44 protein-coding genes and 1 pseudogene (1 of these 45 running past the window's edge) are annotated in these 57,671 nt (G+C 73.8%); 20 read left to right on the forward strand and 25 right to left on the reverse strand.

Annotation, left to right across the window (positions count from 1 at the left end):
* Positions 1-45 precede the first annotated feature (45 nt).
* Genes ACTWP5_RS07400 through ACTWP5_RS07410 form a run of 3 tightly spaced genes read right to left on the reverse strand, consistent with a single transcriptional unit; the run spans position 46 to position 2,689 of the window.
* Positions 46-1,233, reverse strand: a complete 1,188-nt coding sequence (locus tag ACTWP5_RS07400) for a glycosyltransferase family 4 protein (RefSeq protein WP_443219958.1) — start codon at positions 1,231-1,233, stop codon at positions 46-48.
* Between the two features lie 14 nt (positions 1,234-1,247).
* Positions 1,248-1,742: a hypothetical protein gene (locus ACTWP5_RS07405; RefSeq protein WP_443219959.1), complete on the reverse strand. Its 495-nt coding sequence runs from the start codon at positions 1,740-1,742 to the stop codon at positions 1,248-1,250.
* Positions 1,742-2,689 (reverse strand): sulfotransferase family protein, encoded by a 948-nt coding sequence (locus ACTWP5_RS07410; RefSeq protein ID WP_443219960.1) that lies wholly within the window; start codon positions 2,687-2,689, stop codon positions 1,742-1,744. The genes ACTWP5_RS07405 and ACTWP5_RS07410 overlap by 1 nt, the downstream gene beginning before the upstream one ends.
* Before the next feature lie 255 nt (positions 2,690-2,944).
* On the opposite strand from ACTWP5_RS07410, the gene ACTWP5_RS07415 reads away from it, so the two are divergent.
* Positions 2,945-3,898, forward strand: a complete 954-nt coding sequence (locus tag ACTWP5_RS07415; protein WP_443219961.1) for a sulfotransferase family protein — start codon at positions 2,945-2,947, stop codon at positions 3,896-3,898.
* 239 nt (positions 3,899-4,137) lie between these two features.
* Here ACTWP5_RS07415 and ACTWP5_RS07420 read toward each other — a convergent pair.
* The 6 genes and pseudogenes from ACTWP5_RS07420 to ACTWP5_RS07445 form a co-directional block, all read right to left on the reverse strand.
* Positions 4,138-4,908, reverse strand: a pseudogene (locus ACTWP5_RS07420) (sporulation protein); the annotation flags it as partial.
* Positions 4,909-5,139: 231 nt separating this feature from the next.
* Entirely contained in the window at positions 5,140-7,233 is a 2,094-nt protein-coding gene (locus ACTWP5_RS07425; RefSeq protein ID WP_443219962.1) for a dipeptide ABC transporter ATP-binding protein, read from the reverse strand.
* On the reverse strand, positions 7,230-8,156 hold the full coding sequence (locus ACTWP5_RS07430; protein ID WP_443219963.1) for an ABC transporter permease: 927 nt from the start codon (positions 8,154-8,156) through the stop codon (positions 7,230-7,232). The genes ACTWP5_RS07425 and ACTWP5_RS07430 overlap by 4 nt, the downstream gene beginning before the upstream one ends.
* Positions 8,157-8,206: 50 nt before the next feature.
* Positions 8,207-9,151, reverse strand: coding sequence for an ABC transporter permease (locus tag ACTWP5_RS07435; protein ID WP_443219964.1), 945 nt, complete (start codon positions 9,149-9,151; stop codon positions 8,207-8,209).
* A 15-nt stretch (positions 9,152-9,166) separates the two neighbouring features.
* Positions 9,167-10,765 carry an ABC transporter substrate-binding protein gene (locus ACTWP5_RS07440; RefSeq protein WP_443219965.1) on the reverse strand — a complete coding sequence of 533 codons (1,599 nt, stop codon included), beginning with the start codon at positions 10,763-10,765 and terminating at the stop codon, positions 9,167-9,169.
* Positions 10,766-10,868: 103 nt separating this feature from the next.
* A complete protein-coding gene (locus ACTWP5_RS07445) occupies positions 10,869-11,882 on the reverse strand; it encodes a LacI family DNA-binding transcriptional regulator (RefSeq protein ID WP_443220204.1) in 1,014 nt (337 codons plus the stop codon).
* Positions 11,883-12,114: 232 nt separating this feature from the next.
* Between ACTWP5_RS07445 and ACTWP5_RS07450 the strand changes: the two genes are divergently transcribed.
* From ACTWP5_RS07450 to ACTWP5_RS07475, 6 genes are all read left to right on the forward strand, one after another.
* A complete protein-coding gene (locus ACTWP5_RS07450) occupies positions 12,115-13,044 on the forward strand; it encodes a carbohydrate ABC transporter permease (protein WP_443219966.1) in 930 nt (309 codons plus the stop codon).
* A gap of 4 nt (positions 13,045-13,048) precedes the next feature.
* Positions 13,049-14,005, forward strand: coding sequence for a carbohydrate ABC transporter permease (locus ACTWP5_RS07455; RefSeq protein ID WP_443219967.1), 957 nt, complete (start codon positions 13,049-13,051; stop codon positions 14,003-14,005).
* 94 nt (positions 14,006-14,099) lie between these two features.
* On the forward strand, positions 14,100-15,437 hold the full coding sequence (locus tag ACTWP5_RS07460) for an ABC transporter substrate-binding protein (protein ID WP_443219968.1): 1,338 nt from the start codon (positions 14,100-14,102) through the stop codon (positions 15,435-15,437).
* A 180-nt stretch (positions 15,438-15,617) separates the two neighbouring features.
* The gene (locus ACTWP5_RS07465; RefSeq protein WP_443219969.1) at positions 15,618-16,868 is read left to right on the forward strand and encodes a DUF4032 domain-containing protein; all 1,251 of its coding nucleotides are present in this window, start codon (positions 15,618-15,620) and stop codon (positions 16,866-16,868) included.
* Between the two features lie 89 nt (positions 16,869-16,957).
* Complete coding sequence (locus ACTWP5_RS07470; protein ID WP_443219970.1) at positions 16,958-18,043, forward strand: ATP-binding cassette domain-containing protein; 1,086 nt, start codon at positions 16,958-16,960, stop codon at positions 18,041-18,043.
* On the forward strand, positions 18,040-18,849 hold the full coding sequence (locus ACTWP5_RS07475) for an ABC transporter permease (RefSeq protein ID WP_443219971.1): 810 nt from the start codon (positions 18,040-18,042) through the stop codon (positions 18,847-18,849). The genes ACTWP5_RS07470 and ACTWP5_RS07475 overlap by 4 nt, the downstream gene beginning before the upstream one ends.
* A 52-nt stretch (positions 18,850-18,901) precedes the next feature.
* Here ACTWP5_RS07475 and ACTWP5_RS07480 read toward each other — a convergent pair whose 3' ends face one another.
* The 3 genes from ACTWP5_RS07480 to thpR form a co-directional block, all read right to left on the reverse strand.
* Complete coding sequence (locus tag ACTWP5_RS07480) at positions 18,902-19,891, reverse strand: aldo/keto reductase (RefSeq protein ID WP_443220205.1); 990 nt, start codon at positions 19,889-19,891, stop codon at positions 18,902-18,904.
* Positions 19,892-19,927: 36 nt separating this feature from the next.
* Positions 19,928-22,795 (reverse strand): SpoIIE family protein phosphatase, encoded by a 2,868-nt coding sequence (locus tag ACTWP5_RS07485; protein WP_443219972.1) that lies wholly within the window; start codon positions 22,793-22,795, stop codon positions 19,928-19,930.
* A 200-nt stretch (positions 22,796-22,995) separates the two neighbouring features.
* Entirely contained in the window at positions 22,996-23,583 is a 588-nt protein-coding gene (gene thpR / locus ACTWP5_RS07490) for an RNA 2',3'-cyclic phosphodiesterase (protein WP_443219973.1), read from the reverse strand.
* 91 nt (positions 23,584-23,674) lie between these two features.
* Between thpR and ACTWP5_RS07495 the strand changes: the two genes are divergently transcribed.
* The 7 genes from ACTWP5_RS07495 (at position 23,675) to ACTWP5_RS07525 (ending at position 34,692) form a co-directional block, all read left to right on the forward strand.
* A complete protein-coding gene (locus ACTWP5_RS07495; RefSeq protein ID WP_443219974.1) occupies positions 23,675-24,133 on the forward strand; it encodes an archease in 459 nt (152 codons plus the stop codon).
* A 41-nt stretch (positions 24,134-24,174) separates the two neighbouring features.
* Positions 24,175-25,719 (forward strand): RtcB family protein, encoded by a 1,545-nt coding sequence (locus ACTWP5_RS07500; RefSeq protein WP_443219975.1) that lies wholly within the window; start codon positions 24,175-24,177, stop codon positions 25,717-25,719.
* Positions 25,720-25,762: 43 nt separating this feature from the next.
* Positions 25,763-28,750 (forward strand): AfsR/SARP family transcriptional regulator, encoded by a 2,988-nt coding sequence (locus ACTWP5_RS07505; protein ID WP_443219976.1) that lies wholly within the window; start codon positions 25,763-25,765, stop codon positions 28,748-28,750.
* A gap of 191 nt (positions 28,751-28,941) precedes the next feature.
* Entirely contained in the window at positions 28,942-31,419 is a 2,478-nt protein-coding gene (locus ACTWP5_RS07510) for a SpoIIE family protein phosphatase (RefSeq protein ID WP_443219977.1), read from the forward strand.
* A gap of 70 nt (positions 31,420-31,489) precedes the next feature.
* On the forward strand, positions 31,490-32,638 hold the full coding sequence (locus ACTWP5_RS07515) for a sugar ABC transporter substrate-binding protein (RefSeq protein ID WP_443219978.1): 1,149 nt from the start codon (positions 31,490-31,492) through the stop codon (positions 32,636-32,638).
* 36 nt (positions 32,639-32,674) lie between these two features.
* Positions 32,675-33,451 carry an ATP-binding cassette domain-containing protein gene (locus ACTWP5_RS07520; RefSeq protein WP_443219979.1) on the forward strand — a complete coding sequence of 259 codons (777 nt, stop codon included), beginning with the start codon at positions 32,675-32,677 and terminating at the stop codon, positions 33,449-33,451.
* On the forward strand, positions 33,448-34,692 hold the full coding sequence (locus ACTWP5_RS07525) for a sugar ABC transporter permease (protein ID WP_443219980.1): 1,245 nt from the start codon (positions 33,448-33,450) through the stop codon (positions 34,690-34,692). The genes ACTWP5_RS07520 and ACTWP5_RS07525 overlap by 4 nt, the downstream gene beginning before the upstream one ends.
* A gap of 80 nt (positions 34,693-34,772) precedes the next feature.
* Here ACTWP5_RS07525 and ACTWP5_RS07530 read toward each other — a convergent pair whose 3' ends face one another.
* Both ACTWP5_RS07530 and ACTWP5_RS07535 read right to left on the reverse strand, forming a co-directional pair.
* Positions 34,773-35,453, reverse strand: coding sequence for a DUF4360 domain-containing protein (locus ACTWP5_RS07530; RefSeq protein ID WP_443219981.1), 681 nt, complete (start codon positions 35,451-35,453; stop codon positions 34,773-34,775).
* Positions 35,454-35,776: 323 nt separating this feature from the next.
* On the reverse strand, positions 35,777-36,433 hold the full coding sequence (locus ACTWP5_RS07535; RefSeq protein WP_443219982.1) for a DUF4360 domain-containing protein: 657 nt from the start codon (positions 36,431-36,433) through the stop codon (positions 35,777-35,779).
* Positions 36,434-37,309: 876 nt separating this feature from the next.
* Here ACTWP5_RS07535 and ACTWP5_RS07540 point away from each other — a divergent pair.
* Complete coding sequence (locus tag ACTWP5_RS07540; protein WP_443220206.1) at positions 37,310-38,464, forward strand: alpha-hydroxy acid oxidase; 1,155 nt, start codon at positions 37,310-37,312, stop codon at positions 38,462-38,464.
* 81 nt (positions 38,465-38,545) lie between these two features.
* On the opposite strand, the gene ACTWP5_RS07545 is transcribed toward ACTWP5_RS07540, so the two are convergent.
* Positions 38,546-39,073 (reverse strand): hypothetical protein, encoded by a 528-nt coding sequence (locus tag ACTWP5_RS07545; protein WP_443219983.1) that lies wholly within the window; start codon positions 39,071-39,073, stop codon positions 38,546-38,548.
* 182 nt (positions 39,074-39,255) lie between these two features.
* Positions 39,256-40,074, reverse strand: coding sequence for an LppU/SCO3897 family protein (locus ACTWP5_RS07550; protein WP_443219984.1), 819 nt, complete (start codon positions 40,072-40,074; stop codon positions 39,256-39,258).
* A 339-nt stretch (positions 40,075-40,413) separates the two neighbouring features.
* Between ACTWP5_RS07550 and ACTWP5_RS07555 the strand changes: the two genes are divergently transcribed.
* Together ACTWP5_RS07555 and ACTWP5_RS07560 are read left to right on the forward strand one after the other, a co-directional pair.
* The gene (locus ACTWP5_RS07555) at positions 40,414-40,989 is read left to right on the forward strand and encodes a TerD family protein (RefSeq protein ID WP_443219985.1); all 576 of its coding nucleotides are present in this window, start codon (positions 40,414-40,416) and stop codon (positions 40,987-40,989) included.
* 169 nt (positions 40,990-41,158) lie between these two features.
* A complete protein-coding gene (locus ACTWP5_RS07560; RefSeq protein WP_443219986.1) occupies positions 41,159-41,656 on the forward strand; it encodes a peptidylprolyl isomerase in 498 nt (165 codons plus the stop codon).
* A gap of 123 nt (positions 41,657-41,779) precedes the next feature.
* Here ACTWP5_RS07560 and ACTWP5_RS07565 read toward each other — a convergent pair whose 3' ends face one another.
* Positions 41,780-44,011 (reverse strand): NADP-dependent isocitrate dehydrogenase, encoded by a 2,232-nt coding sequence (locus ACTWP5_RS07565; RefSeq protein ID WP_443219987.1) that lies wholly within the window; start codon positions 44,009-44,011, stop codon positions 41,780-41,782.
* A gap of 130 nt (positions 44,012-44,141) precedes the next feature.
* Complete coding sequence (locus ACTWP5_RS07570; protein ID WP_443219988.1) at positions 44,142-45,077, reverse strand: AraC family transcriptional regulator; 936 nt, start codon at positions 45,075-45,077, stop codon at positions 44,142-44,144.
* 137 nt (positions 45,078-45,214) lie between these two features.
* Between ACTWP5_RS07570 and ACTWP5_RS07575 the strand changes: the two genes are divergently transcribed.
* Positions 45,215-46,165, forward strand: coding sequence for an NAD-dependent epimerase/dehydratase family protein (locus ACTWP5_RS07575; RefSeq protein WP_443219989.1), 951 nt, complete (start codon positions 45,215-45,217; stop codon positions 46,163-46,165).
* Positions 46,166-46,204: 39 nt separating this feature from the next.
* Here ACTWP5_RS07575 and ACTWP5_RS07580 read toward each other — a convergent pair whose 3' ends face one another.
* The 5 genes from ACTWP5_RS07580 to ACTWP5_RS07600 all read right to left on the reverse strand — a co-directional run bounded on the left by ACTWP5_RS07580 (position 46,205) and on the right by ACTWP5_RS07600 (position 53,315).
* Positions 46,205-47,092: an SAM-dependent methyltransferase gene (locus ACTWP5_RS07580; RefSeq protein WP_443219990.1), complete on the reverse strand. Its 888-nt coding sequence runs from the start codon at positions 47,090-47,092 to the stop codon at positions 46,205-46,207.
* 274 nt (positions 47,093-47,366) lie between these two features.
* Positions 47,367-49,976, reverse strand: coding sequence for a polysaccharide lyase family 8 super-sandwich domain-containing protein (locus ACTWP5_RS07585; protein WP_443219991.1), 2,610 nt, complete (start codon positions 49,974-49,976; stop codon positions 47,367-47,369).
* 185 nt (positions 49,977-50,161) lie between these two features.
* On the reverse strand, positions 50,162-51,403 hold the full coding sequence (locus tag ACTWP5_RS07590) for an ATP-grasp domain-containing protein (RefSeq protein ID WP_443219992.1): 1,242 nt from the start codon (positions 51,401-51,403) through the stop codon (positions 50,162-50,164).
* On the reverse strand, positions 51,400-52,524 hold the full coding sequence (locus tag ACTWP5_RS07595) for a pyridoxal-phosphate dependent enzyme (protein ID WP_443219993.1): 1,125 nt from the start codon (positions 52,522-52,524) through the stop codon (positions 51,400-51,402). Before ACTWP5_RS07595 ends, ACTWP5_RS07590 begins: the two co-directional genes overlap by 4 nt.
* A 50-nt stretch (positions 52,525-52,574) precedes the next feature.
* Positions 52,575-53,315 carry a class I SAM-dependent methyltransferase gene (locus ACTWP5_RS07600; protein ID WP_443219994.1) on the reverse strand — a complete coding sequence of 247 codons (741 nt, stop codon included), beginning with the start codon at positions 53,313-53,315 and terminating at the stop codon, positions 52,575-52,577.
* Between the two features lie 468 nt (positions 53,316-53,783).
* Here ACTWP5_RS07600 and ACTWP5_RS07605 point away from each other — a divergent pair, with 468 nt between their 5' ends.
* Positions 53,784-54,896, forward strand: a complete 1,113-nt coding sequence (locus ACTWP5_RS07605) for a ferric reductase-like transmembrane domain-containing protein (RefSeq protein WP_443219995.1) — start codon at positions 53,784-53,786, stop codon at positions 54,894-54,896.
* 158 nt (positions 54,897-55,054) lie between these two features.
* Here ACTWP5_RS07605 and ACTWP5_RS07610 read toward each other — a convergent pair whose 3' ends face one another.
* Together ACTWP5_RS07610 and ACTWP5_RS07615 are read right to left on the reverse strand one after the other, a co-directional pair.
* Entirely contained in the window at positions 55,055-56,329 is a 1,275-nt protein-coding gene (locus ACTWP5_RS07610; protein ID WP_443219996.1) for a sensor histidine kinase, read from the reverse strand.
* Positions 56,311-56,982, reverse strand: coding sequence for a response regulator transcription factor (locus tag ACTWP5_RS07615; protein ID WP_443219997.1), 672 nt, complete (start codon positions 56,980-56,982; stop codon positions 56,311-56,313). The genes ACTWP5_RS07610 and ACTWP5_RS07615 overlap by 19 nt, the downstream gene beginning before the upstream one ends.
* 130 nt (positions 56,983-57,112) lie before the next feature.
* On the opposite strand from ACTWP5_RS07615, the gene ACTWP5_RS07620 reads away from it, so the two are divergent.
* Positions 57,113-57,671, forward strand: partial view of a serine hydrolase domain-containing protein gene (locus tag ACTWP5_RS07620; RefSeq protein ID WP_443219998.1) — the beginning only. Its footprint extends 641 nt past the window's final position; 559 of the gene's 1,200 nt are visible here — the first part of the coding sequence; the start codon lies at positions 57,113-57,115; its stop codon lies off the right edge, out of view.

Consider the following 57,671-nt stretch of genomic DNA (forward strand, 5'->3'; position numbering starts at 1 on the left):
CCCCCCCCCCCCCCCCCCCCCCCAGGGCCCAGGCGCGTCGGGCCCCTAGCGGCGGCCCTTCTCCGCCAGCAGCTCCTCGAACAGCTCGGTCCACTGGGCGTGGATCGCCTCGGGCGAGTAGTTCTGCACCGTCATCAGGGCGGCGTCGCCCATCTCGGCCCGCAGCCCCTCGTCCGCCATCAGCTTGGACATGGCGCGCGCCAGGCCGTCCACGTCCTCCGCCGGCACCAGCAGGCCCTCCTTGCCGTCCGTGAGGACGTCCGACGGGCCGGTCGGGCAGTCGAAGCTCACCACCGGCAGGGCGTGCGACATCGCCTCCAGCATCACCATGGGCAGCCCCTCGAAGCGGGAGCTGAGCACGTACATCGACCCCTTGGCGAGCTCGTCGTCCAGCTGGTCGGTCATCCCCATCAGGAAGATGTGGTTGTACATGTGGTGCTTCTCGATCAGCCCGCGCAGCTGGGCGCGCCGCTCACCGCTGCCGAAGATCCGCAGCTGCCAGTCGGGGTGGTCCTCCACCGCCTGGGCCCAGGCGGGGATCAGCATGTCGAACCCCTTCTGCCCGCGGAAGCGGCCGGCCGCGATCGCGATCTTGCTGGAGCAGGTCGACGGCTTCTGCTTCAGCGAGTGCACCGCGTTCGGCACCCGGACCACGCGCGAGCCGGGAGCGGAACGCTCGTACTCCTCGCGGTCGCGGTTGGTGAGCACGGCCACCACGTCACACCGCGGGTACAGGCGGGCGATCTCCGCCCGTACGTCCTTGCGGTGGGTGGGCAGGTTCATGTGCTCCTGCGCGACCCGCACGACGCCCGCGGTGGCGAAGAGCGCGGCCAGGAAGTTCAGCGCGGGCCGGGTGGTGACGAGGATGCCGTCCTTCAGGCCCTCCAGGTACTCGATGCAGGCGAGCTCTATGCGGCGGTCGAAGTTGCTGTGACCGAACTCGCCCTCGGGGATGTGATGCGGCGGCTGACCCGACAGCTCGGCCGAGCGCCGCGCCCTGCGCCGGGCGATCGGGCCCCGCGGGATGGCCGGCGGACGGCCGTCGCGCTGGTCGGTGAGCGCCCACACCTTCACCCGCCTGTCGTAGGGGAAGCGCGGCTCGTCGACGCGACGCAGCACGCTCACCACCTCGACGTCGTGCCCGGCCGCCGCCATCGAGCTGGCCTGGGTGAAGACGGTGCGGATGGTGCCACCCGTACCGTAGGCGTGCATGATCATGTAGCGGATCTTCATCGGTCCGTCTCGTCTCAGGACTCGTCCGGCAGGCACTCGACCGACAACCTGTCGTGCACCGTGTAGTAGGGCTTCACCAGGGCCTTTCCCGTGGGGGCGGCGGCGGACTGCGCCGGGAAGACCATGATCTTCTTCTTGCCCTTGATGTCGTCGAGCAGCTTCGCAAGGCGCAGCCGCTCACCCTCGCCGTCCCCGGGGGCGTCGCTCCCCGCGTCCCGGGTGAGGTAGAGGTCCCACTGGGCGGGGAGGGGCACCCCGTCGGCGAGGAGGTCGGTCACGGGGAGGGAGACGTCGAAGCGGTCACCGCTCTCGCCGTCCAGCGGCGCCGGATACCGCAGCGCGTGCTCCTCCTGCCCCTCCTCGTCCCGGGCCTCCGAGTCCCCTCGCGGCACGAGCAGCAAACGCCACGCGTCGGCCCGCGCGGCCGACGTGCGGACGCCGTGGAGGCGCCCGACGAACCGCAGGCGGCCGTCGCGCGGCCAGATCTGGGCGATCTCGGCGTGGGCCATCAGGAGCTCCGCCCCTCCGTCGCCGGCTCGTGGGTGTACCCCCAGGCCGCGCAGATCGGGCGCAGCACCTCGGGGATCTCGTCGGGGGAGGAGGGCAGCTCGCGGCCCGGCTGGATGGTGCCGCTGCGGATCTTGTCCTTCCAGTCCCCGAGGCCCTTCTTCATGTCGCCCGTGCCGCCGCTGTTGCGGGTGCCGTACTCCAGCATCTCGGACTCGAACTCGATGTCGAGGAAGGAGCAGATGTCCTTCAGCGTGGCGGCGGGGTCGTCCGTCAGGTCCTCGTACCGGACGACGTGGCCCGGCAGGCCCTTGCGGGCCCGCTCGGCGGCGTTCATGTACCGCAGGGCGTCGAGCGCGGCCTCCTCGCTGTCGCGCCGCTTGGGGTCGGCCTCGTGCCACGAGCGGGCGATCGAGACGGGGTGGCGCTGGAGGAAGACGAACCGGGCGTCCGGCCAGCAGGCGGCCAGCCGCTTGTAGACGAAGGCGTTGCTCGGTGTCTTCTCCACGATGATCGGCTTGCCGGACTTCACCAGCTCGCGGTGGAGGAGGCGGTCCCAGAGCATGTGCTCCAGCTCGCCGCGGTCGAGGTCGAGGGCGGCCATGGACCGCTCCGACAGGGAGGTGGAACAGCGCACCTCCAGCCTGCGGAAGTGCAGCTCGTGCGGGGCGTGCAGCTGCGAGTGGGCGTTGAGCAGCATGCGCAGCAGCGTCGACCCGGAGCGGACCGGGGCGATGATGAAGACCGGCCGTCGCAGCAGCCGGTCCAGCTCGGGGTTGGCGGGCTCGCGGTACTCGACCGCCTGAGCCTTGGGGGGCTTGGGCTTGGGGGCGCTCTTGGCCTGGGAGGCTGACGCGGCGCGTGAGGCGGTCCCCACGGCGCGGGACCGTCGCACCTCGAATCCTGTCGTGGAGGCGAGCGCGGAGTTGATTCGTTGAAGGAGGGTCATGGCGTACGAGGCTAAACACCATCCGGGAGAAGAACAACGGAGGTCGATTCAGGGCCGTTCATACACCAGAAATACACGGTTCGGCCACTGAGTGACGCTACCCAGCGTAGCCCCGACCGCGGGGCCGGGGCCGCCATCACCACCCGTCCGGCCGCATCGGGATCCTCCCCGGCCCTATCCGTTCACACCCCGGTGTTCCGACCGCGGAACCCGTTCGGTGGCGCGCATCCTCCGAGCCCTTGCTAGCCTCACGCCATGCAGTGGAAGCGCAAAGTCAGTTCCGTACGCGACCGGGCCATCGGCCCACGCGCCGATCGTGCGCAGGACGGCATCGGCCCCGGGCAGCAGTCTGCGGCCGCTTCCTCCTCCCCGAACGCCCCCAAGCGGAACAAGCCCAAGGACGTCAGCCCGCCCCCCGCGCAGGTCGCGGCCTCCGCCCGGCCACCGGCCGACCCGGAGCACGACCGGCTGCTGCGGGCTCCCGTCATCGTTCTCTCCCCACCCCGCTCCGGTTCCACCCTGCTGCGCGTGGTGCTCAACAGCCACCCCGAGCTGCACGCCCCGCACGAGACCCACGTCCGCCGTCTGGCCGTGAAGCTCACCACGCCGCCGGTGGCCCACTCCATGGAGGGATTCGGCCACAACCTGGCCGACATCGAGCACATGCTGTGGGACCGCATGCTCCACCGCGAGCTCGTGCGCAGCGGCAAGAAGACCGTCGTCGAGAAGACCCCGAGCAACGTCTTCGTCTGGCAGCGCCTGGCCACCTGCTGGCCCGACGCGCGGTTCATCTTCCTGATGCGCCACCCGATGTCGATCGCGACCTCCTGGCACGAGGGCGACCCCGCCAAGCGGCCCATGGCGAAGGCGGTGCCGCACACCCTGAAGTACATGGTGGCCCCGGAGGAGGCGCGGGCCGGCCTGCCGGGCCTGACCCTGCGCTACGAGGAGCTGACCAGCGACCCCGAGACGCAGACCCGCCGCATCTGCGAGTTCCTGGGGCTCGAGTGGGAGCCCGGGATGGTCACCTACGGCAAGAAGGACCACGGGCCGTACGTGAAGGGCATCGGGGACTGGAAGGAGAAGATCAAGACCGGCACGATCCAGCAGGGCCGCCCCCTGCCGAAGCCGGAGGAGATCGCCGAGGAGCTGCGGGAGATGTGCCGCGTCTGGGGGTACCTGCCCGCCGACGCGCCGGCCCACAGCTGACGCGCCCACGCCCGGTGGCCGGCGCGCGCCCCCCGGCGCGCGGCCGGCCACAGCCGTCCTCGGGCCCGGTCACCCCGGGCCCGTCCGGTACGTGGCCGTCCGTCGGGGCCGGCCGGCGGGGCGGGAGGCCCGTCGAGGGCCCTCCCGCCCGTGCCGACGGGGCGAGGCTCCGCCTCCGTGCCCCAGACCCCGGGTCCCGGAGGGAGACACCGCGGGGTCGGGCGGGGCGGCGCGGCCTAGCGGCGGCCGACGAGCCGCTGCACCCAGGAGCCGACCACGGCGTTCCAGTCCTGGTTCGCGGCGTCCTGGTGGCTGACGCTGAAGCGGGTGAGCGCGTCCCCGCCGCCCGAGAACAGGCCGCCGCGCTTGTCGGCCTCCAGGATCACCTCGAGGCCGCCCGCGGAGGCGAGGAAGGTGACCTCCAGCTGGTTCAGGCTGTGCGCGAACTGCGGCGCGGGCGCGAGCTCGATCTCCTGGTAGAACGGCAGGGTCTGGCCGGTGCCGCGGATGTGGCCCCGCTCCAGGTCCGCCGAGCGGAAGCCGAAGCCGAGCTGCCCGAGGGCCTCCAGCACCGCCTCCTGCGCCGGCAGCGGGCGGACGGTCAGCGGGTCCATGTCGCCCTTGTCCACCGCGCCGGCCACGGCGAGCTCGGTCCGCACACCCAGCGGTATGCCGAGCGGCTGCCCGTACACCTCGGTGATCGGGGTCTCCCAGGGCACGGGCATGCTGAACGGCAGGCTGTACTCCTGCTCCTTCGGCAGCCGGAACGGGCCACTGACCGCCTGGCGGTGGAAGGCCATGGTGGTGTCGAACTCGACGTCCTCGCCCTCCACCTCCACCCGCGCCACGAGGTCGAGCGTGACGTGCTCGATGTCCACGTCCATCGTGCCGCCGCGCATCATGACCCGGCCGCTCAGGTTGGAGCCGGGCACCACGGGGCCGCCCTCCAGAACCGTGTCAACGGACGGACCGCCCACCCCGAGTGCTCCGAGCAGCTTCTTGAACACCATCTCGGCGCTCTCCTTCGCGTCGTCTTTCCTGCTGTCGTGGCCAGCGACGCGTCCCAACCGCCGCCCCCCTGGCCCTGCCGCCTGCCAACCTACCGCCCCCGCCCGCCGGCCCGACCGACCGGACCACCCCAGGAACCACGGCGGAACCACGGCGGGACGACGGCGGAAACCACGGCCGGGCCCCGCCGCGGCGCGACCCTCCAGGGCGCGGGCGCGGCGGGGTGAAGCGGGTCAGGTGGCGGGCTCGTCGGCCAGCAGCTCCTCCGCGAAGTGGCAGGCCGCGTGGCGACCCGGCCGGATCTCCCGCAGCGCCGGCGCCTCACTCACACAGCGCTCCCGGCCCTCGGCCCGCCGGTCGCGGTAGGCCGGGCCGATGGGGCAGCGTGGGTGGAAACGGCAGCCGCCGGGTGGGTTGAGCGGGCTCGGCAGCTCGCCGGCGAGGGCGGGCGTGGAGTCGGCGCGGCGGGCGGCGGTCTCGGCGTTCGGCTGCGGCACCGAGTCGACCAGGCTCCTGGTGTACGGGTGCAGCGGCGCGTCGATGACCGGCAGCGTCGGGCCGCTCTCGACGACCGTGCCCAGGTACATGACGGCCACCCGGTCGGTGAAGTACCGCACCAGCGACACGTCGTGGGAGATGAAGACGTACGCCAGGCCCCGACGGGCCCGCAGCTCGTCGAGCAGGTTCACCACCTGTGCCTGGAGCGAGACGTCGAGGGAGGAGACCGGCTCGTCGCAGACCAGCACGTCGGGGTCGACGGCCAGGGCCCGCGCGATGGCCAGGCGCTGGAGCTGGCCGCCGGAGAACTGCCGTGGCCGGCGGTCGAGGATGTCCTCGGGCAGGCCCACGGCCCGCAGCAGCTCGGCGCAGCGCGCCAGCCGCCGGGCGGGGTCGGGCTCCAGGCCGTGGATGACCAGCGGCTCCTGGAGCAGTTCGCCCACGGTCATGCGGGGGTTGAGCGAGGCGAGGGGGTCCTGGAAGATCATCTGGACGGCGCGGCGGAAGCCTCCCAGCTGCCCGTCGCGCAGCCGCGTCACGTCCGTGCCGGCCGCCGTGACCCGGCCGGAGGTGGGCGTGTCGGCCCGCACCAGCAGGCGGGCGAGCGAGGACTTGCCGCAGCCGGACTCGCCGACGATGCCGAGGGACTCGCCGCGCTCGACGCGCACGTCCACGCCGTCGACCGACCGGACGACCCCGGCCCCGCCGCGCAGCATCCCGCCCCTGACCCGGTGGTGGCGGGTCAGCCCGGTGCCGACCAGGACGGCCCGCTCGGCGGTCGCCTCCCCCACGTCCCCCACCGCCCTCACGTCACCCGCGCCCTCGGTGGCGCCGTGGGAGGTGCGGCCGTCCGGCGCCGCCGGGCGGCCCGGTCGGGGCGGCGCGTCGGGGAAGGCGTCCGAGTCGGGCCCCCGCCGCTCGGCCCCGTCGGCGGCGTCGGCCTCGTCCGTGGTCAGGCGCGCGGTGTCGATGACGGGCAGCTGGCGGTCCAGCGGGGTGGTCATCGTCGGGACGCAGGCGATCAGCCCCCGGGTGTAGGGGTGGCGGGCGCCCGTGAACACCTCGGGGACCCCGGACCGTTCGACGACCCGGCCCGCGTACATCACGACCACCCGGTCGCACAGCCGCGCCACCACGCCGAAGTTGTGGGTGACCAGCACGATGGCGGTGCCCAGCTCGCGGTTGAGGCGGCCGAAGACCTCCAGCACCTGGGCCTGCACGGTGACGTCGAGGGCGGTGGTCGGCTCGTCGGCCACCAGTACCTCGGGCTCGCCGCTCATCGCCAGCGCGATCATGATCCGCTGGCGCATGCCGCCGGAGAACGCGAACGGGTGGTCGTGGAAACGCCGCTCGGGGTCGGGGATGCCGACCAGCCGCATCAGCTCCAGCGCCCGCTCGCGCACCTGCCGGCGCCCCAGCTCGGGACGGTGCAGACGGATCGTTTCCGCGAGCTGCCGGCCGACCGTCATCACCGGGTCGAGGGAGTTCATCGGGTCCTGGAAGACCATGGAGATCCGGGAGCCGCGCAGCGCGGCGCGCTCGGCCTCCGTCATGGCGAACAGGTCCCGCTCCCGGTAGGTGACGGTGCCCGACTCGACGCGGCCCGGCCGGCGGACCTCGCCCAGCAGCGACAGGGCGGTCACCGTCTTGCCCGAGCCCGACTCGCCGACGATGCCGAGCGTCTCGCCGGCCCGCACGTCGAGGTCGACCCCGCGCACCGCCCTCACCTCGCCGGCGGGGGAGCGGAAGGTGACGTGGAGGTCGCGCACCTTCAGCAGCGTCGCCGGCCCGGCCGTCGTCGTGGTCGTCGTCTGGGGAGTCGTGGTCATCGTCGCTCCGCGAGCTCGCGGTTGAGGGCGTCGGCCAGCAGTGTGAAGCACAGCACCAGCGCGCTGATCACCACCAGCGGGCCGACGGCGTAGAACGGTGAGGAGGTCAGGAACGTCAGGCTCGCGTTGAGCAGGCTGCCGAGGGAGGCGTCCGGGGGTGGCACGCCGAGCCCGAGGAAGCTGAGGCCACCCTCCAGGAACACGGCGGTGGAGCAGGCCAGCGCGGTCTGCACCAGGATCACGTCGAAGCAGTTGGGCAGGATGTGCCGCAGGTACAGCCGGCCGGTGCGGACGCCGAGGACGCGTTCGGCCAGCACGTAGTCGCGCGCGGCCTGGGAGCGCACCGCGCCGCGCAGCACGCGGCCGAACATCGGCGTGGTGGCGACCGCGGCGGTCACGATGACGGCGCCGACGCCGACGCCCATCAGGGCGGCGAACGCCAGGCCCAGGATGAGGGCGGGGAAGGCGAGCACGACGTCGAACAGGCGCTGCACCGGGGTGTCGCTCCACCGCCCGGCCGAGGAGAACAGGCCCAGCAGGCCGCCGGCGACGAGCGAGACGGGCACGGCGACGACGATGACGAGCAGGCTCACCCGCACCCCGGCCAGCAGCCGGGCCAGCAGGTCGCGCCCGAGTTCGTCGGTGCCCAGCGGGTGTTCGAGCGAGGGCGCGGTGAGCGCCTCGGGCGAGGCCAGCTCGTTCGGGCCGTGCGGCAGGAAGGGCGGCAGCACCAGGCTCGCCAGCGCGATGAGCGCGATGACGGCGAGGCTGACGCCGACGGCCGGCCGGCGCAGCAGCGCGGCGGCCGACGCGGCGCGGCGCGCGCCCGGCGCGAGGGGCCTGGCCGGGCCGACGGGCTCGGCGGGGCCCGCGGGCCCGACGGCCAGTCCCGGGTTCGGTTCGGTCGGTGCCGGTTCGGTCATGGGGCTGTCACCTCCGACTCTCCCTCACACGCATCCCTCACGCCCATCCCTCACCCCTCCCGCACCCGCGGGTCGATCAGCGCGTAGACGACGTCACTGAGCAGCTGCAGCACGATGAAGACCGCGACGGCCAGCAGCAGCAGCGCCTGCACCACGGGGTAGTCCCGCGACTCGGCGGCCCGCACCATGGCCTGGCCGAGGCCGGGCCAGGCGAAGACGCCCTCGACGATCACCGCGCCGCCCAGCAGGTGCCCGATCTGGATGCCGAGGACGGTCACCACGGGGCCGACGGCGTTCGGCAGCCCGTGGCGGACCAGCAGCCGCCGGCCGGTCAGGCCCCGCATCCGGGCGGCGAAGTAGAACTCCTCGGTGACGGCCCGCTGGAGCGAGGCGGTGAGGAAGCGCGCGAGCACGGCGGCGGCGGGCAGCGCCAGGCACAGGCTCGGCAGGATCAGGAACTGGATCGACCGTGTCGGATCGTCGAGGAACGAGACGTAGCCGCCCGAGGGCAGCAGCCGCAGGCCCACGGCGAAGACCAGCACGAGCACCACGCCGGTGACGTACGTCGGCACCGCGAGCATCAGCACGTTGAGGCCGGCCAGCAGCGTCCGCGGCCAGCCGCTGCGGACCACCGCGCCGGCCACGCCGAGGGGGAAGGCGAGCAGCAGCGCCAGCACCAGCGCGCTGAACGCCAGCATGCCGGTGTTGCCGATGCCGCGCGAAACGATCTCGGAGACCTCGGCGCCGTTGACGAACGAGGTCGACAAGTCGCCACGCAGGACGCCGCCGATCCAGTCGCCGTACTGCGTGAGCAGCGGCCGGTCCAGGCCCAGCTGCACCCGGGCCGCCTGGAGCGCCTCGGGCGAGGCGTCCTGCCCGGCCACGGTCGCGGCCGGGTCGCCGGGGGCGACCCGCAGCACCAGGAAGATGGGAACGGTCGCCAGGGCGAGGACGAGGACGCCCGTGGGCAGTTTGCGCAGCAGGTAGCGGAGCATCCCTCACCCCTCGGGTCAGGCCAGGTAGGCGTCGTCGAGGATCAGGTTGTTGAACATCGTGTAGCCGATGTCGCGCAGCGCCTCGGTCGTGACGAACGACTGCGAGCTGCTGAGGAGGTCGATGACGAACTGCTCGCGCAGGAGCAGCTCGGTGACCTCGGCGTAGACGCTGGCCGCGGCCTGCTCGTCCGTCGCGCGCCAGGCGCGGTCGGCGAGCTCGCGGTAGTGGTCGCTGTCGAAGTTCGAGGCGTTGGCGTTCGCGTTGAACGGGAAGGCGCCGTTGAGCAGGGTCGCCGGGTTGAGCTGCCCGAAGCCGTGTCCCGCCACCCACAGGCCGGGAAGGTTCGCGGTGCCGAGCCGGGCCTGGAAGTCGGCCGCCTGGAAGACGACGATCTCCACGTCCAGGCCGACCTCGCGCAGCCCGTCCTGCACGATCTCCGCGGTGGAGCGGTCGCCCCCGGGCTCGTTGGAGCGGATCGCGAGGTCCAGGGAGGCGCCGACGACGCCGGCCTCGGCCAGCAGGGCGCGGGCCCGTTCCGGGTCGTGGTGGTAGTGGCGGGCGGCGGCCTCGTCGTAGGCGGGGTTGCTCGGCGTCCACGGGCTGGAGGCGGTGGTGCCGATGTCGGCGACCACCATCTCGAGGATCTTCTCGCGGTCTATGGCGTGGGCGATGGCCTGCCGCACGCGGCGGTCGCCGAGCGGCTCGACGTTGACGTTGCAGCCCACGTAGTGGCCGTAGTCGTTGGTGTCCAGCTCGTGGATGGCCAGCCGCTCGTCGGCCCGCAGGTTGCGCAGGTGGTTGCCGTTGAGCTGGAAGCCCATGTGGGTCTGGCCGCTCTGCAGCGCGGCGACGATGGCCTGCTGTTCGCCGACGACGCGCAGCTCGACCTCGTCGAGGTAGGGGCGTCCGGACCGGAAGTAGTCCGGGTTGCGGCGGAAGCTCATCGAGACGCCGGGGGAGTAGTCGGTGAAGACGAACGGCCCCGTGCCGTTCAGCTCGCGGCCCGTGGTCAGCCCGTCGAGGGTCTCGTGGTCGGCGATGAACATGATCTCGCACAGGTCGAAGAAGTTGCTCACGCCGTGCGCGAGCCGCAGCGTGACCTCGTGCGGGCCGGTGGCCGAGGCGTCGGTGACGGCCGCGGCGGTGGAGCGCAGCTGCCCCGGCGCGCCCTCCTCGTTCGCCTGCCACCGGAGGTTCTCGATCACGTCGTCTGGTTCGAACGGGCGTCCGGAATGGAAGCGGACGTCGTCGCGCAGGCGGAGGACGATCGTGCGCCCGCCGTCGCTCACCTCCCAGTCGGTGGCCAGCGAGGGGCGGGGGGTGAGGGTGGCGTGGTCGTAGGCGGTGAGCGTGTTGAACGCCAGGCGCTGCCACAGGAAGTTCGGAGTGTTCTGCTGGCGGAAGGTCGGGAAGTTCGCGTCGTCGACCTGGGAGATCACCAGGGATCCGCCGCGCCGCCTGCCGCCGCCGTCGGAGCCGACCTCGCGCGCCGCCAGCGTGCAGCCGCCGACCGCGCCACCCGCGCCGGCGGCGAGGGCGGACGCCGACGCCAGGCCGCCCAGTCGCCGCAGCAGCGTGCGCCGCGAGATCGCCGCACCGGATGGACGGGACATCGCCTCTCCCTTCGGCCGGCGCTCCGTGATCGGCACTGAACGTTCACCTAAGCAGCGTGATCTCGTCCCATCAAGACTCTGGGCCGAAAACTCCTTCGCGTCGTCACCCCCGCACCCCGGGCGACGGCGGGGGCGCGGGCGGCGGCGCCGTGCTGGCGCGAACCACCAGGTGAGTGGGCACGAGGGTGGTGCCGCGCTCCGTGGACTCCGTGCGCAGCCGCCGCAGCACACCGTCGACCAGCAGGCGCCCGACCTCGGCGAAGTCCTGGTGAACGGTGGTCAACGGCGGCATGAAGGAGCCGGCCTCGGGGATGTCGTCGAAGCCGACGACACTCACGTCCTCGGGCACCCGCCGGCCCGTCTCGTGCAGGGCGCGCAGCAGGCCGAGGGCCATCTGGTCGTTGGCGACGAAGACGGCGGTGCAGCCGGGCTCGCGGGCCAGCCGCAGCCCGGCGCGGTAGCCGGACCCGGCGCTCCAGTCCCCCCGCACCATCGGGGGCACGGCGCGCCCGGCCCGCAGCAGGGTGGTGCGCCACGCCTCGGCGCGCCGGCTGGCGGCGAACGAGGCCGCGGGGCCGGCGAGGTGCCAGACGGTGTCGTGGCCGAGGTCGAGCAGGTGGGTGACGGCCTCGCGGGCGCCGCCGGCCTGGTCGGTGTCGACGACGCTGTACCGGTCGGCGGCGTCGGAGTCGGCGACGGCGACGTGGACGCCCGGCGGGATCGAGACGGTGGCGGCGTCCAGCAGGTGGACCTCCATGATCACGATGATGCCGTCCACCGCCAGCTCACCGAGGCGGGTGACGGCCTCGCGCACGCCCTCGTGGGTCGGCGCGGCCACCGGCAGCAGCGTGACGGCGTAGCCCTGGCCGGCCGCTCGGGCGGCGATGGCCTCCAGGGTGCGGACGTTGCCCGTGGTGGCGAGCGTGAAGAGGATGACGCCGAGGGTGCGGGACTCGCCCCGCCGCAGGGCGCGCGCGGCGCTGTTGGGCCGGTACCCGAGCTCCCGCATGGCGGCGAGCACCTGCTGCCGGGTGGCCTCGACCACGCCGGGGTGTCCGTTGGAGACCCGCGAGACGGTCTGCGACGACACCCCGGCGAGCCGGGCGACGTCGGCCATGGAGACGCGACGCCCGCGACGCGGCGCGGGGATCTGCGCGGCCTGCTCCACACTGCCCTCCGAATCCCTCGGCGTCGCTGAGCGCCCCCGTGCCTGACGACGGCGACGCTTGACGCCTGACTTCGAGCAGTGTAAGCATCACGCTAAACAATGTTTACGCAAACATCACCGGTATCGATCATTTTCCATCAGTCCATGGAACCGTGACCACCAGCATCGCGAGGAAGAGCACATGACAGCGTTGTCGCCCCCTGCGGTGACCGGACGGCGGGGCCCTCGGTCCCGACGCCGCGCCGGCCGCCGCAGGTCCTGGGTCGGGTGGGGCTTCGCCGGACCGTTCATGGCCGTCTTCGGCCTCGTGTTCCTTGCGCCGATCGGGTACTCGATCTACCTCAGCCTCTTCCGCGACCAGCTCGTGGGCGGCACCTCCTACGTCGGCCTGGACAACTACCAACGGGTGCTGGACGACCCGGCGTTCTGGGAGGGGCTCGGCCGCGTCACGCTCTTCCTCGCCGTCCAGGTGCCGATCATGCTCGGCATCGCGCTGCTGGTGGCCCTCGCCATCGACTCCGGGCGGCTCTACGGCCGGGACTTCTTCCGCGTCGCGATCTTCCTGCCCTACGCCGTGCCCGCCGTCGTCGCCACCCTCATGTGGGGCTTCATGTACGGCACCCAGTTCGGCCTCGTGGGCAACATCAACGACACCTTCGACGTCTCCCTGCCCAACCCGCTCTCGGCCGACCTCGTGCTCGCCTCCCTCGGCAACATCGTGACCTGGGAGTTCGTTGGCTACAACATGCTGATCTTCTACTCCGCGCTGCGCGTCATCCCCCACAGCCTCTACGAGGCCGCGGAGATCGACGGTGCTGGTCAGCTGCGCGTCATCACCGCGATCAAGCTCCCCGCGCTGCGCGGCGCCCTCGTCATCGCCACGATCTTCTCGATCATCGGCAGCTACCAGCTCTTCAACGAGCCGAGCATCCTCCAGAGCCTGGCGCCCAACGCCATCACCACCGACTACACCCCGAACCTCTACACCTACGCGCTGGCCTTCTCCGGACAGCAGCACAACTACGCGGCCACCGTGGCGATCGTCATGGGCCTGGTCACCATGCTCGTCGCCTACGTCGTGCAGCTGCGCGGCATGCGAAGGGAGGACTGACGCCGTGGCCACCACGACCCTCGGCGAGGGCGCCACACCGCGCGGCGGCCGGCGCTCCACCGCCCCCCGGCTGCGCACCCCGCGCCGCCCGCGTCACCCGCGCCACCACACCGTGAACCGGCCGCGCCGCAGCGTCCCGCTCACCCTCGTCACCGGGCTCGTCCTGCTCTACACCCTGGTGCCGCTGCTGTGGCTGCTGGTCAACTCCACCAAGACCCAGTCCAGCCTGCTGAACTCCTTCGGCCTGTGGTTCAGCGGAGACTTCGCCCTCTTCTCCAACATCGCCGACACCCTCACCTACGACGACGGCGTCTTCCTGCGCTGGCTGCTGAACACCCTGCTCTACGTCGTCATCGGCGCCGGCGGCGCCACCGCGCTCGCCGTCCTCGGCGGCTACGCCCTGGCCAAGTTCGACTTCCCCGGCAAGCGCGCGGTCTTCGCGATCGTCCTCGGCGCGATCGCCGTGCCCGGCACGGCCCTGGCCGTCCCCACCTTCCTGATGTTCAGCGAGATGGGCCTGACCAACACGCCCTGGGCCGTGATCATCCCCTCGCTGATATCGCCGTTCGGCCTCTACCTGATGTGGGTCTTCGCCACCGACGCGATCCCCACCGAACTGATGGAGGCCGCCCGGATCGACGGCGCCGGCGAGCTGCGCACCTTCCTGCGCGTCAGCCTGCCGCTGCTGGCCCCGGGCATCGTCACCGTGCTGCTGTTCACCATGGTCGCGACCTGGAACAACTACTTCCTCCCGCTGATCATGATCAAGGACCCGGACTGGTACCCCCTCACCCTGGGCCTGAACTCCTGGAACGCCCAGGCCGCCACGGCGGGCGGCGAGGCGATCTTCCACCTCGTGATCACCGGCTCGCTGCTGACCATCCTCCCGCTGATCGCCGCCTTCCTGCTGCTCCAGCGGTACTGGCAGTCGGGCCTCGCCGCCGGCAGCGTGAAGGAGTGAGGGCCCCAGGACCCCGCACGCCCCCGCCTCCGCCCCCGTCCCGTTCCCGTCCCCGCTGTTCACCCCCTTACGACGAAGTGAGACACCGATCATCATGAGCAAGAGACTGCGTCGCGGCCTGGTCCGCGCCACCGCGCTGGGCTGCGTCCTCGGCCTGGGCCTGACCGCCTGCGGGTCGGACGACGAGGGCGGCTCGGGCGGCTCCGGCACGCCGGAGGACGTCGAGGCCGCCCTGGAGGAGGGCGGCAAGATCACGGTCTGGGCCTGGGAGCCCACCCTGGAGCAGGTCGTCGACGACTTCGAGGCCGAGTACCCGAACGTCACCGTCGAGCTGGTGAACGCCGGCACCTCGCAGGACCAGTACACGGCCCTGCAGAACGCCGTCGACGCCGGCCGCGGCGTGCCCGACGTCGCCCAGATCGAGTACTACGCCCTGGGACAGTTCGCCATCGGTGAGTCGCTGGCCGACCTCACCTCCTTCGGCGCGGACGAGCTGGAGGGCACCTACTCCCCGGGGCCGTGGAACTCCGTCCACTTCGGCGAGGGCATCTACGGCCTGCCGATGGACTCGGGGCCCATGGCGATGTTCTACAACAAGACCGTCTTCGACGAGAACAACATCGAGGTCCCCACCACCTGGGACGAGTACGTGGAGGCCGCCCGCCAGCTGCGCGAGAACGACTCCGACTCCTACATCGCCGCCGACACGGGCGACGCCGGCGCCACCACCAGCCTCATCTGGCAGACCGGCGACAAGCCCTACACGGTCGACGGCACCAACGTGTCGATCGACTTCTCCGGCGAGGGCGTCAACCAGTACGCCGACACCTGGCAGCAGATGATCGACGAGAACCTCTTCACCGACGTCTCCGGCTGGACCGACCAGTGGTACCAGGCACTCGCCGACGGCACCATCGCCACCCTCGTCACCGGCGCCTGGATGCCCGCCAACTTCGAGTCCGGCGTGCCCGACGCCTCGGGTGACTGGCGCGTCGCGCCGATGCCGCAGTGGGAGGAGGGCGGCACCGCCAGCGCGGAGAACGGCGGCAGCTCGCTCGCCGTCACCGAGGCGAGCGGCAGGAAGGCCCTGGCCTACGCGTTCCTGGAGTACGCCAACGCGGGCGACGGCATCCAGACCCGCCTCGACCAGGGCGCCTTCCCCGCGACCACCGCGGAGCTGGAGTCCGAGGAGTTCCTGAACGTCGAGTTCGAGTACTTCGGTGGCCAGCAGGCGAACAAGGTCTTCGCCGAGTCCGCCGCCAACGTCGTCGAGGGCTGGCAGTACCTGCCGTACCAGGTCTACGCCAACTCCATCTTCAACGACACCGTCGGCCAGGCCTACGTCTCCGACCTCTCCCTGCGGGAGGGCCTGACGGACTGGCAGGACCGGTCCGTCCAGTACGGCCAGGAGCAGGGCTTCACCGTCGAGTAGCCGCAAGCCGGCCGCCCGAGCCGGTGTCGCGCCACGCGGCCCGGCGTCCCGCCAGCCCCACCGGGGGCACGGCGGGACGCCGGGCCGTCGCCGTTCCGCCCCACGCCTCCGGTTCACGCGTCCGGTTCACGCGTCCGGGCCTCCTGGGCCCGGCGTGCGGCGTGCCGCAGACTGGGTGCCATGGACCTCCAGATCACCGCGACCGACCCGGCGCACCCGGCGACCCTGCTCGACCTGCCCTGGGACGTGCCGCTCGCCGCGTGGCCGGAGAAGTACCTGGTCGCCCTGCCCCGCGGCATCTCCCGCCACGTCGTGCGGTTCGCCAGCGCCGGCGGCGAGGTGTTCGCCGTGAAGGAGGTGGGGGAGTGGGCCGCCGTCCGCGAGTACGGGCTGCTGCGCGACCTCGACCGCCTCGCGATCCCCGCCGTCGACCCCGTGGCGGTCGTCACCGGCCGCAGCGACGCGACCGGCGAGCCGCTGGAACCGGTCCTCATCACCCGGCAGCTGAAGGGCTCCATGCCCTACCGCTCGATGTTCGAGACCACCATGCGTCCCGGCACCATCAAGCGGCTGCTGGACGCGCTGGCCGTGCTGCTGGTCCGCCTCCACCTCAGCGGCTTCGCCTGGGGCGACTGCTCCCTGTCCAACACCCTCTTCCGCCGCGACGCCGGGGCGTACGCCGCGTACCTCGTGGACGCCGAGACCGGGCAGATCCAGCCCCGGCTCACCCGCGGCCAGCGCGACTACGACCTGGAGGTGGCGCAGGTCAACATCGTCGGCGAGCTGATGGACCTGGAGGCCGGCGGCTCCCTCCACCCCGCCGTGGACCCCGTGCCCTTCGGCGAGGAGATCGTCGCCCGCTACGGCGAGCTGTGGCACGAGCTGACCCGCACCTCCGTCTACCCCGAGGGCAAGCGCCACTACATCGACCGGCGCATCCGCCGCCTGAACGACCTCGGCTTCGACGTCGCGGAGATGCAGATCCAGCGTTCGCCCGCCGGCGACACCGTCACCTTCCTGCCGAAGGTCGTCGACGCCGGCCACCACCAGCGTCAGCTGCTGCGGCTGACCGGCCTGGACGCCGAGGAGAACCAGGCGCGCAGCCTGCTCAACGACCTGGAGGCGTGGATGGCCACCCAGGACGACTACGCCCCGGGCGACCCGCTGGGCGCCCGCCCCGAGGTGCTGGCCCACCGCTGGGTCCGCGACGTCTTCCGGCCCGCGGTCCGCGCCGTCCCGCGCGAGCTGCGCGACGGCACCGACACCGCGCAGATCTACCACGAGCTGCTGGAACACCGCTGGTTCCTCTCCGAGCGGGCCCAGCGCGACGTCGGCATGGACGCCGCCGCCGAGGACTACGTGCGCACGATCCTCCCCGACCGCCTCGCCCAGGCCGAGGCCGCCCGCGTCGCCGCCGTCGAGGAGGCGTGAGCGATCGCGCGGTGCGGTGCCTGCCGCCATAGTGGCCATAGGAAGCCCCGCGCGGGCCACGCAGGGCGGGCGACGGAAGGAGCCGGGCCATGGGGCACGCGATCTGGGCCGAGGGGCTGGTCAAGCGCTTCGGCGAGACCACGGCGCTGGCCGGCGTCGACCTGCGCGCCCCGCCCGGCACCGTCCTCGGCCTCCTCGGACCCAACGGCGCGGGGAAGACCACGGCCGTGCGGGTGCTGGCGACGCTCCTGACCCCCGACGCCGGCCGCGCCAGCGTCGGCGGGTACGACGTGGTGCGCGACGCCCACCGGGTGCGGCAGCTGATCGGGCTGACGGGCCAGTACGCCTCGGTGGACGAGCTGCTGACCGGGCTGGAGAACCTGCTGATGATCGGCAGGCTGCTCGGCCTGAGCCGGGCCACCGCCCGCGCCCGGGGGCGGGAGCTGCTGGAGCGGTTCGGGCTCGCCGACGCGGCCGGCCGCCCCGCCGGCACGTACTCCGGCGGCATGCGGCGCCGGCTGGACCTGGCGGCGAGCCTGGTCAGCCGGCCACCGGTGCTCTTCCTCGACGAGCCCACGACGGGTCTCGACCCGCGCGCCCGCGTCGAGCTGTGGGAGCTGATCCGCCGGCTCGTCTCGGAGGGCACCACCGTGCTGCTGACCACCCAGTACCTCGACGAGGCGGACGAACTGGCCGACGAGATCGTCGTGATCGACCACGGGGAGGTGATCGCGACCGGCACGCCGGAGCAGCTGAAGGCCGCCACGGGCGGGCGGACCCTCGTGGTGCAGCCGCTGGACGCCGACCGGCTGCCGGAGGTCCGTGGGCTGGTGGCGGAGCTGACCGGCTCCGAGGCACAGGTGGAGGGCGCGCGGGTGACGGCGCCGGTCGCCGACCCGACGGTGCTGCCCGCCGTGGTGCGGCGGCTGGACGACGCCGGTGTGGTGGCCGGCGAGCTGACGCTGCGCGGCGCCAGCCTCAACGAGGTCTTCCTCTCCCTGACCGGCCACCCCACCGAGCCGGACGCGACCGCGACCGCGACCGCGAACGGGGACGGGAGCGGGAGCGGGAGCGGGAGCGGCGAGCGGGACACGGCCGGGGAGCGGGCGGACGAACGGGTCGGAGAACGGACCGGGAACGCGGACCCCCAGGAGGCGGAGGCGAGGGACCCATGAGCGTGACCGACGCGACGGCCGAACGGCTCGCGCCGCGGGTGACCGTGGCGCAGGGCGTCCGGCAGAGCCTCACCCTGGCCTGGCGGACCGTCGTCCAGGTGCGGCACAACCCCTGGGAGCTGAGCGACTTCAGCATCCAGCCGATCATGTTCGTGCTGCTGTTCACCTACGTCTTCGGCGGCGCCATCGCCGGCTCCGTCAGCGACTACCTGACCTTCATGCTGCCCGGCATGATCGTGATGAACATGCTCTTCGTCACCCTCTACGTCGGGCAGGGCCTCAACACCGACGTCCACAAGGGCGTCTTCGACCGGCTCCGCGCGCTGCCCATCGCCCGGTGGGCACCGCTGGCCGGCCGCATCATGGCCGACCAGGTCAAGCAGGCGTGGTCGATCGTGCTGGTGCTGGGCGTGGGGCTCATCCTTGGCTTCCGCCTCGGGTCGCCGGGCGTGCCCGGCATGGTGGCGGCCGGCCTGCTGCTGCTGGTGTTCGCGCTGGCCTTCTCCTGGGTCGCGGTGTTGGTGGGGCTCGTGGCCAAGGACGCCGAGCGGGTGCAGATCTTCGGCTTCACCGCCCTGTTCCCCGTCACCTTCGTCAGCACCGTGTTCGTGCCGGCCGAGACCATGCCGGGCTGGCTCCAGGCGTTCGTCGAGGTCAACCCGGTCAGCATCCTCGCCAAGGCGTGCCGGGGCCTGATGCTCGGCGGCCCGGTCGCCACGCCCGTGGCGCAGTCCCTGGCCTGGGCCGTCGCGATCGCCGCGGTCTTCGCGCCGCTGTCGGTCCTGGCCTTCAAGCGCCGCATCTGACGACCGAGGACCACGGGCGCGACGGCCCCACGCCGGGCGGACCGGCCCCGGCCTACCAGCGGTGGTGGACCTGCTCGCGGATCCGCCGGTCGTACAGCGCGCGGACCGCCTCCAGCGTCGACGCGGGCAGCGCCGGCACCGCGGCGGCCGCCGCGTTGGCCCGCGCCTGCTCGGGCGAGCGGGCGCCCGGGATCACGGTGGTCACCCCCGGCTGCTGGATCACCCAGCGCAGCGCCGTCTGCGCGGGGCTCACACCCTCGGGCGCCAGCGCGGCGAACTCGGCGGCGGCCTCCACACCCGTGGCGTAGTCCACCCCGGAGAACGTCTCCCCCTGGTCGAACGCCTCGCCGTGCCGGTTGTAGGTGCGGTGGTCGTCGGCCGCGAAGACCGTCTCGTGGGTGTAGCGGCCGGACAGCAGGCCGGAGGCCAGCGGCACGCGGGCGATGATGCCGACCCCGGCCTCGGCCGCGGCGGGCAGCACCCGCTCCAGCGGCTTCAGGCGGAAGGGGTTCAGGATGATCTGCACGCTCGCCGTCCCCGGCCGCGCGATCGCGGTCAGCGCCTCCTCGCAGGTCTCCACGCTCACCCCGTAGGCGGCGATCCGCTCCTCCTCGACGAGCGTGTCCAGCGCGTCGAAGACCTCCGTGGAGGAGAGGACGGGCGTGGGCGGGCAGTGCAGCTGGACCAGGTCCAGCACCTCCACGCCCAGGTTCGCGCGCGAGCGGTCCGTCCAGGACCTGAAGTTGGCCAGCGTGTAGTTCTCGGGAAGCTGCGCGACCCGGCGGCCCATCTTCGTCGCGACCGTCAGGCCGGCGGCCACGTCGGGGCGGTCGCGCAGGTACCGCGCGATGAGCCGCTCGCTGCGCCCGTCGCCGTAGACGTCGGCCGTGTCCAGGAACGTCACGCCCGCCTCGACGGCGGCGTCCAGTACGGCCAGGGCGTCGTCGTCCGCGACCTCGCCCCAGTCGGCGCCCAGCTGCCAGGTGCCGAGTCCCACGACCGACGCCCGCCGACCCAGGCGCCCGAAGTCTCGTTGCTCCAGTTGCTCCATGAAGGTATTCAAACCCCTCGCCCCGGCTCAGTCACCGGCGGCTCCCGGCTGGCCGCCGGGCAGCGTCTGCTCGGTCCAGATGCTCTTGCCCTCGGTGGTGACCCGGGTCCCCCACCGCCGGGAGAGGGCCGCGACCAGCTGGAGCCCGCGCCCGCCCTCGTCGGTCTCGGAGGCGCGCCGCACGTGCGGCGTGGTGTGGCTGCCGTCGGACACCTCGCAGATCAGGCTCCGGCTGCGCAGCAGCCGCAGCCTGATGGGGCCCCTGGCGTGCCGGACGACGTTGCCCACCAGCTCGCTGGCGACCAGCTCGGTCGTGGTCGTCAGCGCGTCCAGGTGCCAGGCCGCCAGCTGCTCCCTGACGTGGTCGCGGGCCTGGCCCGCCGCGATGGGGTCCTCCGGCAGGGCCCAGGTGGCGATGTTGTCGGGCGACAGCCAGTGGGTCTGCGCCACGAGCAGCGCGGCGTCGTCGCCCTCGTGCTCCACGCCGGCCGGCAGCAGGGCCGTGGTGATCGCCTCGCTCAGCTCCTCCGGGCTCTGGGCGCGGCCCGCCCGGTAGGCCGTGGACAGGACGGAGGCCAGGTGGGCCATGCCCTGGTCGATGTCGCGGCCCGGGGACTCGACCAGGCCGTCGGTGTAGAGCACGAGCAGCGCGCCGTCGGGCAGTTCGAGCTCCGCGGTCTCGAACGGCGGGGCCGCGGCGCCGAGCGGCGCGTTCGGGTCGAGGTCGGGGAAGCGCACCTCGCCGCCGGGGGTGACCACGGCCGGCGGCGGGTGGCCGGCGCGGGCGAAGACGCAGCGGCGGTTCGTGGGGTCGTAGACGGCGTACAGGCAGGTGGCGTAGAACTCGTCGCCGAGGTCGCTGACGATGTCGTTGAGGTGGGTGAGGACGTCGTCCGGGGGGAGCTCCAGGTCGGAGAGGGTGTGGACGGCGGTCCGCAGCCGGCCCATCGTCGCCGCCTCCGACAGGCCGTGGCCCATCACGTCCCCGATGACCAGCGCCACCCGGTCGGCCGCGAGCGGGATGACGTCGTACCAGTCGCCGCCCACCTCGGTGCCCCGGCCGGCCGGCAGGTAGCAGGCGGCGGCGGTGACGCCCGGCAGGCGGGGCAGCTCGCGCGGCAGCAGGCCGCGCTGGAGCTCGCGGGCGCGGCCGTGCTCCAGGTCGTAGAGCCGGGCCCGCTCCAGGGCCTGGGCGACCAGGCCGCTGACGGCGACGAGCAGGGTGCGCTCCTCGCCGCCGAGGTGGCGGGGGTGGTCGAAGGAGATCACGCAGGCGCCGATGCCGCGGCCGGAGACGATCAGCGGCAGGAACGCCCACGAGCGCTTCGCCGAGCCGGCGACCAGGCGCTCGGAGCCCGGGTAACGGGCCAGGTACTCCTCGGGGGACTCCACGAAGACCGGGGCGTGGTTGTTCAGCGCCTCCGAGATGGCCGTGGCGGCCTCGGGCACCAGGTCGTCGACGATCCGCAGGAACTCGGGGTCGTAGCCGAGGGCGTCGATGATGCGCAGGCGGTCGCCCTCCACGGCGTAGACGGCCATGGAGGAGGCGGAGAACGGCGACATCACGTGGTCGGCGACGGCGTTCACCACGTCCTGCGCGGTGACCGCCTCCGAGAGCGCGGCCGTCAGCTCCCCGATGCGCGTCGCCCGCTCGCCGGCGGCACGCTCCAGGGCCGCCCGCTCGCCCTGCTGGCGCCGTCGCTCGGTGACGTCGGTCAGGAAGACCGTGAGGCCCTCGGGCACCGGCATGAGCCGCAGGTGGTACCAGCGGTCCTCGCCCGGCAGCTGGACGTCGAACTCGTCGGGCTCGCCCCCGGTGGTGGCGGCGGCGCGGCACCGTTCGGCCAGTCCGGGGACCCGGCGCACCGTCGGGAGGTCCCACAGGCGGCGGTGGGTCAGCTCGCCGCCGTCGCCGAGGAGGCGCTCCGCCTCGGGGTTGACGAAGGTGATGACCCCGCCGCCGCCCGCCGCCACGAAGCCGTCGCTCATCTGGCGCAGCGCGCGGCCGGCCGACTCCAGCGCGTTGTGGGCCTCGGTGGTGTCCCACAGCGTGCCGAGCATCCTCGTCGGGCGGCCCTGATCGTCGGCGATCACCCGGCCGCGGGTGCGCACCCAGGCCCACGAGCCGTCGGCGCGTCGCACCCGGTACTCGTACTCGCCCTCGCCGTGGGAACGGATCGCCCGCTCGGTCTCGGCCATCACGGTGGGCAGGTCCGCCGGATGGATCAGCGAGGTCCACGTCTCCATCCGCCCGTCGAAGGCGTGGCCGGGAAGGTCGAGCCACGAGGGCACCGGCTCGGTCCACGTGACGTCGCCGCTCCTGACGTCCCAGTCCCAGGCGCCGATCCGCACGGCCCGCAGGGCCTGCCGGATGTCGGTGGGAACGGCCCGGCCGCTGCCCGCCAGCGGCATGGTGTGGCCGGTGCGGGAACCGGTGCCCAGCCGGCCCGCGGCCCAGCCCGCGATCTGCTCGGCGACGGCCAGCCCCGCCGTGGCCGGTTCGCCCGCGGCGGGGGGCAGCAGCACGGTCAGGGTGCCGGCGGGGCCGTGCGGGGTCGGCAGCGGGAAGGCGACCACGTCGGCCCGGTCGTGGTCGGAGGCCGAGCCGGGGAGCGCCGCCGCCGTGGGCCGCCACACCGCGGCGTCCTCCCGCAGGGCGAGGGCGGGAGGGGACTGCTCGTCGCTCGGCACGGTCTCCCACCCGCTGCTGACCGCGCGGGGCAGGCCGGCGCTGACCACCAGCAGGAGCGGGCCGGCGGGACCCGGGCCCCGAAGGTGCGCCATGCCGCCCAGGCCGCCGAGGGCCGCGACCGCCTGCTGGAGGGCCAGCAGCAGCACGTCGGCGTCCGACAGGCCCGCCTCGGCGGCGGCCAGCACCTCCAAGCGCCCAGCCATGCCATCCCCGATCGGTGTGTTCACGGCCGCGTGAGAACGCGTACGTAAACGATGAAACGTGGTGTACCGACTCTATAGGGGGTTTTCTGGGCTCTCAGCGCAACGGCCACCGCGACGCCACGGCGTCGGGCCGTCGGACGCGGCTCGTCGGGTGCGGCTCGGGGTGCGGCTCGTCCGGCCGTCGCCGCGGGGTCCCGGCCTCAGTCCCGCAGCGTCCAGCGGGCGACGGTCTCGTAGCGCGGCGGTGCGCCGGCCTCGCCCGTCGGGAGGTGGCTGCGCACCAGGCCGACCTCGGCCAGGGCCCACGGGCTCCCGGCGAAGCCGGCCAGCCGTGCGGCGAACGGCGCGAGGTCCGGGTGCTCGCGGCCCCGGCCCCTGCCCCGGCTTCGGGCGAGGGTCAGGTGCGGGTGGTAGGGGCGGTGCTCGGAGCGCGCGACGCCCGCGCGGCGGCCCGCCGCCGAGGCCGTGGCGGCGAGCCGGTCCAGCAGCGGCCGGTCCCCGGCGACGCCCAGCCACAGCACCCGCTGGGAGAACCGTCCCGACCCGGCCAGCCACAGCCGGCCGGGCGGGTGCCCGGCGGTGCCCCGCGCGAGGCGTTCGCACAGGTCGGGGACGGCCTCGCGCGCCACCTCCCCGTAGAACGCGAGCGCCAGGTGCCAGGTGGCGGGGTCGGTCCACCGCAGCCGGTCCGCGCCCGGCAGCGCCCGCACCCCCTCGACGGCCGTCGCCACCTCGGCCAGCGCCGTCGGCGGCGGCGTCACGGCGACGAAGAGCCTCAGGGTCCCCACGCCGCCAGTGTCGCGCGCCCCACCCGCCCGGCGCCCGCCGGACGCCCGCGGTCCGCCTGCGTCCGGCCGTCCGTGGCGCGAGGATGGAGGGGTGGCGCACTCCAGCGGTCCCGAAGGGCGGCGTGCGGGCCACCGAAGCCTCCCGCACACCGCGGACCTGCGTGTCGAGGCGTGGGCGCCCAGCCGCGAGGAGTGCCTGGAGGAGGCGGTGCGCGCCGTGGTCGAGGCGTTCGTGGACGTGGGCTCCGAGCAGGCCGCCACCGCGGGGCGGCGCGAGCGCGAGACGGTGGTCCGGCCGGGGCCCCGGGGGGACGAGGACCTGCTCGTCGACCTGCTCGACGAGGTGGTCTACCGCCTCGACGCCGACGGCGAGGTGCCGCTGGACGTCCGCGTGGCGCCCCACCCCGAGGGCGTCCACGCGGTCTGGGCCATGGCGTGGGCGGGGGTGCTGCCGGTGGTCGGCGCGGTCCCGAAGGCGGTCACGCTGCACGGGCTGGCCCTCGACCACACCCCGCGCGGCTGGCGCTGCGCGGTGACGCTGGACGTGTGAGCGCGGAGGCGAGGAACGAGGGAGTCAAGGAGGCGGATCCCATGAACGCGCAGGACCGAGGACGTCGAGACGGCCGGGGCGGGTCGAGCGCCTCGGACACCCCGACGCACCCGACGCACCCGACGGGCACCCCACGCGGGGCCGGCGGGGACGCCGCGCCGGAGGCCGTGGAGCTCGTCGAGGAGGCGCCCTGCCGCTTCCGCGTGCCGCGCCGCGACGGCATGCGCGTGCCGGGCGTCGTCTTCGCCACCCGCCGGCTGCTCCCCGAGGCCACGGGAGACCAGGCCCTGCACCAGGTGAGGAACGTCGCCGCGCTGCCGGGCATCGTCCGGGCCTCCTACGCCATGCCCGACGTGCACTGGGGGTACGGCTTCCCCATCGGCGGGGTCGCCGCCACGGACGCCGACGCCGACGGCGTCGTCTCGCCCGGCGGCGTCGGGTTCGACATCTCCTGCGGGGTCCGCCTGCTCGCCGCGGGGCGCGACCGCGAGGAGGTGGCCCCGCACCTGTCCGCGCTGATGGACGTCCTGGCCAGGACCACCCCGCGCGGCGCGGGCCGTGGCGCCGTCTGGCACCTCGACCGTCGCGAGCTGGCGCGGGTCCTCGCCGAGGGCGCCCGGTACGCCGTCGAGCGGGGCCACGGCGTGCCCCGGGACCTGGAGCGCTGCGAGGACCGGGGAGCGCTGCCGGGGGCCACGGCGGCCGAGGGGCTGGGCGACCGCGCCCTGGCGCGGGGCCTGGGGCAGCTCGGCAGCCTCGGCTCGGGCAACCACTTCCTGGAGGTGCAGGCCGTCGAGGAGGTCTTCGACGAACGGGCGGCGGCCGCGATGGGCCTGCGGACCGGCCAGGTGTGCGTCATGATCCACTGCGGCTCCCGCGGCCTCGGTCACCAGATCTGCACCGACCACGTCCGCGTCATGGACCGGGCCATGGCCGACCACGGCGTCGAGGTCCCCGACCGGCAGCTGGCCAGCGTCCCCGTGGACGCGCCCGAGGGCCGTGACTACCTCGCCGCCATGGCCGCCGCCGCCAACTACGCCCGCGCCAACCGCCAACTGCTGACGGAGGCCGCCCGCCGCGCGTTCGCCGGCACCGTCGGCACCGGGCTCGACCTCGTCTACGACATCTCCCACAACCTCGCCAAGATCGAGACGCACGAGGTGGACGGTCGCCGCCGGCGGCTGTGCGTCCACCGCAAGGGCGCCACCCGCGCGTTCCCACCCGGCCACCCCGAGCTGCCCGGCGAGCTCGCCGACGTCGGGCAGCCCGTGCTGATCCCCGGCACGATGGGCACCGCCTCCTACGTCCTGGCGGGCGTCCCGGGCAGTGACGCCTGGCACTCCGCCTGCCACGGCGCGGGTCGGGTGCGCAGCCGGCACCGGGCGGCGCGCGAGATCGACGGCCGCGCGCTGCGCCGGGAGCTGGAGGACGACGGCGTCGCGGTCCGCGCGGTGACCGCCAAGGGCCTCGCGGAGGAGGCCCCCGGGGCCTACAAGGACATCGACGAGGTGGTGGCCGCGAGCGAGACCGCCGGCCTGTGCCGCACCGTCGCCCGGCTCGTCCCGCTGGGCGTCGTCAAGGGATGAGACCGCTCCCCGTGCGCGGACGGCCGCGTACGAGGATGGGGGCATGACGGCGACGGTACGGCTGCTCGGAGCGGTTGAGGTGTGGAGCGCCGACGGGCGCCGGGCCACGGCGGGCCCGCCGCAGCAGCGGTGCGCGCTGGCGGCGCTGGCGCTGGAGCCCGGCCACGCGGTGCCGGTCGAGACGCTGGTCGACCGCGTCTGGGCCGACGACCCGCCGGCCAACGTCCGCGAGGTGCTCTACAGCTACGTCTCGCGACTGCGCCGGGTGCTGCGGCAGGCCGGCGGCCCGGAGCTGGCGCGCGGCGACGGCGGCTACGTGCTGCGGGCGGAGCCGGCCGCCGTGGACCTCCACCACTCCCGCTCCCTGGTCCGGCAGGCCCGGGAGGCCGGGGAGCGGGGGGAGTGGGAGCTGGCCGCGGGCACGCTGCGCCGCGCGGACACCCTGTGGCGCGGCGACGCGCCGCTGGCGGGGCTGCGCGGCCCGTGGGCGGAGCGCGTGCGCGAGACGCTGCGGCGGGAGCGGGTGACGCTGCTGACCGCGCGCTTCGAGGCCGAACTGGCGGCCGGGCGGCACGAGTCGGCCCTCCCCGAGGTGGCCGACGCCGTGGTGGCCCACCCGCTGGCGGAGCCCCTGACGGGCCTGCTGATGACGGCGCTCTACCGCTGCGGCCGGCAGGCCGACGCGCTGGCCGCCTACGCCCGCACCCGCCGCCACCTCGCGGTCGAGCTGGGGGAGGAGCCGGGCCCCGAGCTACGCGAGCTGCACCGACGGGTCCTCACCCGCGATCCCTCGCTGGACGCGCCGGAGAGCGCAGGGCCGGCGCGCGCGGCCGGCCTCCCCAAGCCGGCGGCACCGGGCGCCGGCCCCCGCCCGTCCCACCGCCAGGCCCTGACCCGGGTCCCCAGCCCGACGCCGAGCCCCGTTCCCGCCCCGTCCGCCGCCCGTCCGCCCGCGGCGGCCCTCATCGCCGCCCTCGTCGGCGCGCCCCCTCCCGCCCCGGTCGCGGCGGCCACGCCGCACCCCGTCGTCCGACCCGCGCAGCTCCCCGCCGACGTGCGCGGCTTCACCGGCCGCCAGGAGTACCTCGAACGGCTCGACGCCCACCTCTCGGCCGACGGCACGGCCCCCCTGGTGGCCGCCGTGGTGGGCACGGCGGGGGCGGGCAAGACCACGCTGGCCGTCCACTGGGCCCACCGCGTCGCCCACCACTTCCCCGACGGCCAGCTGTACGTGAACCTCCGCGGCTTCGACCCCTCCGGCCGCGCCCGGCAGCCCGCCGAGGTGCTGCGCGGCTTCCTGGAGGCGTTCGGCGTGGGCGAGGGACAGATGCCCGCCGGCACGGACGAGCTCGCGGCGATGTACCGCAGCGTGCTGGCCGGACGACGGGTGATGGTGGTGCTCGACAACGCCCGCGACCTGAACCAGCTCCGCCCGCTGCTGCCCGGCGCCCCCGGCTGCCTCGCGCTGGTCACCAGCCGCAGCCTGCTGCCGGGCCTGAGCGCCAGCACCGGAGGGGTCCAGCACGCGCTGGAGCTGTTCACCGAGGACGAGGCGCGGGGGATGCTCGCCGAGCGGCTGGGGGCACGGCGGCTGGAGGAGGAGCCGGCGGCCGTCGCCGAGATCATCACCCGCTGCGCGCGGCTGCCGCTGGCCCTGGCCATCGTCGCCGAGCTGGCCGTGGCCCGGCCCGACTTCCCCCTCGCCACCCTGACGGAGCAGCTGCGCGCGGCGGGCGGCGGCCTGGACACCCTCGCGCTCGGGGAGGAGCAGGCCGACATCCGGGCGGTCTTCTCCTGGTCCTACGGCACGTTGAGCCCCCGGGCCGCCCGGTTGTTCCGGCTGCTCGGCCTGCACCCGGGCCCGGACCTCGGCGTGGGCGCCGTCGCCGGCCTGGTCGGGGTCACCGCCCGCGAGGCCCGCCGGCCGCTGGCCGAGCTGCTGCGCCACAACCTGCTGGTCGAGTACGTTCCCGGCCGGTACGTCCTCCACGACCTGCTGCGCGACTACGCCGCGGAGCTCGCCGACGAGCACGAGCCGCCCAAGGAGCGGCACCGGGCCGTCCACCGGCTCCTGGACTACTACCTCCACTCCCTCCACGCCGGGATCGCCACCGCCGGCCTGAACGTGGTGTGGCTGCGGGACCTCGGGCCGGCGCCGTCCGCCGTCACACCCGAACGCTTCCCCGACAACACCGCGGCCATGGCCTGGCTCGCCGCCGAGCGCCGCGCCCTGATGGCGGCCGTGGAGTTCGCCGTCCGCGAGGGCCTGGACCACCACGCGACCGAGCTCGGCCGGCGCCTGTCGAACTACCTCGACCAGCAGGCGCGCTGGCACGACCAGGTCGAGGTGCAGCAGGCCATCGCCCCCGCCGCGCTGCGCCAGGGCGAGGAGGCGCACTCGGTGGCCGACCTGGCCCGTTCCCTCATCCGGCTGCGCCGCTACGAGGAGGGACGCCGGTGCCTGGACCGGGCGCTGCTGCTCTTCCGCGAGGCCGGCGCCACCCGCGACCTGGCCCGGGTCTACAACTACCTCGGCTACCTCAGCGAGCAGCTCGGCCACTACCGCGACACGCTCCGGTACGCCAGGCTGCGCCTGGAGATCCACCGCGACGCCGACGACCTGATCGGGGAGGCCCACGCGCTCAACGCCGTCGGATGGAGCCACGTGCTGCTCGGCGAACACGAGCGCGCCCTGCCGTACTGCACCAGCGCCCTCGCCCTGGTGGAGCGCCTGGGAGACGGCGAGGGCGTGGGCCTGACCTGGGGCAGCCTCGGCCACGCCTACCAGGGGCTGGGCGACGCGGAGCGGGCCGCCGCGTGCTTCCGTCACTCCCTGGCGGCGTTCGAGGCGGAGCAGGGCCCGCCGCACATGATCGCCAGGGCCGCGACGGACCTCGGCCACGCCCTGCGGCGGCTGGGGCGCCCCCAGGCCGCCAGGGACGCCCTGCACCGCGCGCTGCGTCTCTACGAGGAGCTGCACGACCCCGCCGCCGAGGCCGTCCGCGCGGCGCTGCGCGCCGACCTTCCCTAGTCTGGAAACGATCGAATCCGGATAGATCATGATGAACCACGCCTAAACCGGATGTGAGCGTTCGTGCGAGGACGAGGCGGAGACGAGGCCGGAGGCCAGGCTGGCGATGCGGCGGGAGTCGGGACGGGAGACGGGACGAGGCGGTGGACGACGCGGCGCCCGGCGGCGACCCTGAGCCCGGGACGCGACCCGTGACCCCCGAGCACAGGCAGTTCGGCGGTGCGGCGCTGCTCGCGCTCTACCTGCCGAGCCAGCCGGGCGGCCCGCCCGGCGACCTGGTGCTGAGCGAGAGCACCGGCGCCCCGGTCACCCGCTACGGCCTCGCCGTGCGCTACCCGCTCCACGGCCGTTCCCCGGTCTCCGAGGCCGTCCGCGCCGGCCGCCCGCTCTGGCTGCGCCCCACCGAGCTCGCCACCTTCCCGGAGGAGGGCGCGCCGACGACCGACGTCTCGCTCGGCGTGATACCGCTGGGCGCGGAGGACGGCATGGTCGGCTGCCTGCTCGCGGTCGACGACGCACCCGACGGCTTCGACGCCGACCGGCGCGGGTTCCTGGAGCTGTACGCCGCCTACCTCACCGAGCGCTTGGAGACCGCCTCCGACACCGCCTCACGCGCCGCCTCACCCACCCCCTCCACCCCGTCCGACGCCGCGACGGCCACCGCCGAGCAGGCTCAGCGACCGACGCGGACCCGCACGCTCGCCCGCGTCCGCCTCGGTTCGTTCGCCCTCACCCTCCAGACGGGCCACGTCGAGGCCGACCCGGCGGCGTTGGCCCTGCTCGGCACCGACCGGGTCAGCTTCGACCACCGCGTGGAGACCCTGCTCGCCCAGACCGTGCCGGAGGACGTGCCCGCCCTGATGTCGATCGTCGAGCCGGCGGCGGCCTCGCCCGGCGGCCGGGAGCTGGAGTTCCGCATCCGGCCACCGGACGGCGAGCTGCGCTGGCTCTACCTGCGCTGCCGCGTCCTGGCCGGCGCCGACGGCCGGCCCCGGCGGCTGCTGGGCGTCGTCGCCGACGCCACCGTGCTGCGCCCCGGCGTCGACGACGTCGCGCGGATCCGCAGCCTGTCGGCCACCCTCGCCGCCGCCGTGACGGTCTCCGAGGTCAGCGACGCGACGATCGCCGCGCTGCGCGAGCTGGGGGCCGACCGGGTCCTGCTGGCCGAGCCGGAGGCCGACCGGCTGGTCGTCGCCGTGCTGGAGCCGCCGGAGCCCGAGGCCTGGCCGGGGCACTGGCGCGAGCAGTGGCCGGAGGTGCCAGGCCACTGCCTGCCGACACTGTTCGGCGCGCTCCGCGAGGGGCGCACCCGGCTGTGGCCCGCCGGCTCCGTCTCCGAGCCGGAGCTCGCCCAGGTCGGACCCGGCGGGCTGGCCGTGCTGCCGCTGACCGCGGCCGGCCGCCCCGCGGGCGTCTGCCTCGTCGGCTGGGAGGAGCCCCACACCTTCGCCACCGAGGAGCGTTTCCTCCTCACGGCCGCCGCGGGCCTGGTCGGGCAGGCCATGGCCAGGGCGCGCGCCTTCGACGCGCAGCACGAACTCGCCGCCATGCTGCAACGCAGCCTGCTGCCCCGCGCCCTGCCGTCCCTGCCCGGTGCCGTCGCCGTGGCGCGGTACCTGCCCGCCACCGCCGGCCTGGACGTGGGCGGCGACTGGTACGACGTGATCCCGCTCTCCGACCGGCACGTCGCCCTGGTCATCGGGGACGTGCAGGGCCACAGCGCCGCCGCGGCGACGATCATGGGGCAGATCCGCACCGCCATCCGCGCCTACGCCGTGGAGGGGCACTCGCCCGACGTGGTCGTCTCCCACGCCAACCGCCTGCTGGTCGGCATGGAGACCGACCTCTTCGCGACCTGCTGCTACGTCGCCATGGACATGGAGGAGGGGAACACCTGGATCGTCCGGGCGGGACACCTGCCGCCGCTGGTGCGCGACCCGGACGGCGGTACCCGGGAGATCGAGGTGGAGGGCGGCCCGCCGCTCGGCGTGGTGGCCGACACCGAGTTCCCCATGAGCACCGTCGGCCTCGCCCCCGGCTGCGTGGTCGCGATGCTGACGGACGGGCTGGTGGAGTCGGCCGGCCTGCGCATGGAGGACGGCCTGGCGCGGGTGCGCGAGGCGCTGGCCGCCGCGGACCCCGCGGACCTCGAGGGCCTCGCCGACACGCTGCTGGAGGGCGCCGGCCGCCTCGACGACGACGTCGCCCTCCTGCTGCTGCGCTACGACGGCATGCGGGTGCGGCCCCACAGGGCCGGCTGGGCCGTCTGGCGGCTGCCCGACGCCGTCGGCCACGCCCGGCGCTTCACGGGCCGCACGCTGCGGTCCTGGCAGGTGGAGGAGGACGCCGACGCGGCGCTCCTGATCGTCTCCGAGCTGGTCACCAACGCCCTGACGCACACCCAGGGGCCGGTCCGGCTGGATCTGACCCTCGCGGGGAGCCGGCTGCGGGTGGCGGTCAGCGACTCCTCGCCCCGCACGCCCGTGAAGGCCGAGAGCGCCGACTGGGAGGCCACGGGCGGCCGGGGGATCATGCTGGTCGCCGCCGTCTCCGACTCCTGGGGCTCGGTGCCGCTCAGCGGCGGCAAGCAGGTCTGGGCCGAGATCGTGCTCGCGCCGCGGGACGAGGACGCCCCCACTGGATCCGAAAAGAGAGTATTGCACCAATAGTCACGCTATTATGCCGTTAGTTCTTTCCTTACCCGCTCGTCGACGGCACGTCGGAGGGAGGCGGTCGCCCGTGGCCCGACGGAGGCGCGGCCTTCTCGCCGCCCTCACCGCCGCCTGCCTCACGCTGGGCGTGGGCTCCTGCGCGCACGTCGAGGACATCGACGGCCGGGCGGGGGATCGCGGCGCCGTCGAGATCGGCCTGCTCCTGCCCGACCACCTCGGCCGCTGGGAGCACTTCGACCGGCCCGACATCGAGCAGGGTGTCGCCACCCTGTGCCCGGACTGCACCGTGACGACGGCGAACGCCCAGGGCGACATCGCCACCCAGCAGCAGCAGATGGACTCGATGATCACCCAGGGAGTCGACGCCCTGCTCCTCATCCCGGTCGACGCCGCGGCCATCAGCGCGGCCGTCGAGCGGGCCGACGAGGCCGGCGTCCCCGTCATCGCCTACGACCGCCTCGCCGACGGCCCGGTCTCGGCCTACATCTCCTTCGACAACCTCCAGGTCGGCCGCCTCCAGGGCCACGCGCTGCTGCGGGCCATGGGCATCAGCCCTCCCGACGCCCCCGAGGTCGCCACCGAGGGCGGCGGGGACGACGACGCCCGGTCGGACCAGCGCCCCGAGATCATCATGGTGAACGGTGCCCCCAACGACCCGAACGCGGCCCTGTTCGCCCAGGGCGCGCTGGAGGTCCTGGGCGACGAGGTGCGGATCGTCGCCACCCACGACACCTTCGCCTGGTCACGCGACGACGCCTACGCCCACATGGCCGGCGCCATCGCCGACCTCGGCCCCGACCGGTTCGACGGCGTCTACGCCGCCAACGACTCCCTGGCCGCCGGCGTGATCGCCGCCCTCAAGGCCGCCCGGGTCCGGCCGCCCCCCATCACCGGGCAGGACGCCGAACTCACCGCGATCCAACGCATCATCGCCGGGGAGCAGTACATGACGGTCTACAAGCCCTTCCACCTGGAGGCCCGGCCCGCCGCCAGCATGGCCCTGGCCCTGGCGCGCGGCCAGTCCATCGAGGCCATCACGCGGCACACCGTCTCCAACGACACCGTCCGGGGCATACCCGCCCTGCTGGCCAACCCCGTGGCCGTGACCCGCGCCCTGGTCGAGCACACCGTCGTCAAGGACGGCCTGTACACGGTCGAGGAGATCTGCACCCCCGAGCTCGAGTCCGCCTGCGCGCGCGCCGGGCTCACCGCCTAGTGGTCCGTCCGCCCCGCCAGGAGATCCCGCCAGGAGATGGTGCCCGTGCCAGAAGCGCCCCTGCTGAAGCTGCGCGGCATCTCCAAACGCTTCGGAGCCGTCCAGGCCCTCGACGGCGTCGACCTGGAGGTCGGCGTCGGGGAGGTCGTCGCCCTCGTCGGCGACAACGGCGCGGGCAAGTCCACGCTCATCAACGTGATCGCGGGCGCCGACCCCGCCGACGCCGGCGTCATCGAGTGGAAGGGCCGCCCCGTCCGCCCCGGCAGCCCCCGCGACGCCCAGCGGCTGGGCATCGCCACGGTCTACCAGGACCTGGCCCTGTGCGAGAACCTCGACGTCGTCGGCAACGTCTTCCTCGGCCACGAGGTCCACCACGCCGGCCTGCTGGACGAGGTCGAGATGGAGCGGCGCGCCCGCGACATGCTGGACGCCCTCGCGCTGCGGGTCCCGAGCCTGCGGGTGCCCGTCGCCGCCCTGACCAGCGGCGAGCGCCAGACCGTCGCGATCTCCCGCGCCCTGCTGCGCCAGCCCGAGGCCGTCCTCCTGGACGAGCCGACCGCCGCCCTCGGCGTCGAACAGTCCGCCCTCATGCTGAACCTCGTCGACCAGTTGCGGGAACGCGGCAGCGGCGTGCTGATCGTCAGCCACCACCTCTCCGACGTCAAGGCCGTCGCCGACCAGGTCGCCGTCCTCCGCCTGGGCCGCAACAACGGCTTCTTCGACGTGCGGACCGCCTCGCAGGAGCAGATCATCGCCTCGATCACCGGCGCCACCGACAACGCCGCGATGCGCGCGGGACCGGCCTGGCCATGACCGACACCCATCCCACCCCGGGACCCACCGCCCGGCCGGGCGGGCCCTCCACGCGCCCGCGGGGCACGGCCGGCCACACCGAGGAGTTCCGGCGCCGCGTGCGCAGCGGCGAGATCGGCACCGTCCCCGTCGTCGTCCTCCTGGTCCTGATCTGGACCACCTTCCAGCTCCTGGACTCCAGCTTCCTGGCGCCGCGCAACCTCTCGACGCTCAGCGTCGACATCGTCGGCATGGGCATGATCGCCACCGGACTCGTCTTCGTGCTGCTCGTGGGCGAGATCGACCTCTCGGTCGGCTCCGTCAGCGGCCTGGCCGCCGCCGTCTTCGCGGTCCTCAACGTCAACCACGGCATGACCGAGTGGCTCGCCCTCGTGCTCGCCGTCCTGACCGGTGCGGCCACCGGGCTCGTCCACGGCTTCTTCGTGGCCAGGATCGGCGTCCCCGCGTTCGTCGTCACGCTGGCCGGACTGCTGGGCTGGAACGGCCTGATGCTCTTCCTGCTCGGCAGCGCCGGCACCGTCAACCTCGACGACGAGGGCCTGGTCGCCACCCTGACCAACCACTACCTCCCCGACCTCGTCGCCTACGGCCTCGTCGTCCTCGGCGTGGTGGCCTACCTCCTGTCCTCCTGGCGGCACCAGCGCCGCCGCGTCGCCGCCGGCCTGCCCGGCCGCCCGCTCGGGGCCGTCGCGGTGAGGACCTTCCTGCTCGCCGTGCCCGCGCTCGCCGCCGCCCTCGCGCTCGCCGACTTCGAGGGCCTGCCGCTGGCGCTGCTGCTCTTCCTCGTCGTCGTGGTGGGCCTCGACCACGTGCTGCGCCGCACCCCGTACGGGCGGAAGGTCTACGCCCTGGGCGGCGGCGTCGAGTCGGCGCGCCGGGCCGGCGTCGACGTGGCGTGGGTGCGGATGTCGGTCTTCATGGTCTCCGGCACCATGGCCGCGATCGGCGGCCTCTTCCTCGCCTCGCGGATCACCTCCGTGAGCCAGGCCTCGGGCTCGGGCGACCTGCTGATGAACGTCATCGCCGCCGTCGTCATCGGCGGCACGAGCCTCTTCGGCGGGCGCGGCTCGACGTGGTCGGCGCTCCTCGGCGTGCTGGTCATCCAGTCGATCACGTTCGGCATGGTGCTGCTCGGCATCCAGATCGCCGTCAAGTTCATGATCACCGGAGGCATCCTGCTGGCCGCCGTCGTCATCGACTCCCTCTCCCGCCAGCAGTTGAAGGCCCACGGCCGGGCCTGACCGCGCGACGGCACGGCGACGAGCCCCTCCCGGGCGGAGAGGGGCTCGTCACCCCGGGTGTCGTCCCTGTGGACGTGTGGCTAGGCTTCGCCCTCCTCACACGGACGCCAGGCGACGTGGTACGTGGTGTCGATGGTGCCGTCCGTGGAGTCCATGGTCATCAGGCTCGTGCTGGCCGGGTCCGAGGTACCGGCGTTGACCCGCAGCTCCGTGTTGATGTTGAAGTTGCGGATCTCACCACAGGGAGCCCAGACCAGCGACTCCAGGTCGGTGATGTCGGTGACCTGCCAGAGGTCGTCCATGGGGCCCGCGAACGTGTGGGTCCACTCGTCGGTGTCGGGCGAACCCTGGAAGTAGTACGACGCCTTCTCGGTTCCGGTGGCACCCCGCGCGATCGAGGCGTAGCCGCGGTAGTCCACCTGCGCGATCGCGTACGTGAAGCCCGAGGGCACCTGCACCGCCAGGTTCAGCTGGCAGTTCTTGCGGAAGTCGGTCGCGCTGGCGCCCGCACCGGCCATGGCGAGGTAGTCGCTGTAGGTCACGGTGAAGGCGGTGTTGTCCTCCGAGACGGCCACCGCGGCGGTGCCCGGCTCACATCCGGACCCGTTGACGGTGAGGACGTCGATGGCCATCTGGTCTGACGGCACATCGCTGAAGTAGGGTGGCTCCGCGATGTCGAAGGAAGGCGCCGCGGCGGGGGCTCCGAAGGTCGCGGCCAGTAACGCCGTGAAGGCGCTGCCCGCGGCGAGAACACCGGACATGGTTCTCCAATCGTGTCGTCTGCGGACCGATTCGGGCATGGCGATGCCTCGGTCCGTCCCTGCGGGATCGATTCAGGCGGGACGGGGCGGGGGCACACCGCTCCGCCTCGCCGGACAGAGGAATTCCCCAACGTGCTCAGCGAATCCTGAACGGGAATGAGTGCGTTCCTTTTCCGTCGCACGTCACGCGCACCGCGCGCCCGTGCGGGGTGAAAGGCGCGTCACACCGTCACAGCGGATTCCGCGCCCGCGTCACGGAGACCGGGCAGGGAACGGGCTGATATCGCCGGGCTTTCCGACTGTGGTTGCGTCAGCTCAGCTGGTCAGCACTCTTTCCACTCCATGTGGTAGATGGTGCTCACGGCGCTGTCCGTGGAGTCCATCGTCATGAGGCTGACCGCACTGCTGGGGGAGCTGCCGCGGTAGACGCGGAGTTCGGTGTTGACGTTGAGGTTCCGCTGTTCGCCGCAGGGGGCCCAGACCAACTCGGCCCACTCGGTGGTGTCGTTCGTGTGCCAGTTGTCGTCGTACGGACCCTGGAACGTGGTGTTGCTGGAGGTGGTCTGCGACTCACCCATGTAGTAGTAGGACGCCTGCTGGAAGCCGCTGGCGCCGTCCGCGATCGAGGCGTAGCCGCGGTAGTCCACGGTGGAGATCGCGTACGTGAAGCCCGCGGGAACGTCCACCGTGAGGCTGAGCTGGCAGTTCTTGCGGAAGTCGGCGGCGCTCGCGCCACCGCCCGCGATCGCGAGGTAGTCGCTGTAGGTCACCGTGAAGGCGGTGTTGTCGGCGTTGACCGCGACGGCGGCGGTGCCCGCGGGGCACCCGGAGCCGTTGATGGTTTCGATACCGATCTCGATCTGCTCGGACGGAACGGTGTCCGTCGGAAGACCGGGGTCGGTCGCCGAAGCGCCCTGGACGGAGACGGTTGAGGCCAGTAAGGCCGCCATCGCCCCGCCGGCAACGAGAATACCGGACATGGTTCTCACAACACTCCCATCAGATCATGACGAACTCTTCACAAGCTCGCCGGAACTACGTGCGGAGCATGTATCTCTTGAGGCTGCTCTCAGGCAGTCACGAACCGCGTCCGGCGGTCATAGCAGGCCGAGCATGTCGAGCTCGGGAACCCGCAAGGCGATGGCGACTTCAGGAAACGCGGCTCTTTCCGGCTCGGGGGACACGGGGGTCCTCCGAGGCCCGGTAAAGGTGTGGAAGCGCTCCCATGTTAGGGCGCCGTAAAGCCGCTGTGAAGAGGACGCGCCACCCTTGAAAAACCAGGCCGATAAAGAGCGGTAGGGGCTCGTCAACACCCCACAAAATGTCGTGTGGACGAACACCGCAACCGGAAGAACGGGACATGAGCGCGCTCTCAGAGTGATCGACCTCATCCCGAGGGCGCATGTTTCTCGCCGCCCTCCCCGGTCCCTCGGGCCTCACCCTCCCCGCGAGAGACCCCCTGAGCCGCCGCCGGGGTCGTGGTCGACACCGCGTCTTCGCAACCCGGCCGCACGGCACGTTCCGGCCAGTGGGCCGGAGGCGGTGTTTCCAGCGCTCCCCATGATCCCTAGAGTGCCTGGGGAGCAGTCGTTCCCTACGTGAACGACCGGATGTGAAGCGTTGAACCGATGTCGGTCTCGCGCCGTACGTCGCCGTGTGACGGACCCCGTCGCATCGCTTGGGAGGGAGACATCGTGACCCCACGCCACGTTGACCACCTCGTCGCCGGCGAAGAACCGGGGAGCCGACGGCCCGAGGCCTCACCCGTCAGCAAACCCACCCACGCACCGGTACGACGCGGCGCCACGACGGCGCTGAACTCCGCCCCGGCGCGCGGGTGAGGTGACGAGGTGTCGATGCCGCTGTCGATGCCCCCGATGCCCGAGTCGACACCCGACGCCGCCCTGACCGTCCGGGAGTTCCGGTCGGCGGCCCGCGCCGTCCTCGACCCCCTCCACGCGGACTACGTGGTGGGGGGGATCGAGGAGGAGCACAGCCCGCGGGACAACGAGGCGGTCTTCTCCCGGCTGCGCCTGCTGCCCAGGGTGCTGCGCGGCAACGCCCGCCGCGAGTCGGCCGTCACCCTGCTCGGCACCCGCGCGAGCATGCCGATCCTCCTGGCACCCACCGCCTACCACCGGCTCGCCCACCCCGAGGGCGAGCTCGCCAGCGCCCGCGCCGCCGCCGCGGCCGGGACGATCATGATGGTCAGCATGGCCGCCACGGCGCCGGTGGACGCGATCGCCGAGGCCGCCCGAGCGGCCGACGGGGGAGGGGAGGCCGAGGGGGCCTCGCTGTGGTTCCAGCTCTACATCCAGCCCGAGTTGGAGATCACCGAGGCGCTGGTGCGCCGCGCGGCCGACGCCGGCTGCACCGCCCTGGTCGTCACCGTGGACCCGCCGGCACCCGGCGGCACCCTGCCGTGCCCCCTGCGGGGTGCGGGCGAGCCCCCGCCGGGTCTGGCGTGCGAGAACATGCGCGGCCTGCTGCCGGGGGACGATCCGGGCCGGGTGCGGCCCATCGTCGTCTCCTCGGAGATCTCCTGGTGGCACCTCCACTGGCTGCGCCAGCTGACCTCCCTGCCGATCCTGCTCAAGGGCCTGCTGCACCCGGAGGACGTGCGGCTGGCCCTGGCCCACGGCGTGGACGGCCTGGTCCTCTCACACCAGGGCGGCCGGGAGTCCGACGACGTCCCGGCCACCCTCGAACTGCTGCCGGAGGTGGCCGCGATCGTCGGCGGACGCATCCCGATCATCCTCGACGGCGGCGTGCGGCGCGGCTCGGACGTCGTCAAGGCGTTGGCGCTCGGAGCGACGGCGGTCGCCGTGGGCCGCCCCGTGTTGTGGGGACTGGCCTGTGGCGGTGAGGCGGGGGTGCGGCGCGTGCTGGAGCTGCTGCGGGGGGAGTTCGACGACGCGCTGACGCTCTGCGGCGCCGGCGGACCGCACGAGCTCACGCCCGACCTGGTCCGCCCGGCCACCCCGGGGCTCACGGCGCCGTGGCCGCCGTGACCGGCCCACGCGGTGCGCGCCTCGCGCCCGGCGGGACCGGTTCCCGCGGTCGGTCAGCGGACGTGGGCCAGTCGGCGTGGGTCAGCGGACCCCCGTCCACTGGGGGTGCTGTGGCTGGCTCTCGCCGCGGGTCAGCACCAGGCCGGTGACCACGGCGGTGATCGGGGCCAGCGCCAACAGCGGCCACACGAAGCCGTGCGCGCTCTCGGTCCAGCTCTCCCACATGTCGGAGAAGTGGTCGAAGAACAGCTCGACGGCGTCCGGTCCCGTGGACGAGGAGTCGGCGGCGAGCACCGCCGAGCCGAACGTCTCGCCCAGCAGCATCGCCGCCAGCGCCAGCAGGCCGGCGAGCCAGACCAGGCCCTGGCGGCGGCCCACCGCCCCGGCCACCACGCCGAACACGCCGCCCGGCAGCGCCGCGAGCCAGGTCAGCTGCGCGATGTCGATCTCGCCCTCACCCGAGGTCGCCAGGTCCTGCAGCTGCCCCTCCAGGTCCGTCACCGCGCCCGTGAGCATCCCGTACAGGGCGGTGAAGACCACGGTGCCCACCAGGAGCAGCGCCACGGCCGCGCCGGGGTTGCCACGCGGGCGGACGGAGGGTGGCGGCATCGGGACCCCGGGCGCTCCCGGAGCCCCGGGCGCCATCGCCGGCCCCGGGGGATAGCCGTATCCCGGCTGGGCCGGTCCGTACCCCGGCTGTGCCGGGCCGTATCCGGGCTGTGCCGGTCCGTAACCGGGCTGCGCCGGTCCGGGTTGCGGTTGCCATGGCTGGCTCACCGAGTCACTCCCCCTCAGCTGCTGTGCACCACGGCGCACAGCAGGATCGAGCCGCCGTCGATGGTCCACCACCAGTACTCGTTCTGGTCGTAGGTGGTCTGGCGGCACTCGTCGCCCTGGACGGACGACGGGGCGCTGTAGACGCCCGTGACGTTGTACAGCTGGCTGTAGGGCGAGGGCACGCTCGTGGCCGCGCAGTCGTGCCAGCTCATGAGGTTGGCGCTGCCGTCCGACATGCCGAGGAAGCACTGCCCGACCTCGAACTGCCGCGTGACGCAGAGCGCCACGGTCTCGGCCCCGCTGGTGTACGACAGGTACGAACGGCCGGCGTCCATCGGACAGTCGCTCGTGGAGTCGGAGGTCTGGGAGACCCACACCCCGGCGGCGTCGTCGTCGCAGGAGATGACGTCGGGGGTGTCGCTGACCCAGCTGCTCTCGCCCGTCATCCAGTTGTTCAGGCAGTCGCCGGCGTTCACCGCCCGGTACGCCTCCAACGTCGGGTCGGGCGGCGGCGTGGGCGTCTCGTACCCGGTGGTGCCGCCGGAGTCGCCGCCCGAGGTGGCCCCGGCGTCCGTCCCGCCCGTGCCCCCCGTGGTGCCCGTGGTCCCCGCGCCGGCGGAGTCGGCCGCACCCTCGGAGGCGCCGCCGTCCGCGCTCGGACCCGGAAGCTCCAGGTCTCCACCCTCGGTGACGCCGCCCTCCGCCGCGCCCTCCGCGGCGCCCGCCGGGCCGGCCCCGGCCATGTCGGCACCGGCGTCGTCCCGTTCGTTGGCGCCGGTCGCGAGGGCCAGACCGAAGGAGAGGGCCACGACGACCGCGACGATGGTGGCCACGATCGCCAGGCGCCGCCCGTCGCCGCTGGGCGGCGCCGGGGGCACACCTGCCCCGCCCGGCCCCACTCCGCCCCCCGGTATGTGCCCGGGGCCTGGTCCCTGCCCCGGGCCGTGAGGCCCGCCCTGGCCGGGCCAGCCCTGCATTCCGCTCATTGGTGATTCCCCCGGTGATACGTCTGACGAGCGTCGTGCGACCGCCACCCGGTCGCCGTGCGCCGCCGTGTTTCCGCCAGGCTAGCAACCGCCGCCGACAGTGGGCTCGTTGCCCGCATGACCCGAGCGGACCCGGGGTGCCGTAGATTCGGGTGCAGCAGACACCGTCAGGAGGAATGAGGAAACATGGCCGTATCGCTGTCCAAGGGTGGAAACGTCTCCCTCACCAAGGAGGCGCCGGGACTGACCGCCGTCACCGTCGGCCTCGGCTGGGACACGCGCGTCACCACCGGCACCGACTTCGACCTGGACGCGAGCGCCATCGCGGTGAACGCCAGCGGCCGGGTCTACTCCGAGGGGCACTTCGTCTTCTTCAACAACAAGACGAGCCCCGACCAGACGATCCAGCACACCGGCGACAACCGCACCGGCGAGGGCGTCGGTGACGACGAGCAGATCAACGTGAACCTCGCCGGCCTCGCGCCCGACGTCGACAAGGTGGTCTTCGCCGTCTCCGTCTACGACGCGGACGCCCGCAAGCAGAACTTCGGGCAGGTCAGGAACGCCTACATCCGCGTGCTCAACCAGGCCGGCGGCGCCGAGCTCGCCCGGTACGACCTGAGCGAGGACGCCGCCACCGAGACCGCCATGGTCTTCGGCGAGCTCTACCGCAACGGCGCCGAGTGGAAGTTCCGCGCCGTGGGCCAGGGGTACGCCTCCGGCCTGGCCGGCATCGCCGCCGACTTCGGCGTCAACGTCTGAACGCCCCCGAACGACCGGGCCCTCCCCGCCCTCCGCGCCGCGCCCCGGGCGTGAGCGCGGAGGGCGGGAGCCGGTGGGGCCGACGCGCCCCGACCGGGCCCCGACCGGCCGGGGCGCGTCGTATACGGTGGACCGCGTCCTTTTAACGGTTCGCGGAAGGCGACGAAAGATGACCCAGGTCGTGCTGACCACCTCGTTCGGCCCCATCACCCTCGAGCTCGACGCCGAGAAGGCGCCGAAGACGGTGGAGAACTTCCTGGCGTACGTGGCCGACGGGCACTACGACGGCACGATCTTCCACCGCGTCATCCAGACGTTCATGATCCAGGGTGGCGGCTTCACCGAGGACATGCGGCAGAAGCCGACCCGCGCCTCCATCGAGAACGAGGCGCGCAACGGCCTGCGCAACACCAAGTACGCCGTGGCCATGGCCCGCACCTCCGACCCGCACTCGGCCTCGGCCCAGTTCTTCATCAACACCGTGGACAACGGCTTCCTCGACCACACCGCGCCCACCCCCCGCGGCTGGGGATACGCGGTCTTCGGCAGGGTCGTGGACGGCTTCGACGTCGTGGACCGCATCGCCGCCGTGCCCACCGGTCGCAGCCAGGGCTTCGACGACGTGCCGCTGGAGCCGGTCACCATCACGGGCGCCAAGGCCGTCTGACCGCGCCCCGCGCGCTCGCGTCCACCACGGACGTCCACCACGGACGTCCACCAGGGACGGAACACCAGCGGGGCCCCCGGCCGTCGGCCGGGGGCCCCGCGTGTCCCTCCTGCGGCCGGGCGCTCAGCCCAGGGTGCGCAGCGCCTCGTTGAAGGTCTTCGACGGACGCATCACGGCGGCGGCCCTGGCCTCGTCGGGCCGGTAGTACCCGCCGATGTCCGCCGGCTGCCCCTGCACCGCGAGCAACTCCTCGACGATGGTCTCCTCCTGGTCGCCGAGGGTGGCGGCCAGCTCGGCGAACGCCGCCGCGAGCCCGGGGTCGTCGTCCTGGCGGGCGAGCTCGCGCGCCCAGTACAGCGCCAGGTAGAAGTGGCTGCCGCGGTTGTCGATGCCGCCCAGGCGGCGGCTTGGCGACTTGTCCTCGTTGAGGAAGGTCGCCGTCGCCCGGTCGAGCGTCTGGGCCAGCACGCGGGCCCGCGCGTTGCCCGTGGTCTGGGCCAGCTGCTCGAAGCTGACGGCCAGCGCGAGGAACTCGCCGAGGCTGTCCCAGCGCAGGTAGTTCTCCTTCACCAGCTGCTGCACGTGCTTGGGCGCGGAGCCGCCGGCGCCGGTCTCGAACAGGCCGCCACCGCCCATGAGCGGCACCACCGAGAGCATCTTGGCGCTGGTGCCGAGCTCCAGGATCGGGAAGAGGTCCGTGAGGTAGTCGCGCAGCACGTTGCCGGTGACCGAGATGGTGTTCTCGCCGCGGCGGATGCGCTCCAGGGAGAACGCGATCGCCCGCACCGGCGCCATGATCTCGATGGTGAGGCCCTCGGTGTCGTGCTCCGGGAGGTACGCGGTGACCTTCTCGATGAGCCGCGCGTCGTGGGCGCGGTCGGCGTCCAGCCAGAACACGGCCGGGTCGCCGGTCGCGCGGGCGCGGGTGACGGCGAGCTTCACCCAGTCCCGGATCGCGGCGTCCTTGGTCTGGCAGGCGCGGAAGATGTCCCCGGCGGCGACGGCCTGCTCCAGCACGGCCGTACCGGCCTCGTCCACCACCCGCACGGTGCCGGGGCGGGAGATCTCGAAGGTCTTGTCGTGGCTGCCGTACTCCTCGGCCTTCCGGGCCATGAGGCCGACGTTCGGCACCGAGCCCATGGTGGCGGGGTCGAAGGCGCCGTGGGCGCGGCAGTCGTCGATGACCACCTGGTAGATGCCGGCGTAGCTGCTGTCGGGCAGCACCGCGAGGGTGTCGGCCTCCTGGCCGTCGGGGCCCCACATGTGTCCCGAGGTGCGGATCATCGCGGGCATCGAGGCGTCGACGATGACGTCGCTGGGGACGTGGAGGTTGGTGATGCCGCGGTCGGAGTCGACCATCGCCAGCGCCGGGCCCTCGGCCAGCTCGGACTCGATGGACGCCCGGATCTCCGCGCCCTCCGGGAGCGCGTCGAGGCCGGCGAGGATCGCCCCGAGCCCGTCGTTCGGGTTCAGGCCGGCGGCGGCGAGCGTGTCGCCGTGGGTGGCGAAGGTCCTCGGGAGGAAGGCGCGCACCGCGTGGCCGAAGATGATCGGGTCGGACACCTTCATCATGGTGGCCTTCAGGTGCACGGAGAAGAGCACGCCCTCGGCCCTGGCGCGGGCGACCTGCTCGGCGAGGAAGGCGCGCAGCGCCGCCACCCGCATCACGGAGGCGTCCACCACCTCGCCGGCCTCCACGGGCACGGCCTCGCGCAGCACCGTGGTCTCGCCGTCCTCGCCCACCAGCTCGATGCGGAGCGTGCCGGGCTCGGCGATGACCGTGGACCTCTCGGTGGAGCGGAAGTCGTCGACGCCCATGGTGGCGACGTTCGTCTTCGAGTCGGCCGTCCAGGCGCCCATGCGGTGCGGGTGGGTCCTGGCGTAGTTCTTCACCGAGGCCGGGGCGCGGCGGTCGGAGTTGCCCTCGCGCAGCACCGGGTTGACGGCGCTGCCCTTGACCCGGTCGTACCGGGCGCGGATCTCCCGCTCCTCGTCGGTGGTCGGCTCGTCGGGGTAGGCCGGCAGGTCGTAGCCCTGCTCGCGCAGCTCGGCGATGGCCGCCTTGAGCTGGGGGATCGAGGCCGAGATGTTCGGCAGCTTGATGATGTTCGCGCCGGGGGTCTTCGCCAGCTCGCCGAGCTCGGCGAGGGCGTCGTCGATGCGCTGGCTCTCCGTGAGGCGCTCGGGGAAGCTGGCGATGATGCGCCCCGACAGCGAGATGTCACGGGTCTCGACACCGACCCCGGCCGCCCCGGCGTACGCCTGGATCACGGGCAGCAACGAGTAGGTCGCCAGGGCCGGCGCCTCGTCGGTGTGCGTGTAGATGATGGTCGAGTCTGTGGTCGAGTCGGTCACCGGTGCTCCGCTCCGCTTCACGCCGTCGTCGTCTTGACATCAAGATATCTCCTTCCGCGGGCCGGTCGGGCACCGGGCCCCGGGGAACGGGCGTGGCGCGCGCCGCGCCGCCCTCGGCCGGAGGAGGGGCTCAGGGGGCGTCCGTGGCGCGGCGCCGGTACTGGCCGGGCGCCGCGCCGTGGGCCCGCTTGAACGCCTTGGCGAAGGCGAACTCCGAGCCGTACCCGCAGCGTTCGGCGACGACGCGCAGCGGCGTGTCGGTCTCGCGCAGCAGTCGGGCCGCCGTGGTCATCCGCCACCAGGTGAGGTAGCCCAGCGGAGGCTGGCCGACGGTGGCGGCGAAGCGCCTGGCGAAGGCCGCGCGCGACAGCCCGGCCCGCGTCGCCAGCGCCGCCACCGTCCAGGGGCGCTCGGGGTGGCGGTGGATCTGCCGCAGCGCGGCGGCGATCGCCGGATCGCTGAGCGCGGTGGCCCAGCCGGGCCTGTCCGCGCCGGCCCGGGACGCCTCCTCCTCCAGCCAGGCGCGCAGCACGTAGAGCAGGAGCATGTCGATCAGCGACGGCAGGATCGCCTCCGTGCCGGCCCGTGGCCGCTCCAGCTCGGTGCCCAGCAGCTCGACGGCGGAGCGCAGCGCCGGGTGGTGCCCCACGCGGGCCGGCAGGTGGATCAGGGACGGCAGCTCGCCGAGGAGGGGGTGGGGGCGGGAGCGGTCGAAGGCGTAGGCGGCGCAGAGCATCTCCGTGGCGGCGCCCTCCCCGGGGATGCGCAGCTCCGGCACCGGCGAGGTCTCGACGGGGTCGGGCAGGAAGTCGACCAGGGGACGTCCCGGCTGGTCGGCGAGGGCGTGGCCGTCGCCGCGCGGGGTCAGGACGACGTCGCCCGGGCCGAGCGCCAGCGGGGCGCCGCCACCGCCGGGCGTCATCCAGCAGCCGCCCCGCAGCACGACGTGGCAGGCCGCCCTCTGTCCGGCGGGGAAGCGCACGCCCCACGGAGCGCGGCTCGTGGTCCTGCTGGCCGCCGGCTCTCCCGTGCGCATCACCGCCAGCACGTCGCTCAGCACGTCCATGACGCCAGCCTATCCCCGTCTGTCGAGACGATCAGACAGGAAAGCGCGACAGTGAGGCATACATCGTCTCGGTGTCGACTCGTACGGTCGGAAGGCACCCCGGTCGTCGGGGTCGCGTCTGGTGAAGGAGTCCTCCCATGTCCCTCCACGTCATCGTCGGCGCCGGGCCGACCGGCAGCGCCACCGCGCGGCTGCTCGCCGAGGACGGCGAGCGGGTCCGCGTCGTCACCCGCAGGGGTCTCGGGCCCGAGCACCCCCTGATCGAGCGGGTCGCGGCCGACGCCTCGGACGCCGAGCGGCTGGCCGAGCTGGTCGACGGCGCCACCACGCTCTACAACTGCGCCGCTCCTTCCTACGACCGGGTCCCGGTCGAGGTGCCGCCCCTGGCCGCCTCCCTGCTGGCGGCGGCCGAGCGCAGCGGCGCCGGCCTGCTGAACCTCAGCAACGGCTACGGCTACGGCCCGTGGGAGGGCGCCGCCACCGAGGCGACGCCGCTGGCGCCGACCACGATCAAGGGCCGCGTGCTGGCGCGGGTGTGGCACCAGGGCGTCGCCGCCCACGAGGCCGGGCGGGTCCGGTTCGCCGAGGTTCGGCCGGGCGACTTCCTCGGCCCCGGCGCGGTGTCGATGTTCAGCCTGATGATCGCCCCGCCGCTGCTGGCCGGCGATGAGATCCACTTCCCGGCCGACCCGGACGCGCCCCACAGCTGGGGCTACCCCGGCGACGTCGGCCGGACGCTGGCCACCCTCGGCCGCGACGAGCGGACCTGGGGTCGGGCCTGGCACGTGCCGAACATCTCCGACGCCCCGGTGCGCGAGATCGCCACCCGCTTCGCCGCGCTGGCGGGGGCGCCGGAGCCCCGGCTGGTCAACATGGCGCCGCTGGACCTGCACCACGCCGGCCTCGCCGACCCGGTCATGGCGCAGGTGTGGGAGATGCAGTACCTCTACCAGCGGCCGGCCGTCATGGACGCCTCGCACACCGCGCGGACCTTCGGCCTGGCGGCCACCGACCTGGAGGAGGTGCTGAAGCTGACGGCCGACGCCCTGCTCGCGGACGCCCCGCGCGCCGCCGCCCGGCCCGACTGACGACGGCCGGGCCGGGCGGCGGGTCGAGACGCGGGCGGGCTACGCCTTGCGCCCCATGGCGCCCAGCACCAGCAGGCCGCCCTCGTCCAGCGGCTCGGCGACCGGCTCGTCGGGCCGCCACCGCGGCACCGGCACCACGCCCGGCTCCAGCATCTCGAAGCCGTCGAAGAACGCGGCGATCTCCTCCTGGCTGCGCAGCTTCCCCCGGCCCAGGAAGCGCAGCAGGGCCTCCTCCATCTCCTGTGCCTGCGGGAGGAAGGTGCTGGAGAAGTGGCTGACGAACAGGTGGCTGCCCGGTGCCAGCCGCTCCTTGTAGGCGTTCAGCACGCCGAGCGGGTCCTCCTCGTCCAGCACGTAGTGGACGACGCCGAGCAGCACCAGGGCTATGGGCCGGGAGAAGTCGAGGAAGCCCTCGACCTCGGGGTGCTTCAGGACGCCCTGCGGGTCCAGCAGGTCCGCCGTGACGACGGTGGTGGACTGGTTGGAGGCCAGGAGCGCCTGGCCGTGGGCGAGGACGATCGGGTCGTTGTCCACGTACACGACGCGGGCGTCGGGGTTGACGGCCTGGGCCACCTGGTGGGTGTTCTGGACCGTCGGCAGGCCCGAGCCGATGTCCAGGAACTGGTCGACGCCCTGCTCGGCCAGGTACCGGACACCACGGATCAGGAACTCGCGGTTCAGGCGGGCCGCCGACAGCGTGGACGGGGGAGCGATCTTCAGGGACGCCTCGACGACGGCCCGGTCCACCGCGTAGTTGTCGTGGCCGCCGAGGACCGCGTCGTAGACCCGCGCGATGCTCGGCCTGGTGATGTCGACGCCCGGCGGCGGGGGCGGCTCACTGCCCGAGGGGGCACCGCCCGCGGCGGGCCCCGGGCCGGGGCCGCCGGCCGCCGGAGGCGTTCCACCCAGCTGCCTGGGATCGGTCATCGCGCTCAACTCCTTTGTCGCAGCGTGAGGTTGACTGCGTCCGGCTGGCTGGACGCAGGCCCGCAGTATGTCACGCGGCGTCAGATTCACCGGGGAACTCGGCGCTGTGCGTCACGGCTTGCGCCCCACGGCGCCCATGACCAGCACCCCTCCCTCGTCAAGCGGTGTCCTCACCGGCGTGTCGGGCCGCCACAGCGGGACGGGCACGACGCCGGGGTCGAGGCCGCGGCGCGCCCCACCGCCCCGGGCGGCCGGCGCTCGCGGGCGGCCCCGCTCACGGGCGCAGCGTCGCCGTCAGACTGCGTCCGTAGGCGTGGTGGGTGGTGACCTCCACGCGGGTGCCGCCCGGCACCCGCGTGACGCGGACGCCGTCGTCCACCGTCACGGGCGCGAGCGCCCGGCCGCGCAGGAGGACGGTCACCCGCTCCCGTTCGGTCGTCGGGTCGGCCACGGCCAGGGACGTGGTGCCGTCCGCCGCGCGGCGCAGGAGGACGGAGGCGGGACCGGTGACGGTGAGAGGGCCGGCGCGGTGCTCGCCCTCGGTGAACGCGTTGGCGGCCAGGACGTCGAGCCGCGTGTGGCGCACTGCCTGGAGGCGCGGGGTGTTGGCGAGGACGCGCAGCGGGCGTTCGTCGACGTGGGAGGCCAGGCCCGCCTCGGTGGCGTGCGGGAGCAGGGCGTAGGCGAGCGTGGCGGGCGGCGCGCCCGCCGGGTGGTCGACGCGGAGTGCGAACACCTGGCGGGTGACCTCGGTGTCCGGGTTGCTCATGCGCACCACCCGCCGGCTGCGCGTCACCGTCCGGAGCATGGCCGTCGGCGCGGGGCCGGCCAGGAGGACGTAGCCGACGGCCGTCCCCCGGGTGGTGTCGGCGTACCGGAGCCAGGCCAGCGGGGCGGTGCCGGGGCCCGTCCAGGGCGTGCCGTCGCGGAGCGCGCCGCGGAGCGTCGTGGCGTGGGACGGGTCGGCGATCCGGCTGTCGAGGGTCGTCGTCACGGCGCGGCCGGCGCCGTCGCCGACTCCGGCGGCGAGCACCACGATCTCCTCGTCGAACAGGAACCACGACCGGGTGGCCTCGGCGTTGCGGTACGCCACGAAGTCCTCGGGGAGTTCGCCGGCCCGCTTCGCGGCGTACGCCGCGTCACTGGACTGGACGAGCCCGGCCACGCCGAGGTCGCCGAGGCGGGCGCCGCCGGAGAAGGTGTTCGTGCCGCGGGGGAAGTAGACGTAGGCGTTCTGCGCCTCGGAGGAGGAGGTGAAGCCGGCCTCGGGGTTCTCGTACCACAGGCCGCCGTAGAGCTCCGGCACGGTCCCGCGCTCCTCCACGGGCGCGACGACACCCGGCAGGTGGTCGGGGGAACAGACGGTGAGCTGGTCGACGCCGTGGCTCTCCGACTGGTCCTGGCCCGCGAGGTAGAGGTGGTGCGCGCCGTCGCCCTGGAACCAGGGCAGGAGGTTCTCGCCGTTCATGTACTCGTACTTGCTGATCCGCGACGAGCTGCGGGCCAGGGCGAACGCGAAGCCGGGGCGGCGGTGGACGGTCCGCTCCATGGCGTTGAACGCCGCGTGGGAGGCGGGCGGGTTGAGGTCGGCCGCCGGGGTGGAGGCGTCGGCCAGGATGTCGGCGTAGCGGGCGACGCTCACCGGCGAGACGAAGCGGGCCGGGTCGAGGGGGACGCGCGAGCTCGCGCGCAGGTGCTTGACGTAGCCCCGCAACGCCGCGGCGTCGGGCCCCTCCACGTGGCCGGAGAGGTCGACGACGGCCTCGACGACGGCGGCGACCGCGTCGTAGCCGCTGGTGGTGGCCCGGGAGGCGGCGCGGCCCCTGACCGACTCCATCATCCAGCCCTCGAAGACCACCGGCGCGAAGCCGTCGACCACCCAGCGGCGCACCACGTCGACGAGCCCTGGACCCTCGTCCCGCTCCCCGCCGGCCGCCGGGAGGTGGTCGGTGCCGTCGAGGATCTTGACGGACTGCATGACGCGGGTCAGCAGCGAGATGCCGTAGGAGCCGGTGTAGGCGACGGAACCGTGCTGGATGAAGGAGCCGTCGGCGTAGAAGCCGTCGGTGACGCCGTGGCGCAGGGCGTAGGGGTCGATCGTCGCGTACACGGTGAGCTGGTCGGCCACGGCCTTGGCGACGCGGGCGTCGCCGGCGGCGTCGCCGAGGACGGCGCCCTGCAGGACGCGGTTGGTCGTGATGTCGGCGAGGTTGGCGCCGGTGTGGAAGCGCGAGTCGAGGTCGACGTCGCCGTCGCGGCCGTTGCGCAGGTAGGCGTCCATCGAGGCGACGTAGGTGGCGGTCAGCTCGGGCCGGTGGGCGGCGAGCTCGTCGCGCAGCAGCACCAGGGTGCGGCTGACGTGGGAGGAGATGCCGATCTCCCAGGTGAACCAGTTGCCGTAGTACCCCGCCCGCTGGTCGCCGTAGTAGCGGTCGTGCAGCCAGGCCAGGGCGTCGATGACGCGGCGCTGGACGGCCACGTCGCCCCGCAGCCGGGAGGGGCTCTCCCCGGGGACGCGGGTGGCCAGGGCGATCTCGTGGAGGTACTGGAAGGAGGAGTTCAGGTGGGGGTCGCTCGCGCCGAGCGGCAGGCCGGCGAAGAGCTCGCCCTCGGCGGCGGCGTCCATGGCGGCGAGCCGGGAGAGCGCGGTCGACTCGATGGCCGTGAGCTTTCCCGCGACCTCGGGCCTGGCGTTGGACTCGGCGGTGCCGGCGAGCATCGCGACCGCGTTCTGAAGCAGCCGTGACGTCGTGGCGGCCCGCTCGCCGGCCCTCGCCGTGGCGGCGGCCCCCGGCGCCCCCGCTCCCACGGCCAGGGCCGCGGCGGGCAGCGAGGCCAGCACGGCACGACGCGACGGACCCGGGTTGCTCGGCTCACACCTCATGAACCCCAAGCATGTGCCGGAGCCGAGCGGCTGACAATGGTCATGACACGAACGGCTGAGCCGTCGTTCACCCGGCCGCCGACGGCGGCGTCACGGCCGCGCCCCGGGGCCCGCGCCTGGCGCGGCGGGCCCCACGGGCGGGTCTCACCGGCGGGTCTTCACCGGCGGGTCTTCACCGGTGGGCCTCACGGGTGGGCCGGTGCCAGCAGGGGACGGACGCAGCCGGCGGCGGCGAGGGCGCGGTGGAGGGCGAGCTCCGCGGTCGCGCCCTCGGCCAGCACGATCCCGGTGCAGCCCCGCTGGTCGGCCAGGTGCGCGACGGCGTCCCCCGGCGCGCTCGTCGGATACCACTCGGGCGAGCCGGGGAAGCCCGTGAGCCACGCCAGCCCGTCCACGCCGGTGAGGGTGCCGGTGCCGGAGGGGTACACCAGGACGAAGCCGGTGGCGGGGCCCGCCGCGTCCGGCGCCGTCGGCGCGTCCAGCAGGGCCGGCCTGCGGCCGAGCGCCGCCTCCACGAGGGCGGCGTACACGTTGGTCTCCAGCCGGCGGCAGAGGGCCTCACCGACCAGGGCCCCGCCGATGCGGCGGTTGATCTCGACGAGCTCGGGCCCCTCGGCGGTGAGGACGAACTCGATGTGCGCGAACCCGGCGTCGTGCCCCACCGCCGCCAGCAGCCGCCCGGTCCACTCCGCGAGCCGCGCCGTCTCGGGCTCCGGCAGCGCCACGGGGAAGGCGGCGGCCTCCTCACGGACGGCGGGCTCGGGCGACATCTGACGGCTGCACACCCCGAGCAGCCGGGTCTCGCCGCGCCAGCTGAGGGTCTCGGCGCTGTAGAGCGGGCCGGCGGCGAAGGGCTCGGCGAACAGCTCACCCTTCAGCGGGGTGTCGGCCGCGGCGGCCAGCGCCGTGCGCAGCGCGGCCTCGTCGCGCACCAGCCACACCCCGCGGGAGGAGGTGCCGGAGGTGTCCTTCAGGACGGCGGGGAGGCCGACGGCGGCGACGATCTCCGACGCCGCCTCGGGCCCGGCCCCGACGCGGTGGGCACGCAGCCGGCTCAGGCCCCGCTCGTGCAGGAGGGCACGGACGCGGGCCTTGTCGCGGACCAGCCGGACCGCCGCCGGGTCCGGCCCCGGCAGGCCGAGCGCGGCGGCGAGGTCGGCGCCGGTCACGCTGAAGGTGTCGGTGGAGTTGATCAGCCCCGCCAGGTCGGGGACGTCGGCCAGCGCCGCCGCGCAGGCGGCGGCGTCGAAGGTGTCCACGTCCACCACGTCCAGGCCGGCGCGGGCGGCGGGGGAGAGCCCGGCCAGCTCGTGGCGGTAGACCCCGCGGTCACACGTCAGCAGGCACAGGCGGTGCCCGGCCGCCCCGGCGGCCTCGATCAGCCGGCCGAGGCCGAAGGTGAGCAGTTCGAGGGCGGCGATGGTCACGGCGTCGTCTCCTGGTGGGCGCGGCGGCGCCACTCCATGACCGACCAGGGCGGGGCGAGGTCGGCGAGGGAGGTGATCTCCCGCGGCGCGAGGCTGCGCGGGGCGGGCAGCTCGCGGTGACGGGCGAAGGCGCGCTCGGTGTAGCGGTGGCCGGTGTCGGCGCCGAGGACGAGGAAGGTCTGCTCCGGGTGGCGCGTGGCCTCCCAGCCGGTGGCGAGGTAGGCGGCGCCCGTGGACAGGCCGGCGAAGACCGCGTGGTCGCGCAGCAGGCCGACGGATCCGGTCGTGGCGTGCCGGAAGTCGAGCCAGTGCAGGGTGTCGTACAGCTCGTGGCGCACGTTGCGGAACGGGATCGCGCTGCCGATGCCGGCGATGATCGCGTCGGGGTCGCTGACGCGTTCGCTGCCGAAGGTGACGCTGCCGAAGGGCTGGATGCCGACCAGCCGGACGGCGAGCCCCCGCTCGCGTAACGGCACCACCAGCCCGCCGGTGGACGCCCCCGTGCCGACGGAGCCCACGACGGTGAGCTCCCGGCCGGGCAGGGCCGCGGTGACCAGCTCGGCGAACTCGCGGTAGCCGGCGTAGTGGACGGGGTCGTGGTACTGCCGCATCCAGTGCATGTCCGGGTGGCGGGCGAGGAGTTCCCGCACGCGCCTGACCCGTCGCTCCTGGTCCAGCCGCAGGTCCTGCGAGGGCGGCATCTGGTCGACGGTGACGCCGAGGATCTCCAGCTGCACGCGGAGGGTCTGGTCGACGGTGGTGGAGGCGACGATGTGGCAGCGCAGGCCGTAGCGGTGGCAGGCCATGGCCAGGGCCAGGGCGTAGATGCCGCTGGAGCTGTCGACGACGGTCTGCCCGGGGGAGAGGGTGCCGCGGTCGAGCAGGGCGCGGACGGCGCCGAGCGCGGCATACACCTTCAGCGTCTCGAAGCGGGCCAGGACGACGCGCGGGGCCAGCCTGACGAGGTCGGGCGCCCTGACGGCGTCGGTGATGTGCTCGTGCACGGTGACGGGTGCCGGCGCGCCCGGGGCGTTCGCCGCCGTGGGCGTGGGCGCCGCCGTGGGCGCGGGCGTGGACGTGGGGGCGGGGGTGGCGGTGGCGGTGACGGGGTGCGGGTGCATGGGGGACGTCCGATCGGTGACGGGGGTGCGGCCGCGGCCTTACGACCGCCCTAGGGCCGGATGCCGCGGACGACGAGCCGGCTGGCGTGCTGGTCGTAGGGCGCGCCGTCGAAGTCGCCGAAGCACGCCACGTCGGTGAAGCCGGCCTCCTCGACCATGGCGCACAGCTCGGCCCCGCTGTAGAGCCAGCAGGTGATGGACGCCTCCCTGGCCTTCTCCTCGCGCACGAGGGTCCAGTCGGTCCGCAGCCGCCGCCAGCCGTCGAGGATGGTGTCGCGCTGGATGACGTAGGCGCCGTCGTCGAGTTCGACGAGCTGGGGTCGGCCGATCCAGCCGGCCAGCACCTCCTTGCCCATGAGGTCCAGGAGCAGTTGGCCGCCGGGGACCAGCGAGTCGTGAGCGTTGCGCAGGACCCGGGCGTTGTCGCGCGGATCGTCGAAGTAGCCGAAGGAGGTGAAGACGTTGAGCACGACGTCGAAGGACGCCGGCTCGACGAAGGTGAGCATGTCGGCCCGCACCAGGCGCGCGGGGACCCCCGACGCGGCACAGGCCGCCTCGGCCCGTCCGAGCATGACGGGGCTCAGGTCCACCCCGGTGACGCGGTCGCCACGGCGTGCCAGCGGCACCACGAACAGCCCGGGGCCGCAGGCCAGGTCCAGGACCCGGGCTCCGTCGGGAAAGGACAGCAGGGAGGCGCTCTCGACCAGACGCGCCGCGCTCTCGCCGCGCCGGGCGGAGAACATGGTGCTGGAGAAATCCGACCAGAAAGCCTCGTCCTCATACCAGCGCATTCGCGAACACCTCTGTCTCGAAAGAGAGGCGAAGGGGTTTCTTGTCGTCCCAGTACGGTAGTTCATCGTCTCATCAGCGACAAGGGAGCCTCGGCGGCGAAAAATGCCGGGAACCGAATCCCGTTTTCCTCCGACTCATAGAGGGGGCTTTACCGTCTTTTCGTGTCCGGTCCGCCTCCGCGCGCGGACCCGGACGGCCGGCGACGGGCCTCCCGCCACGGTCACGGCCACGGCCCGCGACGCCGGCGCCACGCCCCGCGCTCCCTGCCCCGCCCCGGGAAGCGGGTCGGCCCGCCACCCGGCGACGAGAAAACCGTGCCACGGCCAACAGAAGGATGGAATCAGCCTCTTCCCGTCGAATGAGAACGGCGGTTATTCTCGGCGGTGCCCACGTGGGAGGACGTCAATCCGGCGTCGGGGGCAGGGCGGACCTCAGCCGTCAGAATGAGCGAGAAAGTGGTGTCCCAGATGACGGAATCCCACGAGCCGGCAACCCTGCCCTCGGGCCGGCGAAGAGTCCAGCGCCGAACCGGCGGCCGCTTCGACTGGGCCGGCCTGCGCGCGGACCTGCGCGCCGCCGTGCCCGACGCCAGCCTGGCGCTCCTGGCCACCGGCCTCATCCTCCTCTGGCTGTACGTCAGGGTGGAGAACGGCACCTCGACCACGGTCAAGATCATGCCGATGATGGCCGAGCCCGAGCACTGGATGTACTGGACGTGCCAGGCCTTCGGCTGGTCCGCGATCCTGTGGGCCTACATCACCGTCGTCTTCGGCCTGCTCCGCTCAGGACCGCGCCCCGGCTGGCGCTGGCTGACCGCGCCCCGGGTGGAGAAGTGGCACCGCACCACCAGCCTCACCACCATGGGGCTGATGTTCATGCACGCGGCTTTCCTCTTCGCCGAGTTCGTCCGGACCAACCACGCCGAGGGCGACTCCTGGGCCGGGCGGATCGGCGGCGCCTTCGGCGAGTCCTTCGTCCCCGGCTTCTACGACTCCGGCACCGGGCGCGTCGCGATCTTCATCGGCCTGCTCGCGTTCTACCTCGCGATACCCCTCGGCCTCGCCTTCTACCTGCGGCAGAGCACAGGCCCCCGCATGTGGCTGGCCCTGCACCGCTTCGTCATCGTCGTGTACGTCCTCAGCGCCTGGCACACCCTGCTCTACACCAGCAGCGGCTGGTACGACGGCGCGTTCCGCACCTTCCTGTGGGCGGCCCAGATGCCGCTGGCGGCGCTGCTGCTGCTGAGGCTGCTGGCGCCGGCCCGCCCCAGCGAACGGCTGCGGCTGCGCGGCCCCGGCCGCGAGTCCCGGCCGCTGCCGCTGACGGTGCGGACGGCCGGGCGGATCGCCGTGGTGGCGACGGTGCTCGGGCTCGGGGCCGTCGTCGTCAGCGGCGTGGACGGCGGGCGCAGCCCCGACGGCGCCTCGCCCGCGCCCTGGCCGGAGCAGTGGGTCATCTGGGGCGGCCTGCTTCTGCTCACCCTGGTGCTGGTCGCCGTCATCCACCGCACGCGGCCGGCCGCCCGCCCCACCGCCGGGCGCGTCACGGAACAGCGGGAGGAGGACCGGGCATCGGCCTAAAGGCTGTTCCGCAGTCCCTGGTGGATCAGGGAGCGGCGTCCTGGGGCTTCGATGGCAAGGCGGAGGAGGGAGTCAGCCTGGCGGGCTGGCGACCGACGACAACGCGGCAAGGGAAGTCGCAGGGCGTCGCGAGCCCGCCGGGGATTGCGGGACAGCCTTTAAAGGCTGTTGCGGGGCAGCCTTTGGCCTCCCCTCGTCGTCGGGGCGCCGGCTGCCGCGGGCAGGCGCACCCGGACCGTCAGGCCACCGGCCGGGCGCGGGGCGGTGGTGAGCTCGCCCTCGTGGGCGGCGGTGACGGCGCGCACGATCGACAGGCCGAGGCCGGCACCCACCCCCTCGCCGCCGTCCCGGCCGCCGTCCGTCCCCAGCCCGTCCGTTCCCGCCCCGTCCGTCTCCCCGCGCACGAAGGGTTCGAGCAGCCGCGCGGCGGCCGCGGGCGACACCGGCGGACCGGAGTTCTCCACCCGCAGGAACGCGCCCCGCTCGTCGGTGCCGGTGGCGAGCGTGACGTGCCCGCCGCGGTGGTTGTACCGCAGCGCGTTGTCCAGCAGGTTGCCCACCAGGCGTTCGAGCAGCACCGGTTCGCCGGTGACGGGCGCCGGTCGCAGCGTCGCCCGCAGCGTCAGGCCGCGCCGCGCCGCCTCCCGCTCGGCGGCGGTCGCGAGCGCCGCCGCCAGCTCGGCGAGGTCGCCGTGGCGCCGCTCGCGTAGCCCGGCCTGGCTGCGGGCCAACGCCAGCAGCCCGTCGAGGGTGCGCTGGCTGTGCGCGGCGGCGGTGCGGACGTCGGCGGCCATGGTGAGCAGCTCGGCACGGGTGGGCTCGCCGTCGAGGGTCACGTCGACGGCGGCGCGGATCGTGGCCAGCGGCGTGCGCAGCTCGTGCGCCGCGTTGGCGGTGAACAGCCGCTGACTCGCCAGCAGCCGCTCGCGCTCGGCGACGCCCGCCTGGATGCGGTCGAGCATGCCGTTGACCGTCTCGGCCAGGGCGGCGAGCTCGTCCGGGGGCTGCCTGACGAGGACGCGCTCGTCCAGGCGCTCCGCCGACAGCCGACGCGCCGTGGCGGCGATGGTGCGGACCGGCCGCAGCACCCGCCCGGCGACCAGCCACCCGAGGGCGGCGGCCAGCAGCGTCACCGCGGCGAGCGCGAGCGGCGCCTGGGCCAGCAGCTCCGCCAGCATCGCCTCGCGCGCCGGGCCGGAGAGGTCGGTGTCCTCGACCTCGGGCGCCGGGGGCGGCTCGCCCTCCGCCCGCGGGGAGGCGTGGAACCGTACGGACACCAGCCGGAGGCCGATGCCGCGCCGCGTCAGCAGGTACGTGAGCGCGGTCAGGACGACGCCCGCGGCGAGCACCAGCACGGTGAGCAGGAGCGTGAGCCGCCCCCTGGCGCTCGGCGGCCACGCCCTCCGCCGCCGCCTCAGTCCGGTGGCGGGCACGGTCGGAGGCGGTACCCGGCGCGGGGCACGGTCTCGATCAGCGGTGGGTCGCCCAGCTTGCGGCGCAGCGTGCCGACGGTGAGGCGCGGCGCGTTGCTGAACGGGTCGGCGTGCTCGTCCCACACCTTCTCCAGCAGCGTCTCGGCGCTGACCACGGCGCCGTCGGCGGCCAGCAGCTGCCGCAGCACACCGAACTCCTTGGGCGTCAGCAGCAGCGGGCGACCCGCCCGTTCCGCGGTGTGGCGCGCCGGGTCGAGCACCACGTCGGCGGCGCGCAGCAGCGGCGGCCGGGCGGGCGCGCTGCGGCGGCCCAGCGCCTCCACCCGGGCCACCAGCTCCAGGAAGGCGAAGGGCTTGCCCAGGTAGTCGTCCGCGCCGAGGGCGAGGCCCTCGACACGGTCCTGCACGGCTCCGGAGGCGGTGAGCATCAGGACCCGAGCCGTGCCGTGCCGCGCCAGGTGCCGGCAGACGGTGTCACCGTGCACGCCGGGGAGATGCCTGTCCAGCACGACCACGTCGTACGGCGTGACCTCGCAGCGCTCCAGCGCGGCCGCGCCGTCGTGGGCGGTGTCGACCGCGAAGCCGCGTCTGCGCAGGCCCGTGGCGACGTAACGGGCCAACGGTCGCTCGTCCTCGACCAGGAGAATCCGCACCCGGGTGAGCTTTCCAGGGCCCGTGTAGGGATCGCGTATGGATCGGCCATCGGCTGACGATCGGTCACGGCCGGTAGACCTGTCGAACGTCCCGTCCCACGGATGACGACCCGGCAGAAAGGTGATCTCCATGACCACGACGCGACGGACGGCGCTCGGCCTGATGGGGGCGGCCTCGGTGGCCGCCGGGGGCGTGCTCGCGACCGCGGGGTCGGCGCACGCCACGGCGTCGGCCGCGGCACGCGCCGGCGGCGGCGCGATACCCCGGGAGCTGCGGCCCGGCGGTGCCTTCGACCAGCGGCTGGCGGAGATGGCGGACCGCGACGCGTTCAGCGGCACGGCGCTGATCGCCCACGGGGGCCGCACGGTGCTCACCCGCTCCCACGGGATGGCCGACCGGGCGCGGTCGGTGCCCAACGGCCCCGACACCCTCTTCTGCCTGGGCTCCATCACCAAGCTGTTCACCTCGATCGCCGTGGCCCAGCTGGTGGAGGCGAACAGGCTGGCCTACCACGAGCGGGTGGGGACCTACCTCGACGGCTTCCCCGACGAGGTCGCGCGGAACGTCACCCTCCACCACCTGCTGACCCACACCTCGGGCATGGGCGACCACCACACCCGGGAGTTCTGGGAGACCTCCCGCTCCTGGGACAGCGCCCAGGAGGTGATGGACGGCACGATGGCCATCA

It is taken from the genome of Streptomyces sp. 4N509B, assembly GCF_052245655.1.
Taxonomy (GTDB): domain Bacteria; phylum Actinomycetota; class Actinomycetes; order Streptomycetales; family Streptomycetaceae; genus Streptomyces.

Bases quoted from the DNA above. Each gene is read 5' to 3' on its own strand.
- ACTWP5_RS07580 (WP_443219990.1), bottom strand. From the start codon at position 47,092: ATGACCGATCCCAGGCAGCTGGGTGGAACGCCTCCGGCGGCCGGCGGC.
- ACTWP5_RS07440 (WP_443219965.1), bottom strand. From the start codon at position 10,765: ATGTCCCGTCCATCCGGTGCGGCGATCTCGCGGCGCACGCTGCTGCGG.
- ACTWP5_RS07560 (WP_443219986.1), top strand. From the start codon at position 41,159: ATGACCCAGGTCGTGCTGACCACCTCGTTCGGCCCCATCACCCTCGAG.
- ACTWP5_RS07585 (WP_443219991.1), bottom strand. From the start codon at position 49,976: ATGAGGTGTGAGCCGAGCAACCCGGGTCCGTCGCGTCGTGCCGTGCTG.
- ACTWP5_RS07435 (WP_443219964.1), bottom strand. From the start codon at position 9,151: ATGCTCCGCTACCTGCTGCGCAAACTGCCCACGGGCGTCCTCGTCCTC.
- ACTWP5_RS07475 (WP_443219971.1), top strand. From the start codon at position 18,040: ATGAGCGTGACCGACGCGACGGCCGAACGGCTCGCGCCGCGGGTGACC.
- ACTWP5_RS07520 (WP_443219979.1), top strand. From the start codon at position 32,675: ATGGTGCCCGTGCCAGAAGCGCCCCTGCTGAAGCTGCGCGGCATCTCC.
- ACTWP5_RS07605 (WP_443219995.1), top strand. From the start codon at position 53,784: ATGACGGAATCCCACGAGCCGGCAACCCTGCCCTCGGGCCGGCGAAGA.
- ACTWP5_RS07400 (WP_443219958.1), bottom strand. From the start codon at position 1,233: ATGAAGATCCGCTACATGATCATGCACGCCTACGGTACGGGTGGCACC.
- ACTWP5_RS07415 (WP_443219961.1), top strand. From the start codon at position 2,945: ATGCAGTGGAAGCGCAAAGTCAGTTCCGTACGCGACCGGGCCATCGGC.
- ACTWP5_RS07445 (WP_443220204.1), bottom strand. From the start codon at position 11,882: ATGGCCGACGTCGCCCGGCTCGCCGGGGTGTCGTCGCAGACCGTCTCG.
- ACTWP5_RS07535 (WP_443219982.1), bottom strand. From the start codon at position 36,433: ATGTCCGGTATTCTCGTTGCCGGCGGGGCGATGGCGGCCTTACTGGCC.
- ACTWP5_RS07575 (WP_443219989.1), top strand. From the start codon at position 45,215: ATGTCCCTCCACGTCATCGTCGGCGCCGGGCCGACCGGCAGCGCCACC.
- ACTWP5_RS07430 (WP_443219963.1), bottom strand. From the start codon at position 8,156: ATGACCGAACCGGCACCGACCGAACCGAACCCGGGACTGGCCGTCGGG.
- ACTWP5_RS07555 (WP_443219985.1), top strand. From the start codon at position 40,414: ATGGCCGTATCGCTGTCCAAGGGTGGAAACGTCTCCCTCACCAAGGAG.
- ACTWP5_RS07530 (WP_443219981.1), bottom strand. From the start codon at position 35,453: ATGTCCGGTGTTCTCGCCGCGGGCAGCGCCTTCACGGCGTTACTGGCC.
- ACTWP5_RS07500 (WP_443219975.1), top strand. From the start codon at position 24,175: ATGAACGCGCAGGACCGAGGACGTCGAGACGGCCGGGGCGGGTCGAGC.
- ACTWP5_RS07545 (WP_443219983.1), bottom strand. From the start codon at position 39,073: ATGCCGCCACCCTCCGTCCGCCCGCGTGGCAACCCCGGCGCGGCCGTG.
- ACTWP5_RS07595 (WP_443219993.1), bottom strand. From the start codon at position 52,524: ATGCACCCGCACCCCGTCACCGCCACCGCCACCCCCGCCCCCACGTCC.
- ACTWP5_RS07460 (WP_443219968.1), top strand. From the start codon at position 14,100: ATGAGCAAGAGACTGCGTCGCGGCCTGGTCCGCGCCACCGCGCTGGGC.
- ACTWP5_RS07600 (WP_443219994.1), bottom strand. From the start codon at position 53,315: ATGCGCTGGTATGAGGACGAGGCTTTCTGGTCGGATTTCTCCAGCACC.
- ACTWP5_RS07450 (WP_443219966.1), top strand. From the start codon at position 12,115: ATGACAGCGTTGTCGCCCCCTGCGGTGACCGGACGGCGGGGCCCTCGG.
- ACTWP5_RS07505 (WP_443219976.1), top strand. From the start codon at position 25,763: ATGACGGCGACGGTACGGCTGCTCGGAGCGGTTGAGGTGTGGAGCGCC.
- ACTWP5_RS07405 (WP_443219959.1), bottom strand. From the start codon at position 1,742: ATGGCCCACGCCGAGATCGCCCAGATCTGGCCGCGCGACGGCCGCCTG.
- ACTWP5_RS07425 (WP_443219962.1), bottom strand. From the start codon at position 7,233: ATGACCACGACTCCCCAGACGACGACCACGACGACGGCCGGGCCGGCG.
- ACTWP5_RS07485 (WP_443219972.1), bottom strand. From the start codon at position 22,795: ATGGCTGGGCGCTTGGAGGTGCTGGCCGCCGCCGAGGCGGGCCTGTCG.
- ACTWP5_RS07465 (WP_443219969.1), top strand. From the start codon at position 15,618: ATGGACCTCCAGATCACCGCGACCGACCCGGCGCACCCGGCGACCCTG.
- ACTWP5_RS07410 (WP_443219960.1), bottom strand. From the start codon at position 2,689: ATGACCCTCCTTCAACGAATCAACTCCGCGCTCGCCTCCACGACAGGA.
- ACTWP5_RS07525 (WP_443219980.1), top strand. From the start codon at position 33,448: ATGACCGACACCCATCCCACCCCGGGACCCACCGCCCGGCCGGGCGGG.
- ACTWP5_RS07570 (WP_443219988.1), bottom strand. From the start codon at position 45,077: ATGGACGTGCTGAGCGACGTGCTGGCGGTGATGCGCACGGGAGAGCCG.
- ACTWP5_RS07470 (WP_443219970.1), top strand. From the start codon at position 16,958: ATGGGGCACGCGATCTGGGCCGAGGGGCTGGTCAAGCGCTTCGGCGAG.
- ACTWP5_RS07540 (WP_443220206.1), top strand. From the start codon at position 37,310: ATGCCGCTGTCGATGCCCCCGATGCCCGAGTCGACACCCGACGCCGCC.